The organism is Herbiconiux aconitum, assembly GCF_024979235.1.
Lineage (GTDB): Bacteria > Actinomycetota > Actinomycetes > Actinomycetales > Microbacteriaceae > Herbiconiux > Herbiconiux aconitum.
Map to the genome: position 1 here is coordinate 1,482,560 of NZ_JANLCM010000002.1, position 55,681 is coordinate 1,538,240.

A 55,681-nucleotide genomic window follows, 5' to 3' on the forward strand; every position below is an offset into this window, starting at 1 on the left:
CGTCGAACTCAGGGGCGGCGGTGTCGCGGGTGGCTGTCTCGGTCATGTCAGTTGTCCTTTCGATTGTTCTTGTACCAGGCGGCGAGGTCGGCGATGGCCTGATCGGCCTCGTACAGGTTTCCCGCCTGCAACGGGTAGACGTGCTGCATGCCCGTGCCGACGTCGAAGGTGACGTCGACTCCGACGGCCCGGGCGAGCGCATCCAGTCGCTGGGCGTCGTGGAACAGCGATTCCGCGTCGCTGGCCACGATGTAGAGCGGCGGGAAGCCGGTGAAGTCGGCGTAGAGCGGGTTGACCAGCGGATGCGTCGGTGAGGCGCCGCCGGAGAGATAGCGATCGATGTTCCCCTGCAGGCCCTCCCGGGCGATCAGGAAGTCGGTGTCGTCGTTCGTCTCGATCGTGGTGCCGGAGTTCTCCATGTCGAGCCAGGGCGACATGGTGGCAACCTGCGCCGGAGTCGGCTCGCCCGCATCCCGGAGCCGGAGCACGGTCGCGATGGCGATGCTCGCACCTGCGCTGTCGCCCACGAGGGTGATGTCGGCGGGCGAGAAGCCGTCGTCGATCAGCTGGTGGTAGACCGCGACGGTGTCCTCGATCTGCGCCGGAAAGGGATGTTCGGGCGCGAGCCGGAAGTCGAGCACGAACGCGGTGGCGCCACAGGCCTTGGCGAGGTGGCCGGCCAGCTTGCGATGGCTCGAGGAGGAACCGAGCGCGAATCCCCCGCCGTGGAGCACCAGCAGGATCTGCGCCGGATCGGCGTCGAGCGGTGTCACGCGGATGCCGGGCACGCCGCCGATCGAGGTGGTCTGGTAGGTCACACCCTCGGGCTCCGTCGTGGCGCGCTGCCAGTCCTCGAAGACCCAGCGCAGCAGTTGCAGCGACATCTCCGGGTTGGCCTCGAACTCCACGGTCCACTCGGCGTAGATCTGGCCGAGCAGGTCGGTCGGCTGGTTCGCGGACATGCAGTCTCTCCTCATCGTCGGGGATGAGACCAGGATGACCGGGCGAATCCGCTCCCGAGCCGCTTGTCGCAAAATGACGCACCACTGTCTCAGGGTGATGCGAAACACCGGCCGCAAAACTTTGAGACTTCTAGAAACGCCCGGCGTCCGCCCGGCGTGCGTGTGCACGAGAACAGCAGCAGCGGTCCACTCAACGAAGAGAAAGCGGGACGATTCCCATGTTCACCAAGAAAGCGTCACTCGCCGCGATCGGCACGGTGGCGATCCTCGCCCTTGCCGGTTGTTCCACCGGCTCCCTCTCGTCATCCGAAGACGATGTCGGCTCCAGCGACTCGGCCGGCACCGAGTCGGAAGTCACCGTCGGCACCGTCGGCGTGCAGGGCGACATCCAGGACATCAGCAACTTCTGCGGCGACGGAGATCTCACCGTCGCTCTCGCCGACGGTTTCGGCGGCAACTCCTGGCGCAAGATCACCCGGGCCATCTTCGAAGAAGAAGCGGCCAAGTGCCCCAACATCACCAAGGTCATCTACACGGATGCGCAGGGCGACACCCAGAAGGCCATCTCCGACATCAACTCGCTGGTCGCCCAGGGCGTCGACGTGATCGTGACCTTCGTCGACGGCGGCGAGGCGCTGCTGCCGACGATCAAGAAGGCCACCGACGCCGGTGTCAAGGTCGTTCCCTACGTCGGTTCCCCCGGCGGCGAACCCGGCACCGACTACGTCGACTTCGTCTCCGAAGACATCAACACCTACGGCAAGAACCTCGCCGAGTGGACCATCGAAACGATGGGCGGCTCGGGCAACCTGGTCATGCTGGGCGGCATCGCCGGCAACTCCTACTCGCAGGCCGTGTTCGACGGAGTGATGGAAGCCGTCGAGGCCAACCCCGGCGTCACGCTCCTCAACGAAGACGGACCGGTCGCCACCGACTGGGAGCCGGGCAAGACCCAGCAGGTCGTCGCAGGCCTCATCACGAAGTACGGCGACATCAACGGCATCGTGGCCGACTACGGCGGAGGTTCGGTCGGTGGCATCCGTGCCTTCGAAGCGGCCGGCAAGCCGCTGCCGGTCTGGTCGGCGAACGACTCGAACGAGTTCGCGTGCCTCTGGTACCAGTACAAGGATGCGCAGCCGAGCTACCAGATCGCCACCGAGTCCTCCCGTAACTGGGTCGTCGCGGCCGCTCTGCACAAGGGCCTCGCCGCAGCCAATGGACTGCCGAACGACGAGCCGTCGACCTACAACCTCGAGATCATCGAGGACTCGACCAACCCCGACCTGCAGCCGAAGTGCGAGCCCGACCTGCCGCCCGACGCGATCCTCTCGTCCGGCCTGAGTGTCGAGTCGCTGCAGAAGCTGTTCCAATGAACCGCCTCGACGGCAAGGTCGCCATCGTGACCGGTGCCGGTCGCGGGATCGGCCGCTCGATCGCGGAGGCGTTCGCGGAGGAAGGCGCGACGGTCATTGCGACCGGGCGCGCCGCCTCCGCCAACTCCTTCCCCGACGGGGTGCACTACCTGCAGCTCGACGTGGCGAAGGAGGAGGACTGGGAGCGTGTCGTCGCCGACACGATCGGCACCCACGGCCACATCGACGTGCTGGCCAACAACGCCGGCATCATCGCCTACGAGACGCTGCACGACCTCACCCTCGACGACTGGAACACCGTGATCGCGGTGAACCAGACCGGCACCTGGCTCGGCATGCGCGAGGTCATCCCGCACATGATCGCGCAGGGTGGAGGCTCCATCATCAACATCTCGTCGATCTGGGGCTCGGTCGCCGTCTCGGGCGCCCACGCCTACCACGCCACCAAAGGCGCGGTGCGCAACATGTCCAAGAGCGCGGCCATCACCTACGCCAAGGAGAACGTGCGGGTGAACTCGGTGCATCCCGGGTTCATCGAGACGCCGCTCACCGACGCGCAGGCACCGGAGATCAACGATTACGTGGTGTCGATGACTCCGATGGGCCGAGCCGGCACGCCGAGGGAGATCGCCAACGGGCTCGTGTTCCTCGCCTCCGACGAGGCGAGCTTCGTCACCGGGTCGGAGCTCGTGATCGACGGAGGTTACCTAGCCCAATGAATCTGACCGCCCACCCTGAGACCCGATAGGAGATGCCGAGATGACGAACTCCGACCTCTACGACGTCGCCACCGATCCCGCCGACGCCGCCGCCCTCGAGCGGCGCAGTTTCGGTCCCACCGTGCTGAAACTCGACGGGATCGTGAAGACCTTCCCCGGGGTGCGTGCCCTCACCGACGTCACCCTCGACGTGCTGGCGGGCGAGGTGCACGCCCTGGTGGGCGAGAACGGCGCGGGCAAGTCGACACTGATGGCCGTGGCATCCGGAGCCCTCGCCCCCGACGAGGGAAGCGTGCAGATCGGCGGCGCACCGCTCACCAGTGCATCGCCGGATGCCGCGCGAGAGCTCGGACTCGGCATCGTGCGTCAGGATCCGGCTCTGCTGCCCGACCTGACCGTGGCCGAGAACATGGCCGTGGGCGTGGGGTACAAGCGGGTGGGCGGTCTCGGCCGCGCGGTGAAATGGTCGCAGGGTCAACTCGACGCCTGGGAGATGGGGATCGACGCGAAGACGCGGGTGGCCGATCTGTCGGTCGAGCAGCGTTTCATCGTGGAGATCGCGAAGGCACTCGCGCTCGACCCGAAGGTTCTCATCCTCGACGAGCCCACCGAGCACCTCTCGCTCGAGGAGGTGCAGAAGCTGTTCCGCAAGGTGCGCGAACTCGTGGCCGGCGGCACCGCCGTGGTCTACATCTCGCACCGCATCCCCGAGGTCAAGCAGATCTCCGACCGCATCACGGTGCTGCGCGACGGGCAGGTGCGCGGCACCTTCGATGCCGACGAGGTCGACGAGTCGCAGATCGTCGAACGCGTGATCGGGCGCAAGCTCGAGACCGTGTTCCCCGAGAAGGGCAGTCTGACCGGATCGGTGGGCACGGAAGACAGGCTCGCCGTCGCGGAATTGCACAGCGACGAGTTCCACGACATCACGTTCACGGTGAAGGCCGGCGAGATCGTGGGGCTCGCCGGTGTGCAGGGCAACGGACAGACGCAGCTGATCCGGGCGCTCGCGGGCCTCGAGCCCACCACCGGCAGCATCGAGGTCGCCGGAAAGGCGCTGTCGAACGGGTCGAACGCCTCCGCGTCGGCCGCCGGGGTCGTGTACGTGCCGGCCGACCGGCACGGCGAGGGCGTGTTCCTCCCGCTGTCGGTGGGCGACAACATCGCCGCCAAGACGCTGCCACAGGTGTCGCGCGCCGGGATGGTGAGCGAACGCCGCATCTTCCAGACGGCGGTGGAGCAGATCAAGCGGCTCGCCATCAAGACGCCGTCACCACGCACCCCGATCTCCTCGCTCTCGGGCGGCAACCAGCAGAAGGTGGTGCTCGCACGAACCCTGCTGTCGAAGCCGACGGTGCTGCTGGCCGAGGAGCCGACCCAGGGCGTCGACGCCGGCGCCCGCGTCGACATCTACCGCATCCTCCGCGACGCGGCCGATGCGGGCGCGGCCGTCGTCATCCTCTCGTCCGACGGCGTCGAACTCGAGGGTCTCTGCGACCGCGTGCTCATCATGTCGCGCGGCGCCGTGGTGCAGGAGCTGGTGGGCGAGGAGGTCTCCGAGGCTGCCATCGCGCGGGCGGCGCTCACCTCCACGACGGTGCGCGAACGAACGGATGCCGACAAGTCGGCCCGAGGTGTGAAGCTGCGTCGGTGGATGCGCGGCGACCAGTCGCCCGCCGCCGTGCTGGGCGCGATCTTCCTCGTGCTCGGTGTGGTGGTCGCGGCCACGAACCCCTCCTATCTCGGGGCCTTCAACATCAACAATCTGCTGTTCATGGCCGCTCCCCTGCTCTTCGTGGGCGCCGCGCAACAGGTGGTGGTGCTCGGCTCCGGGTTCGACCTGTCAGTGGGCCCATTGATGGGGTTCCTCGTGGTTCTCGCCTCGTATTGGATCGTCGACGGCGGCAATCTCTACATCGGCATCGGGCTGATGGTGGCGGGGGCGATCGCCACCGGCGTGGTCAACGGATTCCTCGTGACGAGATTCAACATCAATCCGGTGGTGGTGACCCTGGCGACCTTCATGGCCCTGCAGGGCATCTACCTCGCCCTCCGCTCCACACCGGGTGGAATCATCTTCGGGCCGATCGCCGACCAGATCCAGGCCCGCGTCGGCATCGTGCCGGTGGTCACCATCGTGGCCGTCGTGGTGCTGCTCCTCCTCGAGTTCGCGCTGCGGCGCACCCGCTGGGGCGTGGAGCTCCGCGGCGTCGGCTCGCGCATCGACGCGGCCGGCCGTCTCGGCATCAAGGTCAAGCGCACCCAGTTCTTCTCCTACGTGCTCTGCTCCTTTCTGGTGCTGCCCGCGGCGGTCGTCATGATGGCGCAGATCGGCATCGGCGACGGGCGACCCTCGCTGTCGTACACGCTGGCCTCGGTCACGGTCGTGGTGCTCGCAGGCGCCTCGATCTTCGGCGGGCGCGGGTCGTTCATCGGCATCCTCGCCGCCGCCTTCCTGGTGCAGCAGGTGCTGAACGTCTCGCCGTTCCTCGGCCTCTCGCAGGCCTGGTCGTACTGGCTGCCCGGCCTCATCACCCTGGCCGCGGCCGTGCTCTACGCCCAGCTGCGCCGCACCCGCCGCCGCAAGCGCGCGGCCGCTGTTCCGATCGCCTCACCCGAAGGGAGCGCAGCATGAGCTCGCCCGCCACCACCCCGAGCCCCGCCGAGTCGACCTGGCGCCGGATGCTCTCCGGCAGCTGGGTGGGCATCGTCGTGGCCACCGCCCTGCTCTTCGCGCTGTCGCCCGTCATCGCACCCGGCAGTCTCGGAGCGGCGCCACTGCTCAGCATGCTGCCCTTCGCATCCGTTCTGGCCATCGTGGCCGCCGGGCAGACCCTGGTGGTGCAGCAGCGCGGCCTCGATCTCTCGGTGCCCGGGATGATCGCGCTCGCCGCGGTGCTGTCGACCGGCCTCCCGCAGAACTACGGCTGGCCGCTCTGGGCCGCGGTGATCGCGGGCATCGTGGGCCCCGGCATCGTGGGGCTCGTGAACGGCATCCTGGTGACCTACTTCCGGGTGATGCCGCTGGTCGTCACCCTCGGTATGAACGCGGTGCTGCTCGGCACCGTGTTCTTCATCGCCGACGGCACCCCCTCCGGGGCCCCCGCGGCTCTGAACGGTTTCGCGCTCGACCGCACCCTGGGCATCCCGAACACGGTGCTCATCGCGGTGGTGATCGTGGTGATCGCGGGGCTCGTGACGCAGCGTTCGATCATCGGCAAACGACTCACCGCGGTCGGCGTGAGCGAACGCGCGGCGGCGGCGCTCGGCATCCGGGTGAACGCCTACCAGATGTTCGCCTACGCGTTCGCGGGTCTCTGCTACGGCGCCGGTGGGGTGCTGCTCGCGGGCTACACGAAGACCCCGCCGCTGTTCCTCGGCGACTCCTACCTGCTGCCCTCGGTGGCCGCCGTGGTGCTCGGCGGCACGGCGCTCACCGGCGGGCTCGCCAGTGTGGTCTCGACCGGCATCGCGGCGCTCTTCCTCACCCAGCTGGGTCAGTTGCTGCGTTCGCTCGGCTGGCAGGATGCGTTGCAGCTGATCGCGCAGGCGGTGGTGCTGATCGCGGTGGTGCTCCTTCGCGAGCTGGTGCCCGTCGTGCTCCGCCGCCGAGCGAGTCGCCGGGTAGCGCGAAGTGGTGTCCCCGCGCCCAAGTAGGGCGACTTCGCGCGACCTCGTGATCAGGAGGCGTGGGCGCGCTCGATGATGTCGAGCACGGTCAGGGAGTCGCGGGGGTCGACGGGGAGCGGGGCTCCCGTCGTAAGTGCCTGGGCGAGGAGGCGGTAGAACTCGGGGTAGGCGCCAGGGGCCACGGTGACCGCACTGGTCGACTCGGGTGAGCGCAGCAGGCCATCCGGATGCCCGTGCCCGAACGCCGGGTCGTTCACCGGCACGCCCGCCTTCAGCTGCGACTCCTGCGGGTCGAGACCCTCGGTCTCGAACACGGCGTGGGAGCCCACCACGCGGAAGCGCGGCCGGTTCCACGGCGACACGGCGCTGAACCAGAGCCGGCTGCGCACGCCGTTCGCGTGGCGCAGGCTGAGGAAGCTGTCGTCGTCGGTGACCGCCCCGGGCCTCCGGCGATCGAGTTCGGCGTGCACCTCGTCGACCGGCCCGAACAGCCGGATCGCCTGGTCGATGAGGTGCGGCCCCAGGTCGAACAGGATGCCGCCGCCCCGCTCGGCCGCCGCCGTCTCCTTCCATTTGGTGCTGAGCTCCGGCTTCCACCACTCGAAGGCCGACTCGAACTGTCGCACCTCCCCGAGCGGCCCGTCGTCACCCTGCCTGATCAGTCGCTCGACGGTCAGGAAGTCCCCGTCCCACCGCCGATTCTGAAACACGGTGACCCGCCGCCCCACCGCTTCGGCGTGCTCGATCACCGCGCGCCCTTCCGCCGACGACAACGCGAACGGCTTATCCACAACCACGTCGAGCCCCGCCTCGAGCGCCCGATGGGCGAGCGGCGCATGCGTCTCGTTCGGACTGGTCACCACCACGAGATCGAGCTCAGATGCCCGCACTAACACCGCATCAGCCCCCGCGACCACCACCCCTCCCCCATACCGAGCGGCCGCGTCAGCGGCTCGCTCACGGTCCCCAGTAGCAATCATCCGCAACTCGTAGGCGGAATCCGCCGCGATCAGCGGCGCATGAAACACGCGCCCCCCAGTCCCATACCCCACAACAGCAGCACGCAAAGACCTACTCATTCCACCGACGTTACGCGCACCCTCTCCCCCGATCGCGAAGCGGAGGGCGGCGGGTTTCGTGCTCCCGCCGCCTTTGAGCTCCGCTCAACCCTTAGGCGGGAGTGCGAAACCCGCCGCCCTCCGCGTCCACCCCCGCCCCACCGTCAGGCAGTCAACCGGTAGGCCTTCATCTTCCGATAGACAGTAGCCCGAGACAGACCAAGAATCTCCGCCGCTTTTGACCGATTCCCATCAGCCTCCTGCAACGCCTTGCGGATCGCTTCCAACTCCACGCGCTCGATCATCGAGAGCACCCTGGTGCCTTGCATGGCCTGCGGCAGATCGCCCGGCAGCACGGCGCCGCGTTTACCGGTGATGGAGAGCTGTTCGAGCACGCTGCGCAGCTCTTTGAGGTTGCCGGGCCAACGGTAGGTGCGCAGCAGTTCGAGCGCGTCGGCGCGCAGTTCGAGTCCGGCGCCAGGAGCGATCTGCTCGGCGAAGACGTGCCAGAGCGCCGGAACATCGGCGATGCGGTCGCGGAGCGCCGGCACCCAGATCACCGACATGCCGAGCCGGCTGCCCTGCACCTCGGCCTCTTCGCGCGATTGCGCCGAGAGGGTGAAGAGCACGGGGCCCCGACCGGTGGTGGTCTCGACCAAGGATTTCACGCCGTCGACCGTGTGCGCGTCGAGCGTCTCGACGCCCCGCACGATCACGGGCGCGGAGGCGTTCAGTCGCTCCGAGAGCTTCTGCAGCCATTTGCGACTTCCGGTCACGTGGCGTTCCGCGGCATCCGTCACGAGGCCCTGCGTCACCGGCGAGCCGGGCCGGAAGGGCAGCCCGAGTGCGAGCGACGCCTTGCCGGTGCCGGGTTCACCGGCGATGATCAGCGGCCGCCGCGTTTCGCGGTGCCGCGCCACCTGGTGCACCACCGTGAGCCACTCGGGCGACCGCCCCACGAGTTGCGGGCGGGCCGGGCCGATGCTCATCGTGGTGTTGCGGCGTTCCCGGTCGAGCACCACGATCACGCCGGCGCCGTCGTCGAGGGCGGTGACCTTCAGTTCGGCCGTGCCGGTGGAGAGCTCCAGCGAGAAGCGGCCCGAGCGCGGCTGCTCCGAGGTGAGCTGTTGCAGGAGGTTGAGGTCGGACACCGTGAGCCGCCCGGCTTTCTGGCTCTGCATCACGAGCCCCTGCGGCCCGAAGGCCACCACCGGGCCCGACTGGGCGCGCGCGGTGTCGAGGAAGGCGCTGAACATCATCCGGGCGGCCGGCTGCTCCACGTCGAGAACCTGCTGCTCCAGCTGCATGGTGACCGAGTTGATGAGGGGCCGCAGCAGGCCACTGCGCTCGGAGATGTCGCTCGAGATGGTGACCACGGCGAGCAGTTTGCCGGTCATCGGATGCCGCACCGGCGATCCGGTGCACACGGCGCCGCTGTAGAAGTCGGCGAAGTGCTCGACGCCCGAGATCTGCACGCTCTTGCCGGTGGCCGCGACCGTGCCCACCCCGTTGGTGCCCACCACGTCTTCGGCGAGCACCGCGCCCCGCACGGTGCCGAGCCGGTCGAGGTGGTGCAGGGCGTTGGGGTCGTGCGACCAGCGCTGCAGGATGCGCCCCTGCGAGTCGGCGAGGAGGAGACCGAGCCCCGTGCCGTCGAGGTCGTCGGAGACCCGGGTGAGCGGTGCCTGGAACATGTCGAGAAGGTGCGCGTCGAGCAGGTCGTCGGCGACCAAGGGCACGTCGCGGATGTTGCTCGGCACGCCGAGGGCGGCTTTGGAACGCTGCCAGGAGCTGAGCAGTTCGGGATTGACGGTGTGGGTGGGTGCCTCCGCGGCCAGGAAGTCGTCTTTGACCTCCTGAACGCGGTCGGCGTCGAAGTGGAGAGGCACGGTGAACTCCTAGGGTCTGTCCGCGGGTTCGGACGACGCCGCTTGTCTCGTCGTCGAGAACATCGGACCGGTCGGGTGCGTGCACACCGGGTGGGTGGGTCGTATCGTCATCTTCATGGCTCCTCGATCAGAGGTCAAGTCACAGCTAGATTGCGATTTTGGCGGGGTCGGATTGAGCGTCGGAGTGGTGCAGGCGCTTGGTGTATTCGAGGATGGCCAGCTCACCGGCGAGCTGGATGTGGTGCTCGCAGGCCTGTCGCGCGGCAACCGGATCGCGGTTCTCCGCCATCTCGCGCACGATGAGCCGCAGCTCCTCCATCGACAGCGCCACGCGGTGTTCGTCGACGAAGGCGTAGCGGCGGAAGAGGCCGATGCGGGTGTGCACTCCACGCAGGTCGTTCTCGAGCACCGGGTTGGCGGCGCCCTCCAGCAGCAGGTCGTAGAACTGCTCCTTGCTCTCCTCGCGCGACTGCACCGTGCCGCGGAGGTAGCTGTCTTCCATCGCGACGATCAGTTCGCGCATCGCGGCAGCCTGTTCGGGGCGTGCGCGCCGGGCGAAGAGTTCGCCGGCGAGTCCCTCGAGTGCACGCCGCACCTCGTAGAGCGACTCGATGTCGCGCTTCGTGAGCACGGTCACGATGGGCCCCCGGTTCGGCAGCATCGTGATGAGGCTCTCGGTCTCGAGCTGCCGGAGCGCTTCGCGGATGACGGTGCGCGAGACACCGTAGCTGTCGCACAAGGCACTTTCGAGCAGACGCTCCCCCGGGGCGAGCACACCCTCCAGGATGTCTTCGCGGAGCAGGCGCACGACTTGCTGGCGCAAAGGAGCGGCGTGACGTTCGATCTTCGTTGATTGCATCCGTGGTTCCTTGACCGACTCCCGAGGGAGCCTCGTGTCTCGACTGTCTCAATTCGACGCACCGGCGCATCCGGACAGTCATTGCATCGTACCGTAATACCAGATGATGGTGAGACGCTCACGAGGGCGTGAGTGAAAGGGACAGATCAATGACGACTCTGACGACAACGAGCGGAACGGTCACGCTCCGCGACCACACCGTGCCGATCGGCCTCTACATCGACGGCGGGTGGTTGCCTGTCGAATCGACCTTCGACGTGGTGAACCCTGCCACAGGCGACGTGATCGCCCAGGTCGCCGACGGCGGGGCGACGGATGCGCTGGCCGCCCTCGATGCCGCTGCGGCCGCGCAGGATTCCTGGCGCGCCGTGCCGCCCCGCGAGCGGGCGAACCTCTTCCACCGGGCGCACGCCCTTTTGCTCGAGCGCGCCGACGCGATCGCCGAGGTGATGACGCTGGAGAGTGGCAAGCCGCTCGCCGAGGCGCGGGGCGAGTTCCAGCTCTCGGCCGACTTCTTCCTCTGGTACGCCGAGCAGGTGGCGCACATCCACGGCACCTACGCCGAAGGCTCCCGCGGCGGCTACCGCGTGATCACGACCCACCAGCCGGTCGGGCCGTCGCTGCTCATCACGCCGTGGAACTTCCCGCTGCTGATGATCGCCCGCAAGGCCGGAGCCGCGCTCGGCGCCGGCTGCACGGTGGTGGTCAAATCGGCCAAGGAGACCCCGCTCACCGGCGCCCAGTTCGTGAAGGTGCTGCACGATGCGGGCTTCCCGCCGGGCGTCGTGAACCTCATCCACACCACGCACTCGGCCGACGTCTCGTCGACCGTGATGGCCGACCCGCGCCTCCGCAAGGTCAGCTTCACCGGGTCGACCGGGGTCGGCAGCACGCTCTTGAAGCAGGCGGCTCCCGGCATCGTGAACGCCTCGATGGAGCTCGGCGGCGACGGACCCTTCGTGGTGCTCGACGACGCCGATGTCGAACTCGCCGCCCAGCAGGCCATCCTGAACAAGTTCCGTAACGCCGGACAGGCCTGCGTGGCCGCGAACCGCATCATCGTGCACAGCGCGGTGGCGGAGGAGTTCACCCGCCGCTTCGTCGAACTCACCCGGCAGCTGCGGGTCGGCGACGGCTTCGACGACGCCGTCGACGTGGGGCCGATCATCTCGGCGAAGCAGCGCGACGGAGTGGCGTCGCTGGTCGCCGAGCTCTCGGCGATCGACTCCGAGCTGCTCACCGGCGGCTCCCCCATCGACCGCGACGGCTACTTCTTCGAGCCCACCGTGTTCACGGTGAACGATCGCGACAACGCGGTGTGCAACAAGGAGCTGTTCGCGCCGATCGCCACCATCTACACCGTCGACTCCACCGCCGAGGCGATCCGCGTGGCCAACGACACGAGCTACGGGCTCGCCGCCTACGTGTTCACCCGCGACCTCTCCCGCGCCATCGCGGTCAGCGAGCGGCTCGATTCGGGCATGGTGGGCATCAACCGCGGGATCATGGCCGATCCCGCCGCCTCGTTCGGCGGCGTCAAGTCCTCCGGCCTCGGCCGCGAGGGCGGGCACCACGCGATCGACGAATTCCTCGAGCCGAAATACCTCGCCATCACCGTCGATGAGACTGCAGGACTGGAGTAGACATGAGCACCACGACCCCCGACATGGGCATCCTGCGACAACCGAAGACGGTGCTCTTCGGGCCGGGCAAGCGGCATCAGATCCCCCGCATCGTGCGCCCGCTGGCCGAGCACCTGCTCGTCACGACCGACGCCCGGATGGCGACGACCCCCGAGTTCATCGAGATCATCGACGCCATCAAGGCCACCGGCGTCGACGTCTCGATCTACGCCGAAGCGGAGCCCGATCTGCCGCGTGAAGACATCGTGCAGGTGATCGAGCGCTTCGGACACACCCAGGTCGACGCCATCCTCGGCATCGGCGGCGGCTCCTGCATGGACCTCGCGAAAGTGGTCTCGATCGTGCTCGCCAACGGCGGCGACGTGCGCGACTACTACGGCGAGTTCCTGGTGCCGGGGCCCGGCGTGCCGGTCATCACCGTGCCGACGACCGGCGGTACCGGCGCCGAAGTCACCTGCATCTCGGTCGTCTTCGACACCGAGAAGGGCATGAAAGTCGGCGTGGCGAGCCCGTTCCTCGAGGCGCACACCGCCGTGATCGACCCCGAACTCACCCTCACCTGCCCGCCCGGACTCACCGCGGCGACAGGGGCGGATGCGCTCTCGCACCTCGTGGAGGCCTTCACCGGCCGGGTGAAGAATCCCTCGGTCGACGACCTCGACACGAAGCTCTACGCCGGCAAGAACCGGCTCACCGACGTGTTCTCCCGCAACGGGCTGACGCTGCTGAACACCTCGCTCGAGGCGGTGGCGGCGAACCCGTCCGATCTCGAGGCCCGAGCCGACACCATGTTCGCCGCCTACAGCGCGGGTATGTCGATCAATACGGCCGGCACGGCGGGCGCGCACGCGATCCAGGGCTCGGTGGGCAACCTCACGCACACGCCGCACGGCTTCGGCATCAGCGCGCTGCTGCCCTACGTCATGCGCTTCAACCTGCCCGAGCGGGTGGCTGAGTTCGCCGAGATCGGGCGGCTGCTGGGGGTGGCGGATGCCTCGGCTCCCCTGCTCGACCAGGCGCATGCGGGCATCCAGCGCATCGAAGCTCTGCTCGCCGCGATCGGCGCCCCGCTCGACGTGAAGTCGCTCGGCCTGTCGCCCGACGACTTCGATTTCGTCGCCGACCAGGCGATGCTCGCCACCCGGCTCATCGCGAACAACCCGCGCGCCCTCACCAAGGAGGCCGTCGTGGCGATCCTCGAGCGCAGCTACGCGGGCGACCGGAGCTGGTGGGAGGTGTGAGCGAGGCTGAGGCACCGCGGGCCAGCGCGGGCTTGGCAGCCCGAGCGGGCGCAGCAGCCTCGAGCGCGGGAGCGGACGCGGCGCGGTCGGGGGCCGACGCCACGCGCTCGGTGGTCGCCATCGCCGGCGCCGGGTCGATCGGGGTGGCGTTCGCGGTGCTCTTCGCGTCGGCCGGGCATCCGGTGCGGGTGTGGGATGCCTTTCCCGAGGCGTTCGAGCGGGCGCGAGCCGATCTCCGCTCGCGCCTCGGGTTGCTCAGCGAGTTCGGATTGCTGGCCGAGTCGCCTGATGAGGTGGCGGCGCGGGTCTCGTTCGACGCCGAGCTCGCCGATGCCGTCGCCGGCGCCGGCCTGGTGCAGGAGTGCGCCCCGGAACGCGTGGAGCTGAAGCGCGACCTGTTCGCGGCGATCGCTGCCGTCACGCCCGCAGACGCGATCCTCGCCTCCTCCAGCTCGGCCATCACGCCGAGCACGATCCTGGCAGGGATGGATGTCGCAGGCTTGGCCGCCCGACTCATCGTGGCGCATCCGGGCAACCCGCCCTATCTCCTTTCGGTGATCGAGCTGGTGCCCTCGCCGGCGACGGATGCGGCGGTGCTCGAACGCGCATCCGCTCTGTATCGGGGCGCCGGGCTCCGCCCGGTGCTCGTGCGCAAGGAGGTGGAGGGCTTCATCTTCAACCGCCTGCAGGGCGCAGTGCTACGCGAGGCCTACGCCCTCGTGCGCGACGGCGTGGCCACGGTCGACGACATCGACGAGGTGGTGCGCTCGGGCCTCGGGCGGCGCTGGAGCTTCATCGGACCGTTCGAGACCGTCGATCTGAACACCCGCGGCGGCCTCGCGTCTCACGCCGAGAAGATGGGCCCGGCCTACGAGCGGATGGGCGCCGAGCGCGGCCAGCACGACCCCTGGACAGCGGACCTCGTGGCGACCGCGGTCGCGCAGCGCCGCGCACTCCTCCCCCTCGAGGAGTGGGAGGCCCGGGTGCGCTGGCGCGACGAGCAACTCATGCGCCTGAAGCCCCTCTGGGACGAGATGCGACGCTGAGAGTCGAGTCGCCACAACACGCCGTTACGACCCGCGCCATACCGTCAGATTGTGGCGAATCGATTTCGACGACGCCCTAACGTACGAGGGTCAGATCGCTCGAGATGCGGTCGGCCGCCTGCAGGAGCGCCGGCACGAACTCGTCGGTGAGACGCTCGAGCGACGACGTGCCGGTGGTGGTGGAGACGTTGATGGCCGCCACGACCACGGCCCCGCGCCGCACCGGAGCCGCCACCGAGCGGAGGCCCACCTCGAGCTCCTGGTCGACGATCGTCCAGCCGCGCTCCCGCACCGCGGCGAGCTCCGCCCGGAGTGCGCCGACGTCGGTGAGCGTGCTGGGGGTGAAGCCCGTGGCGCGCAGGGTGGCGAGGTAGGCATCCAGTTCGGCCGCGGGCAGACCGGCGAGCAGCACCCGGCCCATCGAGGTGGCATAGGCCGGAAAGCGGGTGCCGATCGTGATGCCGACGGTCATGATGCGCCGCGTGGGCACCCGCGCGACGTAGACGATGTCGTCGCCGTCGAGAACGGATGCCGAGGTCGACTCGCCGAGCTCGCCGGAGAGCCGCTCGAGGTGCGGCTGGGCGACCTCCGGCAGACTGAGGCCCGAGAGGTAGCTGAACCCCAGTTCGAGCACCCGCGGCGTGAGGGCGAAGAGCTTGCCGTCGCTCCGCACATAGCCGAGCTCGACGAGGGTCAGCAGGAAGCGACGCGCCGTCGCCCGGGTGAGGCCGGTGACCCGTGCGATGTCGCTGAGCGTCATCTCCGGTCGCTCGGCCGAGAACGCCTTCACCACGTCGAGCCCACGCGCGAGCGACTGCACGAACTGGCTGCTCGGGTCGGGGTGCTCACTCATCGGGTCGGCCATCGTCACATGCTATCCGCGGCCAGCGCGGCGCATCCGGACGCGCCGACGCGGCGCACTCGGGCACCGACGCGGCGCATCCGGGCACCGAACTCACCGCTCGAGCACGACGGCGAGGCCCTGGCCCACGCCGATGCAGATGGCCGCCACCCCCACGCCGCCCCCGCGCCGGGCCAGTTCGTGGGCCACGTGTCCGATGATGCGGCCCCCGGATGCGCCGAGCGGGTGCCCCATGGCGATCGCACCCCCGTGGATGTTGACCTTCTCGGGGTCGAGCTCGGTCCACAACCGCAGGCACGCGAGGCTCTGGGCGGCGAAGGCCTCGTTGAGCTCCACGAAGTCGACGTCAGCCCAGGTCTTGCCGGCCCGCGCGAGAGCGCGGTTCGCCGCCTCGACGGGGGCGATGCCGAACACGTCGGGATCGATGCCCGACACCCCACGACCGGCGATGCGGGCGAGCGGCTCCGCTCCGGGCACCGCGTTCTCGCCGCCGACCAGCACCATCGACGAGCCGTCGTTCAGCGGCGACGAGTTGCCGGCCGTCACCGTGCCGTCGGGCCGGAACGCCGGCTTCAGCCCGGAGAGCGAGTCGACCGACGAGCCCGGCCGGATGCCTTCGTCGCGGTCGAGGGCGACACCGGGCACCGGCACGATCTCGTTCGCGTAGACGCCCGCGTCCCACGCCGCGGCGGCGAGGTTGTGCGATCGGGCGGCGAAGGCATCCTGTTCTTCGCGCGTGATGGTGAAGCGGTCGGCGAGGATCTCGGCCGATTCGCCGTTCGAGATCGACCACTCCGAGGGCATCGCCGGGTTCACGAAGCGCCAACCGAGCGTGGTGGAGTACATGGTCTGGTTGCCGGCCGGGAAGGTGCGGTCGGGCTTGGCGATGACCCAGGGCGCGCGACTCATCGACTCGACTCCGCCCGCCACCATCACGTCGGCGTCGCCCACTTCGATCGCGCGACTGGCCTGGATGACCGCCTCCACGCTCGATCCGCAGAGCCGGTTCACGGTGGCGCCGGGAACGGATGTCGGCAGCCCCGCGAGCAGCACGGCCATGCGCGCGACGTCGCGGTTGTCCTCCCCCGCCTGGTTCGCGGCGCCCAGGATGACGTCGTCGATCACCGCGGGGTCGAGCCCCGGGTTGCGATCGAGCAGCGCCCGCAGTGTCGACGCCGCGAGGTCGTCGGGCCGCACTCCCGCGAGCGCCTTGCCGATGCGCCCGAACGGGGTGCGCACGGCGTCATACACGTAACTGCCGGTCATGGAATGTTCCTCTCTTCGCGACCCTCCAGAATCCGCCCACTTCGCGCCGTTTCAGGGCGAATTCTGGCGGGTCGAGAGGAGGGACGCGGTGTCGTGGGGTGCTAGGTGGTGCCCTCGAGGAGGGCGAGGCCCGTGACCTCGCGGAGCTCGTCGAGGGTGGTGTCACCGAACAGGTCGGTCACGACGAGGCCCTCGGGGGTGACGTCGAACACGGCCCGGTCGGTGTAGATGCGGCTGACGCAGCGCCGGCCGGTGAGCGGGTAGGTGCACTCGGCCACCACCTTGGAGATGCCGTCGCGGGTCACGAGGTCGGTCATCACGTAGACGTCTTTGGCGCCGATCGCGAGATCCATCGCCCCACCGACCGCCGGGATCGCATCCGCACCCCCGGTGTGCCAATTGGCCAGATCGCCGGCTTCGGAGACCTGGAAGGCGCCCAGCACGCAGACGTCGAGGTGGCCGCCGCGCATCATGCCGAAGGAGTCGGCGTGATGGAAGTAGGCGGCGCCGGGCAGTTCGGTGACGGGCTGCTTGCCGGCGTTGATCAAGTCGGGATCGATGCGACCGGGTTCGGGTTTCTGGCCCATGCCGAGCATCCCGTTCTCGGTGTGCAGGATGATCTCGAGGTCGTCGGGCAGGTAGTTCGCGATGAGGGTCGGCGCGCCGATGCCGAGGTTGACGTAGGCGCCCTCGGGGATGTCGCGGGCGATTCGTGCGGCGAGCGCATCGCGATCGATGCCGGTCATGCCACCTTCTCCGTTCCGACGAACTCGCCGTCGCGCATCCAGGCCCGCTCCCCCACGGCGACCACGCGGTTCACGAAGATGCCCGGCGTGACGACGGCTTCGGGGTCGAGGGCGCCGAGCTCCACCACCTCGTCGACCTGCACGATCGTGGTGGCCGCGGCAGCCGCCATCAGCGGGCCGAAGTTGCGGGCCGTTTTACGGTAGACGAGGTTGCCCCAGCGGTCGGCCTTGAAGGCGCTGATCAAGGCATAGTCGGCCCGCAACGGGTATTCGAGCAGGTAGTCGCGCCCGTCGATGGTGCGCGTCTCCTTGCCTTCGGCCACGAGCGTGCCGACGCCGGTGGGGGTGTAGAACGCGCCGATGCCGGAGCCGGCGGCACGGATGCGCTCGGCCAGGTTGCCCTGCGGCACCAGTTCGAGCTCGATCTCGCCCGCGCGGTATTTCGCGTCGAACACGTGGGAGTCGACCTGCCGAGGAAAGGAGCAGACCACCTTCCGCACGCGGCCCGCGGCGATCAATGCGGCGATGCCGGTGTCGCCGTTGCCGGCGTTGTTGTTGATGACCGTCAATCCGCTCGCGCCCTGCTCGATCAGCGCGTCGATGAGTTCGACGGGCTGACCCGCGCGGCCGAAGCCGCCGATCATGACGGTCGAGCCGTCTTCGATGCCGGCCGTCGCATCCTGGATGCCCGGAATCACCTTCGAGATCATCTCGCCTCCATGTTCGCAATACGAACTCTTGTACGCATCCCGACACTATCACCCCAGAGGTCCACCGTAAATACCTCGCCACTCGCCAAAATCCGCCCTGAACGATGGCGTTGAGGGCGGATTTTGGCGAGTCGCGAGGAGGAGAGAGGGAGGAGCGGGGGCGGCTAGCCCCAGGTGCCTGCGGGAGAGGCGTACTCGGGCACGGGGGTGTAGGCCCAGTGGGAGCCGTTCGCGTAGTGGCTGCTCGCCCAGGGCGACGCCCAGATCGCGGCCTCGATCTGCGCAGTGGGAGCGGATGACGCGAAACCCGCCACGATGGCGGCGTAGCCGGAGTTGCCGTGCAGCGCGTTGCCGACGTTCTGGGCCGCGGTGACGAGGTTGTCGTAACTGCCGAGGCCACTTCCGCCACCTGAGCCCCAACCGTTGTTGAGCGGGTTGTTGCGCAGCCACCAGTCGTCGGGGCCGTTTTCTTGACGCATCCAGCGCATCATCACGGTGACGTTCGACTCGCTCACCGGGAAGCCCGCGAGGTAGAGCACGAGCTCGGCCCAGTCGCGATTCGTGCTGCCGGCGGTGTAGGTCTCGAGACCGGGTGCGGCGGCATAACCGTCGCGGGAGATCGCAGCCGCGACCGCGCCCTCCGAGACCGCGACGGTCTGGTCGGGCTGCGCATATCCCGCGGTCTGGCGCGCCGAGTACGGCGCCTCGGCTTGCGCCTCCTCCGTGGGCGGTGGCGGGGCCAGCGCCGTGAGGGCCGCGAGCGCGAACACCGCGGCACCGGCGCAGAGCGAGAGCACGACGCCCCGTGGGCGCGGTCCACGCCCGGGGCGGTTCGAGTTTCGGAGGAAGAGTGAGGTCATCGGGAGCGGTCCTGCAGCGCTGGCGGCACGGAACGGCCGTGCCGAAGTCGCCACCCTACCAGCCGGGTCCCAAACCCGCCTGAGTCGCCCGAATCGCGCGTGTAGTCTCGACGGCGTTCGCCCAGCGATTCGGGCTGAGGCTCCGTCGATTCGTCTGGCTGGGCGATTCCTCCGTCGCTTCGACCGCGACCGGGCGAAGAGGGCGGCAGCGGGCGGTCAGGGGCGGGCCGTGTAGCGGGACGGCGTGGTGCCGAAACGCGCCGCGAAGGCCGCGATGAACCCGCTCGAAGTGGCGTAGCCGACCCGCACCGCCACATCCTGCACCGACTCCCCCTCGGCCAGCAGACCGGCGGCGACGTGCATCCGGGCCTGGATGCGCCACTCCCGAAACGTGCGACCGGTGTCGGCCACGAAGGCGCGCGCGATGGTCTTGGCACCGACGCCGACCTCCGCCGCCCAGTCGTCGAGCTCACGCGGATCGCCGGGGTCGGCGAGCAGCCGGGCGGCCACGGCGCGGGCGCGGGGGTCGCCGGGAAGCGCCACGATGTCGTGCCGGGTGCCGGCGCTCTCGAGCAGATCGACGAGCAGGGCGTGGCAGCGGAGCCGGCGTTCAGGACTCGGCCCCGAACCGGCTTCGGTGAGGTGCCGCAGCACGGCGGCGGAGAGGTCGTCGGCGCCGACGATACGCGGCCGGCGCCAGTGGTCGCCCGACGGGCGGAGCTCCGGATGCGCGTACACGCTGATCAGCGTCCCGGCGCCGGAGAAGGCCATCTCGTGCCGGACCCCCGCGGGTATCCACGCGAAATGGTCACGGCGCAGATGCCACGTCGCCGCGCGCACGGACAACTCCATCGCGCCCTCCGGCATCCAGGCCAGCTGATCGTCGTCGTGCACGTGCGGATCGAAACGGGTGCCGGTGTCGACCCGGGTGCGGGCCGCCACGATGTTCGTCAGTGTCGCCTCGGCGACATCGGCCCCGCCCCGGAGCCCCGTTCCAGAGGGCGGATATGCGGTGGCGGACATGCTGAAGTCGTCTCCCGTCGATCGGCGTCCGTTTAGAGCGATAGCGCGCTTGTTTAGGTAAGGCTAACCTGACTAAGGCCTTGCCGCCTCTCCGCCATTCCGAAGGACGACCCATGAAGCCCACCCGCATCCTCGCCGCCGTCGCGGCACTCGCACTGACCGGAGCAGCTCTGGCCGGCTGCGCCTCCTCCTCCTCCAAGGCCAGTACCGCGAATCCCGACTACACCACCGGGCCCAGCGACACCTTCCCGGTGACGGTCGAGCACCAGTTCGGCGAGACGATCGTTCCGGCAGAGCCGCAGCGCATCGTGGTGGTGGGCCTGACCGAGCAGGACATCCTGCTCGAACTCGGCGTCACCCCGATCGCCACCACCGAGTGGTACGGCGAGCAGCCCCACGCCGTCTGGCCCTGGGCGCAAGAGTTGCTGGGCGACGCGGAGCCGACCGTGCTCGACCAGACCGACGGGCTCGAATACGAGAAGATCGCGGCCCTGAAGCCCGACCTGATCGTGGGCACCAACGCCGGCCTCGACGAAGAGGCCTACGACAAGCTCGCCGACATCGCGCCCACCGTCACGAGCATCGCGGGCTCCGAGCAGTACTTCTCGAGCTGGCAGGAGCAGACCCGCCAGGTGGCCGCCGCCGTCGGGCGCTCGGCCGAGGGCGAGGAGCTGATTCAGGGGGTGGAGGATGCCTACACAGAGGCCGCTGCCGCGCATCCGGAGTTCGCCGGACTCACCGCCAGCTTCTCGCAGGGCCTCCCCTACGACGGCACCCTGTGGGTGTACCCCGACGGTGTGAACACCGACTTCCTCACCGAACTCGGCTTCACCATGACCCCTGGTCTCGAACAGTACGCGGCCGAAGCGGGCCAGCAGGCGCAGCTCTCGCCCGAGAACGTCGATCTGATCGACGCGGATGTCATCGTCTTCGCCACCGAGAGCGCGGACGGTCCGAAGGAGTTGCAGGAGTTCGGCACCCTCGGGAGCCTCGACGCCGTGGTGAACAACCGCGCCGTCTACACCGATCCTGAGCTCTCCGGAGCCATCTACTTCCTCACTCCGCTGAGCCAGAAGTACGTGATCGACAACCTCGTTCCGCGACTCGTCGACGCCGTGAACGGCCAGGCGCCGCACGACATCGAGGGCTGAACAGGCCACCCGTGACCCTCGCCCCGCCGCGCATCGAGCGCAGCCCCGCCGCCATGCGCCGACGCCGCGCGGCGGGGCTGGCGCTCGCGCTCGGCGCGCTCGTCGCGGCGGGTGCGCTCTCGGTGCTGGTGGGATCGAAGATGCTCGCCCCCCACGACATCGTGCACGCCCTCACCGCCTATACGGGCACGCCCGCCGACCAGATCGTGCTGGAGCTCCGCGTCTCGCGCACGATCGTCGCCGTCATCGTGGGCGCCGCGCTCGGGGTGGCGGGAGCGCTGATCCAGGCCCTCACCCGCAATCCGCTCGGCGATCCGGGCATCCTCGGAGTGGATGCGGGTGCCGCCTTCTTCGTGGCCGTCGCGGTGGGTGTCGTCGGGGTCGGCACCGCGGCGGGCTACCTCTGGTGGGCGTTCGGAGGTGCGCTGCTCGCGACCGTCGTCGTGTACCTCGTGGGAGTGACCGGCCGGCGTGGCGTCGACCCGATCCGGATGACGCTGGCCGGCGTCGCCGTGGCCGCCGTGCTCACCGGCCTCACCACCACCATGATGCTGATCGACCCGGTCGCGTTCACCAAGCTGCGCGGCTGGGATGCCGGCTCCCTGGTGGAGCGCGGTCCCGACATTTATGTGCCCGTGCTGCCCTTCGTCGTCGTGGGCCTGGCACTGGCGCTGGCCGTCGCGCATCCGCTCAACGCGCTCGGGCTGGGTGAGGACCTCGCCCGGTCACTCGGTGCGCGGGTGGTGCGCACGCGCATCCTCACCGTCGTCGCGATCACGCTGCTCGCCGGCGGCGCCACGGCCATCGCCGGGCCGATCGCCTTCGTGGGTCTCATGGTGCCGCACGTCGCACGGTGGATCGTCGGCCCCGATCAACGCTGGATCGTGCCGTACTCCCTCGTGCTGGCGCCGACGCTCGTTCTGGTCTCGGATGTCGTGGGCCGGGTCGTCATCTCACCGAGCGAGGTGCCGGTGGGCATCGTCACCGCCTTCGTGGGGGCGCCCGTGCTGATCGCGCTGGTGCGGCGGTCGCGGGTGAGTGCCCTGTGAGCAGACCGCCGACATCCGTCGACCGCGTCGACTTCGGGATGCGCACCGCCGTCGTGCGTCGTGGTCGCCTCTCGCTGCGCTTCGCCTGGCGGCCCGTGGTCGTCGGGGCGGGCATCTGGGCTGGGGTGCTGCTCGTCTCGCTGCTCGCGCTCGCACTCGGCGACCTGCCGCTGTCGCTCGGCGAGGTCGCCTCGGCCCTGCTCGGGCAGCAGACCGGCATCGCCTCGACCGTGGTGCTCGAGTGGCGGCTGCCGCGTGTGCTCGCGGCCGTGCTCTTCGGCGCGGCGATGGGGGTGTCGGGGGCGATCTTCCAGTCGATCACCCGCAACCCGCTCGCGAGCCCCGACATCATCGGGTTCACCGCCGGCTCCTACGCGGGCGGCGTGTTCGCCATCATCCTGCTCGGCAGTGCCTTCTTCGGGGTCGCCGCCGGCGCGTTGATCGGCGGCCTCGGCAGCGCCGCGGCCGTGTACCTGCTGGCCTACCGGCGCGGGATGCAGGGCTTCCGCCTGATCGTGGTCGGCATCGGTGTCTCGGCGATGCTCACGGCGTTCAGCTCCTTCCTCGTGCTGCGCGCCGAACTCGAGATCGCGATGCTCGCGTCGACCTGGGGCGCCGGCTCGCTGAACCCCGTCGGCTGGGCGCAGTTCCTGCCGGCCGCGGTGCTGATCGCCGTCGTCTTCGTGGCCCTCGGCCCGCTCGCCGGCCCGATGCATCAGCTCGAACTCGGCGACGACGCGGCGAAGGCGCTGGGGCTGAGGGTCGAGCCTGTGCGGCTCGGGCTCGTGTTCTGCGGCGTCGCGCTCACCGCCGTGGTGACCGCGGCGGCCGGGCCCATCGCGTTCGTCTCCCTCGCGGCTCCGCAGATCGCTCGACGTCTCACCCGCAGCGCAGGGGTCGGGATGGCCTCGGCCGCCGGCCTCGGCGCCCTGCTGCTCGCAGCCTCCGATCTGGTGGCCCAGCATCTGTTGCCGAAAGACATCCCGGTCGGGCTGGTCACGGTCGTCGTCGGCGGCGGCTATCTCGTCTGGCTGCTCATCCACGAAGCGCGGAGGCGCCTGTGAACCTCTCCCCTGTCCCGCCTGCTGAACCCTTCGGGTGCGCTCGCCTGCGCGCCGACGCGGTCACCATCGGCTACGACCGGCGGATCATCTCCTCGGGGTTGACCGTCGAGATCCCCGACGGCTCGTTCACCGTGATCGTCGGACCCAACGCCTGCGGCAAGTCGACGCTGCTGCGGGGTCTCTCGCGGCTGATCACGCCGAGCGCGGGTCAGATCGTGCTCGACGGCGAATCGATCGCGTCGTACCGGGCGAAGGAGGTCGCCCGGCGGCTGGGTCTGCTGCCCCAGACCTCCGTCGCGCCCGACGGCATCACCGTGGCCGATCTGGTGGCGCGCGGCCGCTTTCCGCACCAGTCGCTGACCCGTCGCTGGTCGGAGGCCGACGAGGTCGCCGTCATGCGCGCCCTCGACGCGACCGGGGTCTCCGAGCTCTCCGGGCGGCTCGTCGACGAGCTCTCCGGCGGGCAGCGGCAGCGCGTCTGGGTGGCGATGGTGCTGGCACAGGAGACCCCGTTGCTGCTGCTCGACGAGCCCACCACCTTCCTTGACATCGCTCATCAGATCGAGCTGATGGAGCTGTTCACCGACCTGCACGAATCCGGCAGCACCCTCGTCGCGGTGCTGCACGACCTCAACCAGGCGGCGCGCTACGCCACGCACCTGATCGCCATGAAGCTGGGCGCCGTGGTGGCGGAGGGCCCGCCCGCCGAGATCCTGACGGCGGAGCTGGTGCAGGAGGTGTTCGGCTTGGAGTGCCTCGTGGTTCCCGACCCGGTGACGGGCACGCCCTCCGTCGCCCCGATCGGCCGGTCGCGCGCGCGTGGTGTGGGCGCCGCCCACTCATCCGGGCGTTTTCGCAGAATCGGGGGTGACTAATCCGCTCATTCCCGCGGATCAGTGCTCGGGCGCGGGGGCGACGACCGTGTTCTCGGCGGGGATCGCCGCGTCGCGGAGGGTGGGCGGCGCATCCGGATGCGTCCACTCGCGAAAGCGTCGGAAGGCGAGCGGGATGCCGCGGGCGACCGCGAGGTCGGCGCTGTCCATGAGCTGGAGATGCAGGTGCGGTTGCGTCGAGTTGCCCGAATTGCCGCACGCGGCGAGCGGCTGCCCCACCGTCACCTCATCGCCGGGCGCGACGCGGAGAGACCCCTGGCGCAGGTGCACCAGGGCGGCGAAGACCCCGGCTCCGCTCCGGCTCTCGCTCTCGCTCGCGCTCCCGCTCTCGCGCAGCTGCAGCACCACGTGGTTGCCGGCGATCGCGGTCACCCCGGCCCGCAGCCGCGCCGCCTGACCGAGCGCGTACGGCAGGAGGGCCGCCTGCGAGCGCCGGGCTTCGTGATCCGCCTCGCCGTCGTGCACAGCGACGACCGTGCCGTCGGCCGGCGCCAGGATCGGGCGGCCGAACGACACGAACCGCTCCGGCGGTTCGGTGGCGAGCACGGTGCGCCAGTCGCTCACGGTCGCGGATCGGTGCCGCCGGTCGACACCGACGAAGTCGATCGCATATCGCTCCCCGAACACATCGACTCCGTGACTCGGAACCCGTCGCGCGGGGCTGTTCTCCACCCGCCAGAGGTCGGCGAACGGCAGCGAGAGCAGCACCGCTCCCGGGGCCTCCGACGCGTCATCCATTCCCCCACCCTACGGATTCGACCCCCGAAGACGGCACATCGCTCTTGTGCCCGTGGCCCTCCGCATGATTTATTAACGTCGTCAAGTAATTACGGCAGCGTTGCCGGAAATGGGGAACTGATGCACGAACGCAAGAAACTCCTGCGCAGCACGATGGCGGCGGTCACCGCCGGTGTCGTGGCGCTCTCGATCGGGCTGGCCGGTGCGGGCACGGCCGTCGCGACGGAAGAGACGCCGCCGCCGACACCGGCGACCACGAACGCACCGCCCGCCGCCGCGCCCACCGACCTCGCCGCCAAGCCCTACCTCGGCTGGAGCAGCTACAGCATGCAGGTCTACTCCGGCAACAGCAAGTGGATCACCGCCGACCAGATCATCGCCCAGTCGGATGCGATGCACGAGAAGCTGCAGCCCTTCGGCTACGAGTACATCAACGTCGACTCCGGCTGGAACGGCAGCGTCGACGGCAACGGCCTCCCGGTGCCGAGTACCGAGCTCTACCCCGATGGTCTCCAGACCGTCATCGACCACGTGCACGGCAACGGCCAGAAGTTCGGTCTCTACTTCATCCCGGGCATCTCGCCGGACGTCTACGAGCAGGCTCTGCCGATCGCCGGCGCTCCGGAGTGCACGACGCACGACATCGTGAAGCAGCCCATCCAGCAGGCCGACTACTGGAACATCGGCTACCGCCTCGACTTCGAGAACCCGTGTTCGCAGAAGTACATCGATTCGATCGCGAACCTGCTCGACTCCTGGGGAGTCGACTTCGTGAAGTTCGACAGTGTCACGCCGGGTTCGGGCATCAGCGACCTGTCACTGGATGCGCGCGACGACGTGGCTGCCTGGTCGGAGGCTCTGCACGCCCGCGGCATCTGGTTCGAGCTCTCCTGGGCGCTCGACATCAACTACGCCGACTATTGGAAGGAGATGGCCGACGGCTGGCGGGTCGACTGGGACGTCGAGTGCTACTGCGGCAGTGACGCCCTCACCACCTGGGACAACATCGACCGTCTCTTCCCCCGCCTCGCCGATTGGTGGCGCCACGGCGGGCCCGGCGGCTGGAACGATCTCGACTCGCTCGACGTGGGCAACGGATCGATGGACGGCCTGACCCGCGACGAACGCCGCACCGCCACCACGCTCTGGGCCATCTCGGCCGCCCCGATGTATCTCGGCAACGACCTGACGCAGCTCGACCAATTCGGGCTCGACCTCGTCACGAACAAGGAAGTGCTCGCGGTCAACCAGGCCGGCACACCCGCGCAGCCGGTGTCGATCGCCACGAAGAAGCAGGTCTGGTACGCCCTGAACGCCGACGGCAGCTACACGGTCGCGTTGTTCAACCTGGGCCGCACCGACGCCGACATCACGGCGAACTGGGCCGATCTCGGGCTCACGGGCGGGGCATCCGTTCGCGACCTCTGGGCCGGCAAGAACCTCGGCTCGGCTGACACCGGCTTCACCGCCGAAGACGTGCCGATCCACGGTGTGCGCCTGCTGAAGGTCACGCCCGCCAAGAAGGCCGCCCTCACGGTGAACGACGACTCCCTGCGGGTCGCGTATGACGGCGACTGGACGCGCAACGGCAACACCGAGGTGGCGGCCACCAGCCAGCCCCTGACGGTGTCGGTCTTCGATTCGTCGACGGATGCCACTCCCCCGACGCCCCCGGCCGACGGGCGCACGATCGCGGTCAACGACAACGATCCGGGCATCGTCTATACGGGCTCCTGGGGCCAGAGCGGCAACCGCGGTCTGGGCGACTTCGGCGACGACGTGCACTACGTCGAGGCGAACGGCTCCGCGTTCCAGTACACCTTCCAGGGCACCGGCATCGACTACGTCACCGAGACCCACGAATCGCAGGGAGACGTCGACGTGTACCTCGACGGCGTCTTCCAGCAGACCGTGAGCACGCACCTCGACCCGAGCGAGGGCCGCGGGGTGCAGGTGGCGGTGTGGAGCGCATCCGATCTCCCGAACGGCACCCACACGCTGCAGGTCGTGAAGAAATCGGGCGCGTTCATGCTGCTCGACAAGCTCGACGTCACTCTCGAGAGCCTGCTGAGTCCGAGCACCGCGGTGTTCGACAAGGCAGCGGGGGCGGATGTCGCGGTCGAGGTGCTGCGCGACCCGGGCGAGCTGGCGGGCCTCAGTCACGACGGCGCGGCGCTCGTGGCCGGCACCGACTACGACGTGTCGGGCTCCACGGTGACGATCCACGCCGCCTACCTCGCAGGTCTCCCCACGGGCGACGCGGCGATCGACGTCGCGTTCCGCGGCGACCTCCACGACGACGTGCACGCCACCACGGCCGACGGCGACTCGGTCTCGTTCGCCTTCCGAGGAACGGGCGTCTCCTGGAGCGGCCCGACCGGGCCCGACCAGGGCACGGTCGAGGTGCGACTCGACGGTGCGGTCGTGGCGACGGTCGACACGCACAGCGCCGCGCGCCTCACCGCGCAGCCGCTGTTCTCGGCCGACGACCTGAAAGACGGCGATCACACGATCACCGTGGTGAAGACATCCGGAGCCGTGCTGCGGCACGACGCCTTCGCCTACACGGTGAAGAAGGTGAAGTAGGCCAAGTAGCCGGAACGACGGATGCCGTGCCCCGCGTCAGCGCGCGGGGCACGGCATCCCACCCCCAGGCATTGAATCGGCGCGGCCGCAGTGGCATCATCGGGGCCAGTGCGCGGGCGCGCGCGTGGGGCCGACGGAGAGGTGGTGCGGCATGGCCGCGAGCGAGCAGTTCCGGGTGCACGAGGAGAGCGACGCCTACTGGCGGGTGGTGTTCGAGAACGGGCCGGTGAACCTCATCGACCCCGACACCGTCGAGCAGCTGGCCGATTTGGTCACGCGCATCGAAGGCGCACCCGAACTCACGGTGGTGGTGTTCGAGAGCGCGAACCCCGACTACTTCATGGCCCACTGGGACTTCCTCGCCGACCCCGCGCGCGTCGCTGCGATGGCGACCGGGCCGACCGGGCTCCCGGCCTACGTCGACAACTTCATCCGTCTCAGCCGGGTGCCGCCGCTCACCATCTCGTCGATCCACGGGCGCGTGCGGGCGGCGGGCAGCGAGTTCGTGCTGGCCACCGACATCCGCTTCGCCGGCGATCGTGCGGTGCTCGGTCAATTCGAAGTGGGCGTCGGTTCGGTGCCGGGCGGCGGCGCGATGGCGCGGCTCGCGCGACTGGTGGGGCGGGGGCGGGCGCTCGAGATCCTGCTCGGTGCCGACGATGTGCCGGCCGCGCGCGCAGCCGAATACGGTTACGTCAACCGCGTGCTGCCCGACGCTGAGCTGGATGCCTTCGTCGACGGCTTCGCCCGCCGCGTGGCCGGCTTCGACCGCACCGCCGTGCGCACCACGAAACACCTGGTCGACACGGGGTCGCTCCCCGATTCGAACGAGGAGTTCGCGGCCGGCATGAAGGCCTTCTTCCAGACCTCCGGTCGCCCCGAGAACGCCGACCGCGTCAAGCGCCTGTTCACCCTCGGTCTGCAGCAGCCCGACGGCGTCGAGCGCGACCTCGGCCGGCGCTTGGCGGAGTGACCCGCGGGAGGGCGCGGCGGGGCGCCGCCGACATCCCGCATGGAGGCGATGCTCAGGTTGATCAACAGTTGTCGGGTAGACTCCCAGAGCGATGCCGCACACCATCCTCCTCCACGCCGACGCCGACACGGTTCAGGACTACGTCTTGACCCGCTCGATCATGCGCTTCTCGCGCGGTGCCCCACCTGAGGAGTGGAAGTTCGAGCATCGCGAGGTGCGCTTGGCGTCGGGGCCGCAATGGAACGAGATCAACGCGTTCCTCTTCGACTACACCGTGGCCCGGATCGTGGTCGCCACCGATCGGCAACCGCCGCACCATCTGCCCGAGCAGGTGACGTTCGTCGATCACTTCCTCGACGCCATCCGCGCGTCGGCGGCGACGTCGGCCCACAAGCTCTGGTCGGCGCGTCAGGCCGACCGGCTGACCGCGCCCGATTCCACGACGGTCGCCCTGGTGAGCCTCCTGCTCACCCCGCCCGGCACCGAAGACCGGGCCGCGCTGATGCACCGTCTCCCGCCGCCCTATCGCGAAGCCGGGTCGGGGTCGGGCGCGCCCGACGGGCCCGGCGCGCCCGGCACGCTCAGCGCAGCGGAGTGAACCGCAGCGACAGCGTGCGCTGCTCCGGGCGCAGGATGTGGTCGGGCCAGACATCCGGACCGCAGGCCCGCGAACCGAGTCCGTGCTGCACCGCATCGAACCACAGGTACACCCGCTCCGACTCCGGCAGCTCGTGCGGATGCTCAGCGGCCGTGACCTGCGCGGTCGTGTGCCGCCGGAGGGTGAATCCGGGCCGCCGGCCACGGTGGTCGGGCGCGGCCTCCACCCGGAGCCAGGGCGAACCGTTCTCCCAGAGCACGAGTTCGCGCAGGCCGCTGCGGTGGCCGCTCTCCTGCGGGCGGGCGTAGTCCACCACGAGGTCGTCGATGGCGGCGGAGTACCGGCCGACGTGAGCCGAACGGATGCTGTCGGGATACGACTCGCGCTCCCCCGCACCGAACCACTCCGCCCGATCGACGGTCGGCGGCAGATCGAATCGCACCCCGACGCGAGGCCAGTGGATGCTCCAGTCGCCCACCGGGGTCAGAGTCGCCCGCAGCACGGAGGCCTCGCCGTCGCGGCTCCAGCGCTCGTCGAACAGCACGCTCTCGCGCGAATCGGCGGCGGCGTAGCGGCTGCGACGCCGCGAGCCGTCGGCCGAGGCCTCCTCCACACGGGGCACCAGGCGGTCGAGCCCGGCCTGTCGCCAGAGCTCGGCCGACGAGGGCGCCGGCTCACCCTGTCCACGGTTCGACCAGGGGTCGACCCGGTCGTAGCTGCCGAAGCCGCCCTGACCCGTGGCGTTGCCGGAGAGGTCGTTGTCGGTCGGCGCACGCCAGAGCTCGGCCCAGGGGCCACCGACGGGCAGTCCGGCGAGCGTCGAGAGGCCGGCGAACGGGCTCGCGGATGCCTCCGCACGCGTCGAACCCGCCGCATCCGTCGACGCCGACCCGTCGGAGCCCGCCGACCCCGTCGCGCCCGCCGACCCCGTCGCGCCCGCTGACCCCGTCGCGTCTCCCCGGCGTGCACGCGACCACGTCGGCGCCGCCACCGGCGCGCCGAGCGCCTTCTGCGCGGTCACGACCACGTGCCCCGCCGGCGCCCAGACCGTCTCGTCGGCGAGCACCACGTCGACCGTGAGCCAGTGCTCGCCCGGCGCATCCGTCACGCCAGCCTCGAACACCGGCACGGGCACCCGATCCGCATCACCGGCCGGCACCTCGGCCGGAAGGTCGAGCGTGCCCCGCTCGACGACACGACCGTCGACCGACCGCGACCACCGCAGCGCGAAGGCCGCGAGCGAGGCCGAGTGCTGGCGGTTCTCGACCACCACCGCGCCGCCGTCGCCATCGCCATCGACGGCGCCCGCGAACGCGATGCGCACCGGCGCCACCACCTGCTTCCACTCGAACAGTGACGGGCTCGGCGTGCCGTCGGAGAGCACCAGTCCGTCCATCACGAAGTTGCCGTCGTGCACGACCTCGCCGAAGTCGCCCCCGTAGGCGAAGTACTCCCGCCCCTCGGGCGTCCGGGTGCGCAGGCCGTGGTCGCGCCATTCCCACACGAACCCGCCGTGCAACCGCGGGTGGCGGTCGACGATCTCCTCGTAGAGGTCGATCGCGCCCGGCCCGTTGCCCATGGCGTGCACGTATTCGCACTGCAGGAACGGCTTCGACCGCTGCCGCGCCGACTCCGCCGCCGAGCAGCCGAGGAGCAGGGAATCGTCGTCGTCCGACCCGATCGACTGCGTCTCCGCGATCGTGGCATACATGCGCGAGTAGACATCGGTGTAGGCGCCCGAGTAGTCGCCCTCGTAGTGCACGGGGCGTTCGGGGTCGCGGGCGTGCACCCAGTCGGCCATGGCCGCCAGGTTCGCCCCCGTGCCGGACTCGTTGCCGAGCGACCAGAGCACGATGCTGGGGTGGTTCTTGTCGCGCTCGACGGTGCGCTCTATGCGATCGAGGTAGGCCTCGCGCCAGGCCGGGTCGGCGCTGGGGTTGCCGGTCCAGCTCGAGGTGGCCGATCCGCTCCGCTGGAACGCGTGGGTCTCGAGGTCGCACTCGAGGATCACCCAGAAGCCGAGCTCGTCGGCCAGGTCGAGCAGCCGCGGATGCGGTGGGTAGTGACTGGTGCGGATCGCGTTCACGTTGAACTGCTTCATCTGCGCCAGGTCGGCGCGGGCGAACTCCTCGTCGAACACGCGCCCGCGGTCGGGATGCGTCTCGTGGCGGTTCACGCCGTGGAAGAGCACCTTGCGGCCGTTCACCAGAAACTGGTCGCCGCGGATCTCCACCGTGCGGAAGCCCAGGCGCAGGGCGACTGACTCGGCGTCGTTCGACACGGTCGCGTCGTAGAGCTGCGGGGTCTCGGCCGACCAGGGTTCGACGTCCGCGATCTCGACGGGCGCGACATCCGCCGCCGTCGGCCAGCTCACGTCGACGCCGAGACCGGGGATACGCAGGCGCAGCGGGAAGGCGGCACCGCGGGTCTCGACCTCCACCGCGCCCCGGCCGTCGCGGAAGCCGGCCCGCACCCAGAGGTCGTCGATGCCGCCGTGCGGCCTGGCCTGCAGCGTGACCGAGCGGAAGATGCCGGGCAGCCACCACTGGTCCTGGTCTTCGACGAACGTGGCCGCCGACCACTGGTGCACCCGCACCACGACGAGGTTCTCGCCCGGCTGCACCTGGGCGGTGACGTCGAACTCCTGCGCCAGCCGGCTGCCGCTGCCCACGCCGATCTCGACGCCGTTGACCCACACCTTGTAGCGCGACTCGACGCCGTCGAAGCGCAGCACGACCGCCTCCGCTCCCTCGAAATCGGAGGGCAGCGCGAACGTTCGTCGATAGTCGCCCGTGGGGTTGGAGTCGGGCACGAAGGGCGGATCGAGCGGGATCGGCAGCTGCACGTTCGTGTAGACGGGCCGGCCGTAGGCTCCGTCGCCCTCGAGCACCCAGTGCGACGGAACCGGGATGCTCGCCCACTCCGAGTCGTCGAAACCGACGGCGGCCACGCCCTCGGACGGCTCCCCCGCGGGCAGCACATCCGCCGCGCCGGGCGTGCCCGGTGCCCCGGCGAGCAGGCGGAACCGCCACTCGCCGTCGAGCGAGAGGCTCGGTGCATCGCTCGCGAGCCAGGCGCGGGCGGGTCGCCGGGCTCCAGAACCCGGAGCGGTATCGGTCAGATAGGTCGAAGGCTGCAAAACTGGTCCTCACCGTGGTGCGTGGATGTCATCGCGAGGCTAGCATCAAATTCGAGCAACCACTCGAAATAGATCGGAGGTGTTCATGTCGACCGGCAGCACATCGACGGCTCGCCGCGGCCCGGGCGCGAAATCGGCCGAGCGTCGCCGCTCGATCATCGACGCGGCCCACGCCGTCTTCGCCGAACGGGGCTACAACGCCGGCTCCTTCCAGGCCGTGGCCGACCGGGTCGGCATGAGCCAGACCGGCCTGCTGCACTATTTCCCGGCCAAGAGCGACCTGCTGCTTGCGGTTCTGCAGCGGCGCGACGAGGTGTCGACGGCAGCAGTCGACCCCACGGCCGGGTTCGCCGAGTCGGTGTTGCTGAAGGCCCGGGCCAACGAGCGGATTCCCGGGGTGATCCAGCTCTACGCCGTACTCAGCGGCGAGTCGACGACCGAGGGCCATCCCGCGCGTGCCTACTTCACCACGCGGTTCGATCGGCTGCGCACCGGCACCGCGGCCGAACTCCGCGCGCTGCAGGCGGACGGCCTGCTGGGCGGCAGCGTCGACGTGGCGATCGCCGCGGCATCGCTCGCCGCCCTCTGGGACGGCCTGCAGCTGCAATGGCTGCTCGCCCCCGGCGAGGTCGACGTCGTGGCCTGCCTCCGCGACTACCTCGACGGGCTGTTCGCGCGCCCGTGATCGCGCCTACGGTGGAGGCATGACGGATGAATCAGACGGCGCCGACCGGGGCACTCCCCGTGCGGGCTCGCCCATCAAGGTCGCCCAGCTGCGCGTCGTCGTGGAGGCCGCCGACTTCGACGAGGCCGTCGCCCTCTACCGCGACGTGCTCGGCCTGCCCGAGGAGGCCTCGTTCGAGGGCGAGGGCGACGCCCGCGTCATGATCCTGGAGGCGGGACGGGCGACCCTGGAGATCTCGAACCCGGCACAGGTGGCGATGATCGACGAGGTGGAGGTGGGGCGGCCGGTGAGTCCGCGCATCCGTCTCGCCTTCGAGGTCGACGACTCCGCTGCGGCCACGCGAGCACTGGCCGATGCGGGCGCCGAGGTCGTCGCGCCGCCGACCCGCACTCCGTGGAACTCGCTCAACGCACGCCTGCACACCACGGCCGACCTGCAGATCACCCTCTTCGAGGAGCTCGGCGAGCCCGAGACCCGCCCGCAGGGTTAGGAGGGGCTGACCGTCTCCGCCTCGCGCTCGCGCAAGGCCTCGGCCACGGCTTCCTGCAACCGGGCCTCCTCCGAACTCGCCCGCATCCGGCTGACGGCGCAGCACCAGGATGCCGCCCACCACGACGGCGGCGACCAGCAGCACCAGCACGAGCAGCGCCCACGGCACGGCTCAGCCGTCGGCGCTGCGCTCCACGACGCCGAGCCCGCTGTCGCTGCCCGGGTCGTGCTCATCACCGCGGGCAGCGATGCCCCCACCGCGACGCTCGTCGAGGCCGTCACCGCATGGGCCGATCGCGAAGGAGTCGATCTCGAGCGGATGCCCGCGGCCGACGACGACGAGGTGGAGGACCGCATCGACGAGGCCGTCGCAACGGCTCCCGACCTGGTGCTCGGCGCAGGCCCGGGCGTCATCGACGTCTTCTCGCTGCTCACCGGCCAGCACCTCGCGCAGCAATCCTCGGCTGAGGCGTGAGGCCTGAGGCGTCGGGCGTCAGGGCCCCGGGCACCTCATCCGGTGGTCGGCGGGCGATTCACCGCGTCGTCGCACCGCGGCGAGACGCCTGGAGTGCCGTCGCGATGGTGGCGGTGAGCTCCTCGCCCGAGGCGACGAACTTGGCCACCCCTTCGTCTTCGAGGGTGGCGGTGACGTCGTCGTAGGAGATGCCGAGCGCCGCGAGCGCGTCGAGGTGCTCGCGCGCGGCACCGGCTGTGCCGGACACCGTGTCACCGCGCAGCACGGCGTGGTCGAACACGGCGTCGAGGGTCTTCTCGGGCATCGTGTTCACCACCCCCGGCGCTACGAGTTCCACCACGTAGAAGGTGTCGGGCAGTGCCGGGTCTTTCACGCCCGTCGACGCCCACAGGGGCCGCTGCGGGTTGGCGTCCTGGTCGAGCAGCCGCCGCGCGCGATCGCTCGCGAACGCCTCTTCGAACACCTCATACGCGAGTCGGGCATTCGCCACTCCGGCCTGGGAGCGCAGCGCTCGCGCCTCCTCCGTGCCGATCGCGTCCAGCCGCCGGTCGACCTCGGTGTCGACCCGTGACACGAAGAACGACGCGACCGAGCGGATGCCGGTGAGATCGATGCCTGCCGCTGCCGCCCGTTCCAGCCCGGTCAGATAGGCGTCGATCACGCCGCGGTAGCGATCGAGACTGAAGATGAGGGTGACGTTCACGCTGATGCCGGCACCGATGGTCTCGGCGATCGCATCGAGACCTTCGACGGTGGCCGGGATCTTGATGAACGCGTTCGGACGGCCGATGGCGGCCGACAGATGCTGTGCCTCGGCGACGGTCGCGGCCGCGTCGTGGGCGGAGGCCGCGCCGACCTCGATCGAGACCCAACCGTCGTAGCCGCCGGTGCGGTCGTAGACGGGGCGCAGGATGTCGCAGGCCGCTGCCACATCGGCCGTGGTGAGAGCGAACACGACGTCGTCGGCCGTCGCCGAGGTGCCGGCGAGGGCGGCGATCTGCTCGTCGTAGGCGGTGCCCTTCGACACCGCCGCGGCGAAGATCGTGGGGTTCGTGGTGATGCCGACCACACCTCGTTCGGCGATCAGGGTGTTCAGTCCGCCCGATCGGATGCGTTCCCGCGAGAGGTCGTCGAGCCAGATACTGACGCCCTCGGCCGCGAGTGCGTCAGTGGTGGTGGTGTTCTCGTCGTTCATGGTCGCAGCTCCTTCGCACCCCCTTCTTCGAGAGTACGCCGCGACCGATCACCACCCAAGGGGGACGTGATCGAATCACGCCCCCCTTGGGTGATGGCCGCTGGGGCCGGGTCAGGCCCGGCGTCGCCGCCGCATCACGAGGAGGCCTCCGCCCAAGGCGAGCACGAGGAACGCGCCGAGGCCGAGCGCGAGGCCGGCAGGGCCGTTCGCGCCGGTGCTGGCGAGGGAACCGTCGGCCGAAGTCGACGAGGCGGTTCCGTTACCGGTCGATCCCGACGCGTCGCCCGGCGTCGAGCCGCTTCCGCCGCCGTCACCCGGGGTCGAGCCGCCACCACCAGACCCGCCGTCACCGGTCCCGCCGTCACCGTTTCCGCCGTCTCCACCGTTTCCGCCACCGTCACCGTCACCGGGCTGACTCGGGGCGGCCTCGACCGTGATGGTCTTCTCCGCCGTCATCCCGCCGGCCGTCACCGAGACGGTCGTGGTTCCCGCAGCGAGCGCGGTCACTTCCCCGGTCACGGCATCGACCGCCGCAACCGCTGCGTCGCTGCTCGCCCAGACGTGCGACACCGGATCGGCGATCGGCACGACCACCGGGTCGAGGTTGTCGCCCGACTGGTTCACACCGCTCGCCGTCAGGGCCAGGGTGTCTCCGACCGTGAGGTCGGCATCCGTCGCATCGGCTGCGGCCGTCGCGTCGAGCGCTGTGACCCGATCGGACGCGGCGGCCACCGGCTCAGCCGCTCCGTCGATCGAGAGCGACTGCAGCACGGCCTGCACCGCGAACTGCACGGTTCCGTCGTTCGCGATGTGCACGAGACCGAAGTGGTAGAAACCACCCTTGTCGGGCGTCGTGTACGCCGGCATCCCGAGATCGCCGAAGGTCAACTGCGGTATCCCGGCGCTGCCCGACACCGCGTCGCCCTGCGGGTCGAGGATCTGCTCGGCGAAGCCGCGGGCGTGCCCGTAGGTCATGATGACGTGCCGATCCGGATGCGCGGTCTGGTAGTTCTGCACCAGCTGGAGGTACTGCTGCGCCTCCCACCGGTCGGTGAACTGGCTGTTCTTCGCGGGGAACGGGTCGTAGGCCGGCATGTGGATGGCCACGACGGCCACCGGGGTGGTGACCGCGTCGAGCTGCTTCACCAGCCAGTCGTACTGCTCCGCATCCGGAACCTGGAACGGGTTCGACGAGGTGACGCCGCCGTGGGCATTGTCCGAGGCGATCACTGTCGCACTGCCCACCGTGTAGGAGTAGTGGGTCTCGCCGAAGGTCTGGTTGAAGTTGACGTTCTCCGGGGTGGCGCCCTGGGTGATCTCGTGGTTGCCCACGAGGTCGTGGTAGGGCAGGCCGAGTGCCGAGATCTTCTGCGCCGCGTACTGCAGGTTCGCCGGGTCGCCGTTGTCGGCCATGTCGCCGAGCATCTGCACCACGTCGGGAACCGCCGCATCGGGCAGCGGAGCGACCTTCGTGCCGTCGGCGGTGGTGTACCCGGAGCCGTTCACGAGCCCCGCGATGTCGTCCATCACGTGCGAGCTCGTGCCGTCGGGGTCGTCGGCGAGCATGTGTGCGTCATCCCCCATCAGGATGGTCTGGCCGCCCGGCGTGAACTCCGACGGCGATTCGACGTAGTGCAGCCACGAGGGGTTCTCGGGGATGGGCGTGTACTCGGGCTCCTCCGGGGTGCGGGCGGCGTAGAGCACCTGCAGCGACGAGAGCCGCATGGTTCCGGTGGAGGCCAGCGTGGGGTTGATGCTCAACATGTCGACCCAGGACAGCGTGAGCGGGAACACCGTTCCTGCCGGCAGCTGCGTCTTCAAGAGGCTCCAGCCGTTGTACTGCACGCCCGTGTTGTAGAGCGTGGCCGACTGGCCGTTTCCCTGCTTGTAGGAGGTGGCGAACTGGAACGCGTTGTGCACCTGGTCGTCGTCTTTGATCCACACCGCGATCGCGGTGGGGTTCTGGCCGGCCGAGTTCTTGTCGATGGTCACCGGATTCTTCGGCGAGAGCACCATCTGGTGCACGCCGGGGGTGCCGGGCATCGAGTAGTCGAGGCGGATCGAGGAGCTCTCGGTCGAGCCGGGCGGCACATCCGGGTCGGTGCTGGTGGTGGCCACGGCGCCGTTCGTGATGTTGTACTTCCAGGCCGTGCTGTCGTTCATCGGGTCGAGCACCTGCCCCTTGCTGCCGACGCCCACCTCGATCACGGTCTCGGCACCGGCCGCACTCACCGTGATCGCTTCGATGCCCGAACCGGATGCGGCGGCCGTGAAGACCCCGGTCGCGGAGTCGATGGCGCCGAGGGCCGGGTCGCTGAGCGTCCAGGTGGCCGCACCCGCCGCGATGGGCGTGCTGAGGCCCGCTGCGTGGCCCGTCAGCGCGAACGTGGTGGTCGCGCCGTTGTCGAGATCGGGTGCCGCAGGGCTCGCCGACAGCGACGAGAGGGTCGCGGCGACGGTCAGGGGAACGCTCGCGGTCGCTGCCCCCTGGGACACCGTGAGGGTTCCGGAGCCTGCCGCGGCGGGCTGGAAGGTGCCGCCGCTCCAGCTGCCGAGCGACGCGGGGTCGACCGTGACGGTCGGCGTTCCGGCATCCGTCGGGTTGCCGTGAGCGTCGAGGGTGTAGGCGCGAACGGGGGCCGGGATGCCCACCACGGCGTCGACGGGGTTGCCGCCGGCGATCGAGGCGGTCGCGGGTGCTCCGGCGTCCGTCGCGGTGCTGTAGACGAAGATGCCGTTTCCGACCGGGCGTTCCACGTTGCCGGCGTCGGAGGGCAGGTTCATCACACTGACCTGCTGCTCCCCCGGCTGGCGGGCGACGAGGCTGGTCGATCCGCCGCCGTCGAGCAGGAGGGCGCTGTCGACGCCCTTCTGCTTGAGATAGCCGGCCACCTGCGCCACGCTCGGGCCGATGGCCGTGGCGCTGGTTCCGCGGCCATCGAGAGCCACCATCGTGAGGTGCTTGCCGTCGGCGCTGATGCCGATCGCAGTCTCGGGGTTGAGGCCGGCGGGGTTTCCGTTGCCGTAATCGGGCGTGATCTCGCCCCCCGCGATGAGCGGCTGGCCGGGGCCCTGCAGCAACTGCTCGATGTCGTTGTCCGGCGCGATGGCATGCGAGACGGTGACGGTGTCGCCGACGTGAACGTTGGCACTGAGCCACTCGCCGCCGGCGGCCGAGGCGAGCAGGCCCGCCGTGCCGCCGGCGAGCGCGGGCAGCGAAGCGACGGGGGCGATGCTCGTCACCGTGATGCTGGCGCCGCCGTCGTTCGTCGTCCCCTGTGCGAAGACGGGGTTCGCGGGCAGGTCGGTGGGGCTACCGAGCCGTGGGGTGATCTCGGTGATCTGGTCGCCGCTGGCGTCGCCTGTCCAGTTGATGGAGAACAACGGATGGGTGCGGCCGCCGACAGCGATCGTTCCGCTGAACTCCTCGTCGCGAATGGCGCTGGTGCCGTCGGCGAGCACCACGAAGGTGCCGGGATGGTTGTGGGTGGGGCTCTTCCAGATCTCGCCGTCGACGATCTGACCGTCATTCGGCTGTCCGGAGGCGTTGATCTGAAAGAACCCGCCGTTGATGCCGGCCACGGCGCCGGTGCGGTTCGCCATGGAGCTCGGGGTCTCGTCGGCCGGGTTGATCAGGGTCTGCCCGGCTCCCACCACGCCGAGGCGCACGTTCGCGTCGCTCGCGTCGACCTCGAGCAGCTGCACGGGCTGTCGTCCGGTGACCGTGTTCAGCACGTCGGAGTGTTCGGTGACGCCGGCCGTGATCGGCACGTCGGGCGTGGCGCTGTCGGTCACGACGGTGGGCCAGTTGGCCGGGGTGGGAGGCATCCAGGCGTCGCCGTCGGCGGCGGATGCCGGAACCGCGCCGAGCGCCAGACCGCCGAGCACGAGGCAGGCGGCGGTGGTCGAGGCGAGGACGGTACGGGAGCGTGGTCGGAGGTGTTTCGTGTGGTCTCGTTGTGGCACGAGTCCCGAAAGTAGGTTCGCGTTGTGGACGACTCGCGGACGACGGGTGTCCGCCGGATGTCCGCCAGGTAGCTAGTTTCTGTTAACTAACTACCTGGCGCGGCACCTCGGCTCGATAGGGTTGCGGCATGTCAATGGTCGGCCCGACGGGCGCCCCCCTCCCCGCTCCGCACACCGAGCAGCCGCTCGTGCGTTTCGGCGACTTCTATCTCACCGAGCACTGGGTGGTGACGCCGCAGGGCAGCGTTCCACTCACGAACTGCCAGATCATCGTGGCGAACAACACCCGCGTCGACCGCGTCATCCCCACGTGGGCGATCGTCGTGGCCATCGTCGGCTTGTTCGTCATCTTCTTGTTCAGTCTGCTGTTCCTGCTCGCGAAGGAGGATCGCGTGAGCGGGTTCGCGCAGATCACGGTGACGAACGGCTCATTCACCTACCAGACCGGCGAGCCGGCCCAGTTCAATACCGCGGCGCAGTTCTACGAGCTGCAGAACCGGGCAAACTACGCCCGGGCCCTCATCGCCCGCGCCTAGCCGGAGGCACTCAGAGCGCCAGCACCAACCGCATTCCGCGCTCGACCCCCTCGAGAAGATAGGAGGGAAGCTCTCCCACCTGATCTCGCAAGTTCTCTATATCGACCGTCGAGATCTGGGTGACATTGACGACCGAATCGCTCCGCAACCCTGACGCCGTCGACGGAAGGAAGACATTTCCCGGCTGCTCAGCAAGCGCTGTCTTCGAGGTGATGGTCAGCACCACACACGTTGAAATCTCGCTTCGATTGAACCTGTCGGCTTGCATCACCAGAACTGGCCTCCGGCGCGCCGGAGCACTCCCCCGCCGCTCTCCGAGATCCGTCCACCAGATCGAGCCCCGATTGATCACCATTCGTCGTCTTCGACATACCGAGCGGCTTGCATTTGCGAAAATCGCGCGAAGTCGCGAGCCTCTTGTTGAGCGTCGGGACCGGCGCGACGAATCGACTCATTGATGCGCTCCGTCAGGTCGTCTGCCTCGAGCTGCCGGAGGTAAAGCTCCGCAGCGCGCGAGAAGAACTCCGACCGATTGATCCCGATCTCCGCGGCCTTGCGGTTGACGCGCTCGAACGTGTCATCAGGAACCGAGATCGCGGTTTTCATGGGTCGAGTATAACGCGGTATAACAGCCAGCATGCGGATTCCTTCCATCGAGCGAATCCGCAGACCGCCTAGTGATTTATGCTCATATAATAGCAGGCGGAGCTTGCGGGATCAACGCGAGGTGCGGGCGTCGTCGATGGCTCGGGCGACGACGGCGACGGTCCACTCGGCCGCCTCGCGCACGGCGCGCTCGGCCTCGCTCTGAGCGCTGACGGCGCGTTCGTTCTGGGAATCGGGCACGACGGAACCTCCGGAAAAAGCGATGGGCGGATCGCGACGTCGGGTGAACGTCTCGCCGCTCGGGTTAAACGACTGATCGGCCCGCGATTACGGTACCCCGGCCCGACCACCCGAACCGGCGAAACCGCCCGTAATCACCCTCCCGCTCACCCTCAGCCGGCAACGTACTCCGCGAGATGCTGCCCGGTCAGCGTCGACCGATCGGCCAGGAGTTGCGCCGGTGTGCCCTCGAACACCACTCGCCCGCCGTCGTGACCGGCGCCCGGACCGAGGTCGATGATCCAGTCGGCGTGCGCCATCACGGCCTGGTGGTGCTCGATGACGATCACCGTCTTGCCCGAGTCGACCAGGCGGTCGAGCAGGTGCAGCAACTGCTCCACGTCGGCGAGGTGCAGGCCCGACGTCGGTTCGTCGAGGACGTAGACACCGCCTTTCTCGGCCATGTGGATCGCCAGCTTGAGTCGCTGCCGCTCCCCGCCCGAGAGCGTCGTGAGCGGCTGACCGAGGCTCAGGTAGCCGAGCCCGACGTCGACCAACCGTTGCAGGATGGCGTGCGCCGGCCCCGATGCGAAGAACTCCTCTGCCTCGGCCACCGGCATCGCGAGCACCTCGGCGATGTTCTTGCCGTCGAGCCGGTATTCGAGCACCTGCTGCTGGAATCGCTTGCCGCCACACTCCTCGCACACCGTCGCGACGCCGGCCATCATCGCCAGATCGGTGTAGATCACGCCGGCGCCTTTGCAGTTCGGGCAGGCGCCCTCGGAGTTGGCGCTGAACAGCGCCGCCTTCACGCCGTTGGCCTTCGCGAAAGCCGTGCGGATGGGGTCGAGCAGCCCGGTGTAGGTCGCGGGGTTGCTACGCCGCGACCCGCGGATGGCCGTCTGATCGACCGAGACCACGTTCGCCCCCGGCGGGATCGATCCGTGGATCAACGAACTCTTGCCCGACCCCGCCACACCGGTCACCACCGTGAGCACGCCGAGCGGCACGTCCACGTCGACGCCGCGCAGGTTGTGCCGCGTGGCGTCACGGATCTCGAGCGCGCCCGACGGCGTGCGCACACCATCCTTCAGCCGCGCCCGGTCGCCCAGATGGCGCCCGGTGAGGGTCTCGGATGCTCGCAGCTCGTCGACCGTGCCGGTGAAGGTGATCTCTCCCCCGTGCACCCCGGCACGCGGCCCGAGGTCGACCACGTGATCGGCGATGCCGATGGTTTCCGGCTTGTGCTCGACCACGAGTACGGTGTTGCCCTTGTCGCGCAGGCGCAGCAGCAGACCGTTCATGCGCTGGATGTCGTGCGGGTGAAGGCCCACGGTCGGCTCGTCGAAGACGTAGGTGACGTCGGTCAGACTCGATCCGAGGTGCCGCACCATCTTCACCCGCTGCGCCTCGCCGCCTGAGAGCGACGCCGAGGTGCGCTCGAGACTCAGGTAGCCGAGGCCGATCTCGACGAAGGAGTCGAGTGTCTGCGACAGCGTCAGCACGATCGGCGCCACCGACTCGTCAGAGATCCCCCGCACGAATTCGGCGAGATCGCTGATCTGCATCGCGGTGCAGTCGGCGATGTTGCGCCCGTCGATCGTCGACGACAGGGCGGCCGGATTGAGGCGCGTGCCCAGACACTCCGGGCAGCGGGTGAAGGTGACGGCTCGGTCGATGAAGGCCCGGATGTGCGGCTGCACCGTCTCGCGGTCTTTCGACAGGATCGACTTCTGCACCTTCGGCACGAGCCCCTCATAGGTGAGGTTCATGTTCTGCACCGATACCTTCACCGGCTCTTTGTAGAGGAAGTCGGCCCACTCCTGGTCGGTGTAGTCGGCGAGCACCTTGTCGCCGTCGAGGAATTCCGAGTCGGCGTAGATGCGCACGTACCAGCCTTCGGCCTTGTAGCCCGGGATGGTGATCGCGCCCGCGTTCAGCGACTTCGTGCGGTCGACGAGCTGATCGACGTCGATGTCGTTCACTTCGCCGAGGCCCTCGCAACGCAGGCACATTCCTTCGGCGGCATTGAACCCGTAGTGGAACGACGGGCCGATGTGCGGGTCGCCGAGCCGGGAGAACAGGATGCGCAGCATCGCGTTCGCGTCGGTCGCGGTGCCCACCGTCGACCGCGAGTTCGCCCCCATCCGTTCCTGGTCGACGATGATGGCTGCACTGAGACCGCTCAGCCCATCGACGTCGGGCCGACCGAGGCTCGGCATGAACGACTGCACGAAGGCGGTGTAGGTCTCGTTGATGAGGCGCTGCGATTCGGCCGCGATGGTGCCGAACACGAGCGAGCTCTTGCCCGAGCCGGAGACCCCGGTGAACACGGTGAGACGTCGCTTCGGGATGTCGACCGAGATGTCTTTGAGGTTGTTCTCGCGGGCTCCGCGCACGGAGATGAGGTCGTGGGAGTCGGCGGGATGGTTCATGATCCGATGGTGACACGTCATCCGCGTCGTGCCAATATCGTCACCAGTTGGACCCGGTGTCGCACACAGGGTGCGCGCATCGCGGTTCTGCTGGAGAGGACTGATCATGGACCTGAAACTCGAAGTCGTCGTCATCCCGGTCTCCGATGTCGACCGCGCGAAGGAGTTCTACCAGAAGCTCGATTTCCGTCTCGACGCCGACTTCACGGTGAAGCCGGGGTATCGCGTGGTGCAGTTGACGCCCCCGGGCTCACTCGCCTCCATCATCTTCGGTGAGGGGCTGAGCTCGGCGACACCGGGATCGGTGGAGGGCTTGCAGGTCGCCGTGACCGACATCCTGGAAGCCCACGATTGGCTCGCCGAGCGTGGCGTCGACGTGAGCGAGGTCTTCCACGACGAGACCGGAGTCTTCCACCATGCCGGCACCGTGGGACGGGTGTCCGGCCCTGACCCCGCACGGGCGAGCTACGGCTCGTTCCTCTCCTTCGAAGATCCCGACGGCAACGGCTGGATCGCGCAGGAGCTCACCACGCGTCTGCCGGGTCGTTGATCATGGCCGACAACAACGCGATCCTGCTCGAGCTGCTGAAGAACGCAGCCGCTGCGCACGGCATCCACGAGAAGGACGATCTCGGCGGTGTCTTCGACGAGCAATGGCCCGAGTGGTATGCCGCGCACATGACCCAGGCCCTGAAAGACGAGGGCTACACCATCGCGCCGCTCGCGGCGGACGCGAACTGACGAGAAGCAAGGGAAGAAGGCGACATCATGGGATTCGTCGACCGCATCCTGGGCCGCAACCACGATCTCGAAGAGAACAGGCCCGCGCCCCACGCCGACGCCCCCGAGGCGAAGCCCGCCGACGAGCGGGCTGTGGCGGAGTATGAGCGGCTGCTCCGCACCGCGCCGCCCGAGACGATCGAGAAGGTGCACGTCGAGGCCTTCGCGAGGCTCACGCCCGAGCAGCTCGACATCCTGTACGACCGCTTCACCGCGAACGCGTCGACGGCCGAAGACCGGCCGGCGGATGCGCGACCAGCCACGCTCGCGAAGACGGCCACCCAGGTCGAGCAGAAGAAGCCGGGCACGCTCCAACGGGTGATGGGCGATGACGCTTCGGCGAGCACGCTCAACACCTACGTCGGGCTGTCCATCCTCGACACCGTGATCTGGTATTCGATCGCGTCGACGCTGTGGACCGGGTTCGATCAGGGCGCCGGCGGCGAAGGTGGAGATGTCGGCGACGACGGGGGCGATGACGGCGGCAATGCCAGCCAGGCTTCCGACGGCTTCGACGGTTTCGGCGGCAGCGGGTTCGACTTCTGAGCAGCCTCGCATAGTTGACGCGTCAATTAAAAGGAGTATGATTGACGCGTCAACTACATGGAGGCGTTCCGTGACAAGCACCCCGGGCCCCGACGGCCCCTTTCCCCTCATCCTCGGTCTCGACACCTTCGGCGACGTTCCGTTCGACGACACCGGTCGACCGGTCAACCACGCCCAGACCATCCGCTTCCTGATCGAGCAGGGCATCCTGGCCGATCAGGTCGGCATCGACTTCTTCGGCATCGGCGAACACCACACCGACGACTACCCGCTCTCGGCCGGCGACGTCGTGCTGGCCGGCATCGCGACCCGCACCGAGCGCATCCGCCTCGGTTCGGCCGTCACCGTGCTGAGCTCCGACGACCCGGTGCGCGTCTTCCAGCGCTACTCCACGCTCGACGCCATCTCCGGCGGCCGCGCCGAGGTCATCCTCGGGCGCGGTTCGAGCATCGACTCCTTCCCCCTGTTCGGTTACGAGCTCGGCGACTACGAGGTGCTCTTCGAGGAGAAGACCGCCCTCTTCGCCCAGCTCCTCCGCGGCGGGCCGGTCACCTGGAGCGGCACCACGCGCGCTCCTCTTCGCGACCAGGATGTCGTGCCCCACCTCGAAACCGGCACCCTGCCCGCCTGGATCGGTGTCGGGGGCAGCCCGCAATCGGTCATCCGTGCCGCTCGCCTCGGATTCAACCTGATGCTCGCCATCATCGGTGGCCCGCCGGCACGCTTCCAGCCCTTCTCCGCGCTCTACCGTCAGGCGCTCGACCAGCTCGAGCAGCCGCAGCTGCCCATCGGCGTCCACTCCCCCGGGCACGTCGCGCCCACCGATGCCGAAGCCGTGGAGGAGTTCTGGCCCCGCTACCTCGAGGTCATCAAGCACGTCAGCAAGACGCGCGGTTTCGCGGTGCCGACCCGGGCGATGTTCGAACAGGAGATCGGGCCCGACGGGGGTCTCTACGTCGGCTCGCCCGAGACGGTCGCCCAGAAGATCGCGTCGAACCTGGTGGCCCTCGATGCCACCCGCTTCGAGATGAAGTTCGGTATGGGCGGTCTCTCGCAGAGCTCGGTGCTGCGCAACATCGAGCTCTACGGCACGCAGGTCGTGCCGCGCGTGCGCGAACTGCTCGCCGACCGCTGAGCCCTACTTGCGCGGGCCGCCCATCACCCTCACGGTTCCGGTGCGGCCCGCGATGGCGGTGAGCACGGCCGGTCGCGCCGCGATCCACGCCGCCGCCAGCACCACGAGCGAGGCGGCGAAGATCCAGAATCCGGCCCATCCGGTGTCGTCACTCGCCGCGTACATCGCATTGAGGTTCTCGAGCGCGCCGGTGGCGAGCACCAGGGTCACGTGCACCACCACGAAGGCGACGAAGTAGATCATCACCAGGAAATGGATGGTGCGCGCGAGCCGCGTGGGGAACACCCGGTCGAGCGGTCGCAGCCGCGCGGCGAATCCGGGGGCGATCCGGATGCCCGTGATCAGCGCGAGCGGCGCCGCCAAGAACACCGTGGCGAAATAGCTCAGCAGCTGCAGGCTGTTGTAATTCACCCAGGCGTGCTCGGTGGGCCAGTTCAACGAGAGGTACTGCAACCCGGCCGACACGGCGTTCGGGATGACGCCCCAGCTGGTCGGCACGATGCGCATCCACTGCCCGGTCGCGAACAACAGCACCACGAAGACGACGCCGTTCAGCACCCAGAACGCATCGACCGAGAGATGGAACCACAACGGCAGGCCGATGCGCACGGGCGGGTTCTTCGTGCGGAGACGCCCGTCGTTCTTGCGCGTCCAGAACACCGACGGCCGCACACCCTGCCGGATCACCCAACCCGTGCGCACGATGAACAGCAGGAAGAACATGTTGAGGAAGTGCTGCCAGCCGAGCCAGGCCGGAATGCCCACGGGTGCGCCGTCGGGCAGCGGGGTGTACCCGGGGTAGCTGGCGAGAAAATCCTGACCGGCGGGCGACGAGCGGATGCCGATGGCCGCGAGCACCGCGATGAGCAGCAGCACGACGAGTGCGGGTGCGATCCACACGAGGCGGAACCAGGGGGATCTGTTGCTCATCGTGATATTAGATTAGCTGCCGTGGGCGCCGTGCTTCGCGCGGCGTCCACGGGCGTCGCCGGCCCCTGCCCGGCGCCGCTACGGGAGGATGTGGCCGGCGGCTCGGAAGAGGCGGTACCACTCCTCGCGGGTGAGACGCACGTCGGAGCCGGCCGCCGAGTCGGCCACGCGCTGCGGGTTGGTGGTGCCGAGCACCACTTGCATCTGCGCGGGGTGACGGGTGATCCAGGCCACCGCGATGCCGGTCGGCGTCACGTCGTAGGTGGCGGCCAGCTCGTCGAGCACATCGTTCAGCTCGGCGTAATTCTCGCGGTCGCCGAGGAACACCCCGTCGAAGAAGCCCTTCTGGAACGGTGACCAGGCCTGCAAGGTGATGTCGTTCAACCGCGAGTAGTCGAGGATGCCGTTGTCGCGGTCGATCGACTGATCGAGACCACCCATGTTGGCGGCCACACCCGCGGCGATGAGCGGCGCGTGCGTGATGCTCAGCTGCACCTGGTTCACCACGAGCGGCTGCCGCACGAAGCGCTTCAGCAGCTCGATCTGGCCCGGCGTGTGATTCGAGACGCCGAAATGGGCGACCTTTCCGGCGGTCTGCAGCTCGTCGAAGGCGGCGGCGACCTCCTCGGGCTCCACCAGGGTGTCGGGGCGGTGCAGGAGCAGGAGATCGAGGTACGGGGTCTTCAGGGTGGCGAGCGATTCATCCACCGTGCGCAGGATGTGCTCCTTCGAGAAGTCGAAGGAGCCGTCGCGGATGCCGACCTTGCTCTGGATGACGACCTGCTCGCGCTCGGCGGGGCTGAAGGTGACGGCGTCGCCGAAGCGGGTCTCGCACCCGTGCCGCACGTCGCCGTAGATGTCGGCGTGGTCGAACACGTTCACCCCGGAGTCGCGGGCGGAGCCGACGAGAGCGCGGATCTCCTGATCGCTCAGCGGAGTGATCCGCATGAGTCCCAGGATGACGTCGGAGACCGTGAGGTCGGTGTGCGGCAAAACGAAAGTCTTCATGACTCCATTCTGGCCCGCCCGGATGCGGTGCTCCTGACCGCGCATCCGACCACCGAGCGAATATTACGTTGCGTAACGCGCCGATGTGACCGGGCGGCAGGCACTCATTACGGTGGCCACAGACATCTATTGGCGAGGGGGGACCGTGGCACTGACACAGGCACCCCGGCTCACCCGGTCGACCCACGTCACCGAACGCGCCTTCGGCGTGGAGTTCCGCGACCTCGGCCGAAGCTTCCCGGCGCCCAAGAAGCGCGGCGTCGAGACGAGCGTGCTCGGCGAGGTGACACTGCGTATCGAGCCCGGTGAGATCGTCGCGATCCTCGGCCCGAGCGGCTGCGGCAAGTCGACCCTGTTGCGGATCGCGGGCGGACTCGACCGCCCGACCAGCGGGTCGGTCACGATCGACGGAGCTGCGGTCGCCGAATTCGACCCCCGCTGCGCGATCGGCTTCCAGGAGCCGCGGCTGCTCCCCTGGCGAACCCTCGAGCAGAACGTGGCACTCGGGTTGCCACGCGGCGGATCGCGCGCCGACGGCCGCGAGATCGTGGCCGAGCTGGTGTCGCTGGTCGGACTGTCGAACTTCTCCGGGCACACCCCTCGCCAGATCTCCGGCGGCATGGCCCAGCGTGCCTCCCTGGCTCGCGCGCTCGCGCGCAACCCCGGCGTGCTCCTGCTCGACGAGCCGTTCGGCGCCCTGGATGCGCTCACCCGGCTGAAGATGCAAGACCTCCTCCTCGAGGTGCACGCCGCCGCCCCCACGACGGTGCTCCTCGTGACGCACGACGTCGACGAGGCCCTGCAGCTGGCCGACCGCGTCATCCTGCTCGGCAAGGGGCCGGATGACGGCGCCAACCGCATCCAGCAGGTCATCACCGTTCCAGGCGCACGCCCCCGTGATCGGGGCTCGGCCGAGCTGGCGGAGCTGCGCGCGCAGCTGCTCGGCGGCCTCGGCATCGAGCGGCACGCCTCGGGCGACGAACTCCCCTGAACATCTCACCCGCACCAGCCGCAGCACCACCACTCACCCACAGCACACCACGAAGGACCACCATGACCCGCACCAGACTCCTCCCGATCGCGCTCGCCGCGACCGCCGCCGCGAGCCTCCTGCTCTCCGGCTGCGTCGCGGGCGAGAACCAGGGCAATGCGGCCGCCGCCGCTCCCGCGGCCTCCGACGGCGCTGCCCCCGTCACCGAGGGCGGCACGCTCAACATCGACTTCGCCACCTACAACCCGCTCAGCCTCGTGATCAAAGATCAGGGCTGGCTCGAGGATGCGCTGGCTCCTCAGGGCATCACCGTCAACTGGGTGCAGTCGGCCGGGTCGAACAAGGCCAACGAGGCCCTCCGCGCCGGAGCGATCGACGTGGGATCGACCGCCGGATCGGCCGCTCTGCTCGCCCGCTCCAACGGCTCCCCCATCCAGGTCATCGACATCTTCTCGCAGCCCGAGTGGTCGGCGCTCGTGGTGCCGGCCGGATCGCCGATCACCTCGGTGGCCGACCTCAAGGGCAAGCAGATCGCGGCCACCAAGGGCACCGACCCCTACTTCTTCCTCATTCAGGCGCTCGAGGCGAACGGCCTCAGCGCCGACGACGTGACCGTGCAGAACCTGCAGCACGCCGACGGCTGGGCAGCACTGCAGAACGGTTCGGTCGACGCCTGGGCGGGCCTTGACCCCATCATGGCCGGCGCCGAGCAGTCCGGTGCGCAGCTGCTCTACCGCAACGTCGACTTCAACAGCTACGGCTTCCTCAACGCCACCGAGGACTTCATCAAGAACAAGCCGGATGTCGCCCAGACCGTCGTGAACGCCTACGAGCACGCCCGCGCCTGGGCCGAGGAGAACCCCGACAAGACCGCAGCGATCTTGGCCGAGGTGGCCGGACTCGACCCGGCCGTGGCCACCAAGGTCATCACCGAGCGCACCAACCTCGACGTCGACAACGTGCCTGGCGACGCGCAGGTCTCGGTGCTCAAGACGATCGGCCCGCTCTTCGTCGAGACGGGCGATGTGGCCAACCAGGGCCTGATCGACGATGCCCTCGCCGGCATCGTGAACGACGAGTTCGCCACCAAGGCCGACCCGACCGCGATCGGCTGAGAGAGCGCGTCCGGATGATCGACACGAGCTTCGGCACCCCGATCGGCAACGCGCCGGCCGTCGCCGTGCCCATCAACCGTGCGCCCCGCCCCGGCGGCCGCCGCTGGGTGGTCGCCGTCGGCGGCGCCCTGCTGCCGTTGCTGATCCTCGTGGTGTGGCAGGTCGTCACAGCCACCGGCATCGCCTCGACGTCGCAGCTGCCCTCCCCCCAGATGGTGTGGGAGGCGGCGGTCGATCTCGCGCAGCGGGGCCTGCTCTGGCAGTACGTCGCCATCTCCACCCAGCGCGTGGTGATCGGGTTCCTGATCGGCGCTGCCCTGGGGCTCGCGCTCGGGGCCGTGGTGGGCCTGTCGCGCTTCGCCGACATCCTGCTCGCTCCGACGCTCGGAGCGATCCGGGCCGTGCCGTCGCTGGCGTGGGTGCCGCTGCTCATCCTCTGGTTCAAGATCGGCGAGGAGTCGAAGATCATCCTCATCACGATCGGCGCCTTCTTCCCCGTCTACACCACCGTCGCGGCGGCCCTCCGGCACGTCGACCGGCAGCTCGTCGAGGCGGGTCGTGCCTTCGGCTACCGCGGGGTGCGCCTGTTCCTCACGGTGCAGCTGCCCGCGGTCATCCCCTCGGTCGCGTCGGGCCTGCGCCTCGCGCTCGCTCAAGCGTGGCTGTTCCTGGTGGCGGCGGAGTTGATCGCGGCGTCGATGGGGTTGGGCTTCCTGTTGTCGGATTCGGGCAACAACGGTCGCATCGACCGCATCTTCCTCGCCATCATCCTGCTCGCCGTGCTCGGCAAGCTGACCGACTCCCTTCTCGCCCTCTTCGAACGCTGGGCCGTCAGGAAGTGGGCCTGACAGAGCCCCAGCACGGGGGGCCGCCTCACTGCAGGCGCGTGGTGGAGGTGACGCGGGAGCGGAATCCGCCACTGATGTGCACGAGGGCGGGCAGCTGCCGCCCGAGCAGTTCGTCGAGCGCGACGACGGCGTCCTCCACGATCATCGCGGCATCGCGGGGCGAGACACCGCGTCGGCACGTGACCGAGACCTTCAGCACCGGCGTTCGCCGCACGCGGTAGGTCGAGACGTGCGAAGACACGAATTCCGGCCGCGCACCGACGACCTCCTGCAGCATCTGCTGCGCCACCGACGATTCGACGACGGTGCGGCCGTGGTCGCTGGGGCGCTCGTCGAGCACGATCCCGGTGTGGCCCCGGCCCTGTCGCGCGATGAACACGATGAGCAGGATGATCGCGACGACCACGAGCACCAGGATCGCGGGCAGGATCCAGCTCACCCCGGTGTCGCCGAGAGGGGTCTCGGCCAACCAGGCCGACATCTGCTCGGTGAGCCGCCCGCCGATGTCCTTCCCGGCGTCGCGCAGCGCGGGCACGAGCACCACGGCTGCCGCGCCGGCTCCGACGACGAGCAACAGCAGCCCGACGAGCAGGATCAGGAGGCGGTTCGCGCCCCGGTTGGTGCTGTTCATGCGCCGATCCTTCCGTCGTCTGCGATCCGCACCCGCGGCGAAACGGTGGGACGGAGTTCGTAACTGTCGAGCTGCGCCGAGACGACCTCCGCCACGACGCCGCGATCGACGGGGATGCCCGACGTCGGCGTGAGATGAACGACGGCCTGTCGGTGCGACACCGAGACCGACGCGTTGTCGGGGTCGACATTGCCCGCGATGGAGGCGTGCCGTGCCAGCGCCGACGCGATCACTTCGTTGTCGGCCACGACCACGGTGCGGTTCGAGGCGAGGCGATGCCGCGCCCGGCGACCGGGCGAGACCGCCGCGACGACCAGCAGCACGCCGACGATCGCCGCAAGGACGCCGGCCGTGGCCACGATTCCCGAGGGAGCGTCGGCGATGTTCGCCAGCGACGCGAACATGTCCCGCGGGGCGACCAGGAGTGCCGGTGCACCGAGCAACGCGATCACGATCTCCGTGCCGACCCAGGCGAGCGACACGATGAGCAGCACGGCCAGCACGATGGCGAGCAGGGAACGGGGCGAGTGGGTCTCCCGCCGAGCGATACGACGGTAGACGCCGGCGAACGAGGCCGGCACGGCAGGGGCGGGCGATTGCGAGGACGCCCGGCGAGCATCCGTCGACGGCCTCTCGGGCGTGGTCGAGACCGTGCTCATCGAACTCTCTCCTCGGGTTGGATGTCGGCGGCGGTGAGCCGCACGGTGACCCGGCCGATGGCCGAGCCGGTCAGTTCGTTCACCCGGTCGCGGATGGTCTCCTGCGCTCGAGCCGCGCGCTCCACGATCGAGCCGCCGGTGCGATCGAGGAGGCCACTGCGTCGGCGGGCGAGCGACACGACCCGGATGGGGGCGGTCACCGTCAGAGCCAGCAGACCCCGCTCGTCGGCGAGGTGCACGCCCACACGATTCACCTGCACGCCGAGAGCGTCGGCCGTCACAGCGGCCACGACCCGGTTCAGGGCCTTCGACGTGACTCGGTTGCGACCGCGATCCGTCGAGGCGCCGGTGGTGGAGCCGGTGCCGGCCGCGACGGGATGCGTCGCGGCGCCGGTCATGACGACGAGCGCTTTCCACGGAACGCGTCGACCAGGGCCGAGACGTTCAGTTTGCCGTCGACGATCCGACCGATCAGCGCGCCCACCGCCATCGCGGCGGCGACGAAGAAGAACGGCCAGAAGCCGAGCACGATCCAGGTGAGGGCGAGGACCGCCCCGACCAGGATGCCCGTGCGCGTGGCGGACGCGGTCACTGGACTCGTGCCTCGGTGACGACGACGTCGTCGGTGGGCAGGTGCACGTCGTTGACGGTGACGTTCACTTCGGTCACCTCGAGGCCCACGATCGTCTCGATGGCCTGGATGACGCCGCGGCGTACTCCGTCGGCCACATCCTGCAGCGACAGCGGGTACTCCGCGACGATGGTGACGTCGACGGCGACCTGGGTCTCGCCGACCTCGACGCTGATGCCCTGGCTCTGATCGGTGCCGGCGACGGCCTCCCGGATGGCGCCGAAGGCGCGGGCGGCGCCCCCACCGAGGGCGTAGACGCCTTTCGCCTCGCGGGCGGCGATGCCGGCCACCTTCGCGACGACGCCGTCGTTGATGACAGTCTTGCCGAGCGAGGTCTGCACGGAGGTGGTGGAAACCGGCGTTGCCGTGCCGGGAGTGGTGGTGGCCATGAGTGTGTCTCCTTGATCCTCGCCCCGACGGATGGGGGCGAATCGGTTCGTTGTCCATAGGACGTGTCTCGCAGCGGATTCGTCACGCTCTCGGCACAAGATCGTTGCGATGGGTGTTGGATGAGCACATGACCGACGACGGGCTGCGACATCTCAGCGCGGCGGGCGATCGCATCCTCGCTGGGCGCGCTGCCGACGGCGACGTGCGCGCTTTCGAGGTACTGGTGCGTCGGTACAGCCGGCTGATGCGGGCCTACGCCCAGCGGGTGCTCGGCTCGAACAGCGACGTCGACGACGTGGTGCAGGAGGCCTTCGTGCAGGCCTGGCGGAAGCTGCCCGAACTCGACGACCTCGACGCGGTGAAGAGTTGGCTGATGCGGATCGTGGCCAACCGGAGCTTCGACGTCATCCGCCGTCGTCGCGAGCACGACGACATCAACGAACACGACCAACCCGCTCCGCCCCAGGATTCTCCCGAGGCACAGGCCGAAAAGCTATCGTTGGAGCAAGCGCTCGATGGGGCGTTGTCGAGGCTTCCCGACGAACAGCGCCGATGCTGGGTGCTGCGGGAGATCGGTGGCTACAGTTACCTCGACATCGGCCGGGAACTCGCCCTGCCCTCCAGCACCGTTCGCGGACTCATTGCCAGAGCACGCAAGAATCTGATCCGGGACATGGAGGAGTGGCGATGACCGATCAGCACCCCGATCCCGAACCGAAGTCCTGGGAGCCCGACGACCTCGACGGCCACACCATCGACGAACTCTCCGACTATCTCGACCGCGACCGCACGCCCGCTGACCCGAGCATCGACTCCTCGCCCGGTTGCCAACTCGCCCTCACGGCGCTCGAGCGACTCCGGCGGGTCTCGGCCTCGTTGCTCGAGACCCAGGCCCTCACCGAGCCCGAACCCGACGAGAGCTGGATCAAGGGCATCGTGCAGAACATCAGCCGGGAGACCCGCGCCGGCAGGACCATCCCCATCTCCCACCCCGATCCGATCGCGGAACTCGGCATCACCGAAGGCTCGGTCAGGGGCCTCGTGCGCGCGGCCGGTGACAGCATCGACGGGATCATCATCGGTCGCAGCACACTCCACGGAGACGTCACCGTGCCGGGAACCCCGATCACCGTCACCATCGACGCCACCGTGAGCTGGGGCTCGAACATCCCGCAGACCACGGAGCTTCTCCGCGAGGCCATCATCCGCACCTTGGAGCTGCACACCGACCTCCTGATCGCCGGGGTCGACATCACCGTCCACGACATCCACACCCCGCGCCCCTGAGAGACCAGCCCGATGACCGCCCTGTCCCTGCCTGACGAACTCGTCCGGGTCGTCTCCGGCGTGCCCGGCGTGATCACCGTCTATCCGGCCAAAGCCGCATTGCCCAGCCTCATCGAGAACACCGTCGCCGCCGCCACCGGGAAAGACGCTCCCGCACCCATCGCGCTCGACGATCGGAACGGGCGCCTCACGATCGACGTCACCATCGGCATCACCGACGGCGCCTCGGCTGCACAGACCTGCCGTCAGGTGTACGAGGCCGTGGCCGCTCACCTCAGCGCACACACGGTGCAGGCGTCGCGCATCCGCGTCCTCGTGGCGAACATCGAGACCGCTGCCCGGTGACGGGTCGGAGAGCCAGCCGGATGCCGTGACCGATCACCACCTGACCCGCGTCGCCGTTCTCGTACTGGCAGGCGCGAAACCGCTCGACGTCGGCATCCCCGCGCAGGTGTTCAGCACGCGCGCCAGCATGCCCTACGAGGTGCGGGTGTGCGGGGCAGCGCCCGGGCTCGTCACGGGCGGTGACGGCCTGTCGTACCACGTGGCCGACGGGCTCGACGCCCTCGACTGGGCCGAGATCGTCTTCGTGCCGGGCTACCGGCATCCTGATCGCGACGACCCGGCTCCCGCCGTCGTCGACGCCCTCGTCGCAGCTCACGAGCGCGGCGCCCGGCTCGCCGCCATCTCCACCGGCGCGTTCGCTCTCGCCGCCACCGGCCTCCTCGACGGCAAGCGGGCCACGACGCATTGGCACTACACGCAGGCGCTGGCAGCGAAGTATCCGCGGGTCACCGTCGACGAGAACGTGCTCTTCGTCGACGAGGGCACGGTGCTGACCTCGGCAGGCGCCGCGTCGGGCATCGACCTGTGCCTGCACATCCTGCGCCGCGACCTCGGGGTGGCCGCCTCGAACCACACCGCACGCCGACTGGTGGCGGCGCCCTACCGCAGCGGCGGCCAGGCGCAGTACGTTCCGCGCAGCGTTCCCGAGCCGCTCGGGGCGCGCTTCGCGGCCGTGCGCGAGTGGGCGCTGGTGCGACTGGCCGAACCGCTCACCCTCGAGGTGCTGGCCCGCCAAGCGGCCGTCTCGCCGCGCACCTTCTCGCGCCGCTTCGTCGACGACACCGGTTACACGCCGATGCAGTGGGTGATGCGCGCCCGCATCGACGTGGCGCGCGAGCTGCTGGAGCGCTCGGAGCACAGCATCGAGCAGATCGCGACGGATGTCGGTCTCGGCACGAGCGCCAACCTGCGCCTGCACTTCCAGCACATCCTGGGCACCACTCCGAGCGACTACCGTCGCACGTTCGCTAACGGCGAGTAGCGGAAATCGGCCACGCCTGACGCGTGGCGCGATCCTTGCGAACCATGGCGCTCCGGCCACTGGTGCGGGCGGACTCCCCGAGGGAATCTAGTGGGCGGAAAGGAACACCAACCCATGACTCGCATTGCCATCAACGGATTCGGCCGCATCGGACGCAACGCCCTCCGCGCCCTGCTCGAACGCGACAGCGACCTCGAAGTCGTCGCCGTGAACGACCTCGCCGACCCCGCCACCCTCGCCCGGCTCCTCGCCTACGACTCCACGGCCGGCCGCCTCGGCCGCCCGGTCTCGGTCGACGGCGACACCCTCGTGGTCGACGGCCGCCGCATCCGCGTGCTCGCCGAGCGCGAGCCCGCGCAATTGCCCTGGGCGGAGCTCGGCGTCGACATCGTGCTCGAAGCCACGGGCCGGTTCACCTCCGCCGACGCCGCCCGCGCGCACCTCGACGCGGGCGCCAAGAAGGTGCTCGTGAGCGCACCCTCCGACGGCGCCGACGTCACCCTTGCCTTCGGTGTGAACACGGATGCCTACGACCCGGCCGTGCACACCATCGTCTCGAACGCCTCCTGCACCACCAACGCGCTCGCCCCGCTGGCCGCGGTGCTCGACGACCTGGCCGGCATCGAGCACGGCTTCATGACCACGGTGCACGCTTACACGCAGGAGCAGAACCTGCAAGACGGCCCGCACCGCGACCCTCGCCGCGCCCGGGCCGCCGG

Annotated in this window: 56 protein-coding genes (2 of these 56 cut by a window edge); 30 read left to right on the forward strand and 26 right to left on the reverse strand. The window is 69.3% G+C overall.

Going from position 1 to position 55,681, the window contains the following annotated elements:
- Both N1027_RS18490 and N1027_RS18495 read right to left on the reverse strand, forming a co-directional pair.
- Positions 1-46, reverse strand: the 5' end (the start) of a protein-coding gene (locus N1027_RS18490; protein ID WP_259509974.1) for a flavin-containing monooxygenase. The gene continues 1,613 nt to the left of window position 1, outside the view; 46 of the gene's 1,659 nt are visible here — the first part of the coding sequence; its start codon is at positions 44-46; its stop codon lies off the left edge, out of view.
- Position 47: 1 nt separating this feature from the next.
- Positions 48-962, reverse strand: a complete 915-nt coding sequence (locus tag N1027_RS18495) for an alpha/beta hydrolase (RefSeq protein WP_259509976.1) — start codon at positions 960-962, stop codon at positions 48-50.
- 218 nt (positions 963-1,180) lie between these two features.
- Between N1027_RS18495 and N1027_RS18500 the strand changes: the two genes are divergently transcribed.
- Genes N1027_RS18500 through N1027_RS18515 form a run of 4 tightly spaced genes read left to right on the forward strand, consistent with a single transcriptional unit; the run spans position 1,181 to position 6,711 of the window.
- A complete protein-coding gene (locus N1027_RS18500; RefSeq protein ID WP_259509978.1) occupies positions 1,181-2,335 on the forward strand; it encodes a substrate-binding domain-containing protein in 1,155 nt (384 codons plus the stop codon).
- A complete protein-coding gene (locus tag N1027_RS18505; protein WP_259509980.1) occupies positions 2,332-3,054 on the forward strand; it encodes an SDR family NAD(P)-dependent oxidoreductase in 723 nt (240 codons plus the stop codon). The genes N1027_RS18500 and N1027_RS18505 overlap by 4 nt, the downstream gene beginning before the upstream one ends.
- Positions 3,055-3,094: 40 nt before the next feature.
- Complete coding sequence (locus tag N1027_RS18510) at positions 3,095-5,689, forward strand: ATP-binding cassette domain-containing protein (protein ID WP_259509982.1); 2,595 nt, start codon at positions 3,095-3,097, stop codon at positions 5,687-5,689.
- On the forward strand, positions 5,686-6,711 hold the full coding sequence (locus N1027_RS18515; protein ID WP_259509984.1) for an ABC transporter permease: 1,026 nt from the start codon (positions 5,686-5,688) through the stop codon (positions 6,709-6,711). The genes N1027_RS18510 and N1027_RS18515 overlap by 4 nt, the downstream gene beginning before the upstream one ends.
- Before the next feature lie 23 nt (positions 6,712-6,734).
- Here the strand turns inward: N1027_RS18515 and N1027_RS18520 are convergent, their stop codons facing one another.
- From N1027_RS18520 to N1027_RS18530, 3 genes are all read right to left on the reverse strand, one after another.
- Complete coding sequence (locus tag N1027_RS18520; protein ID WP_259509985.1) at positions 6,735-7,763, reverse strand: Gfo/Idh/MocA family protein; 1,029 nt, start codon at positions 7,761-7,763, stop codon at positions 6,735-6,737.
- Between the two features lie 143 nt (positions 7,764-7,906).
- Entirely contained in the window at positions 7,907-9,631 is a 1,725-nt protein-coding gene (locus tag N1027_RS20195; RefSeq protein ID WP_259509986.1) for a sigma-54-dependent Fis family transcriptional regulator, read from the reverse strand.
- Positions 9,632-9,776: 145 nt separating this feature from the next.
- Entirely contained in the window at positions 9,777-10,490 is a 714-nt protein-coding gene (locus N1027_RS18530) for a GntR family transcriptional regulator (RefSeq protein WP_259509988.1), read from the reverse strand.
- A gap of 149 nt (positions 10,491-10,639) precedes the next feature.
- On the opposite strand from N1027_RS18530, the gene N1027_RS18535 reads away from it, so the two are divergent.
- From N1027_RS18535 to N1027_RS18545, 3 genes are read left to right on the forward strand one after another with little or no spacing between them, the layout of a single operon-like run.
- Positions 10,640-12,133, forward strand: coding sequence for an NAD-dependent succinate-semialdehyde dehydrogenase (locus N1027_RS18535; protein ID WP_259509990.1), 1,494 nt, complete (start codon positions 10,640-10,642; stop codon positions 12,131-12,133).
- Positions 12,134-12,135: 2 nt separating this feature from the next.
- Positions 12,136-13,374 carry an iron-containing alcohol dehydrogenase gene (locus N1027_RS18540; protein ID WP_259509992.1) on the forward strand — a complete coding sequence of 413 codons (1,239 nt, stop codon included), beginning with the start codon at positions 12,136-12,138 and terminating at the stop codon, positions 13,372-13,374.
- A complete protein-coding gene (locus tag N1027_RS18545; RefSeq protein WP_259509993.1) occupies positions 13,371-14,420 on the forward strand; it encodes a 3-hydroxyacyl-CoA dehydrogenase in 1,050 nt (349 codons plus the stop codon). The genes N1027_RS18540 and N1027_RS18545 overlap by 4 nt, the downstream gene beginning before the upstream one ends.
- 76 nt (positions 14,421-14,496) lie before the next feature.
- Here the strand turns inward: N1027_RS18545 and N1027_RS18550 are convergent, their stop codons facing one another.
- From N1027_RS18550 to N1027_RS18575, 6 genes are all read right to left on the reverse strand, one after another.
- Positions 14,497-15,285, reverse strand: a complete 789-nt coding sequence (locus N1027_RS18550) for an IclR family transcriptional regulator domain-containing protein (protein WP_259509995.1) — start codon at positions 15,283-15,285, stop codon at positions 14,497-14,499.
- A 90-nt stretch (positions 15,286-15,375) separates the two neighbouring features.
- The gene (locus N1027_RS18555) at positions 15,376-16,548 is read right to left on the reverse strand and encodes a thiolase family protein (protein ID WP_259509997.1); all 1,173 of its coding nucleotides are present in this window, start codon (positions 16,546-16,548) and stop codon (positions 15,376-15,378) included.
- A gap of 101 nt (positions 16,549-16,649) precedes the next feature.
- Complete coding sequence (locus N1027_RS18560; protein ID WP_259510005.1) at positions 16,650-17,294, reverse strand: 3-oxoacid CoA-transferase subunit B; 645 nt, start codon at positions 17,292-17,294, stop codon at positions 16,650-16,652.
- Positions 17,291-18,004: a 3-oxoacid CoA-transferase subunit A gene (locus N1027_RS18565; protein ID WP_259510007.1), complete on the reverse strand. Its 714-nt coding sequence runs from the start codon at positions 18,002-18,004 to the stop codon at positions 17,291-17,293. The genes N1027_RS18560 and N1027_RS18565 overlap by 4 nt, the downstream gene beginning before the upstream one ends.
- 164 nt (positions 18,005-18,168) lie before the next feature.
- On the reverse strand, positions 18,169-18,864 hold the full coding sequence (locus N1027_RS18570; RefSeq protein WP_259510008.1) for a hypothetical protein: 696 nt from the start codon (positions 18,862-18,864) through the stop codon (positions 18,169-18,171).
- Positions 18,865-19,080: 216 nt separating this feature from the next.
- Positions 19,081-19,887, reverse strand: a complete 807-nt coding sequence (locus N1027_RS18575) for a helix-turn-helix transcriptional regulator (protein ID WP_259510010.1) — start codon at positions 19,885-19,887, stop codon at positions 19,081-19,083.
- A gap of 113 nt (positions 19,888-20,000) precedes the next feature.
- On the opposite strand from N1027_RS18575, the gene N1027_RS18580 reads away from it, so the two are divergent.
- Genes N1027_RS18580 through N1027_RS18595 form a run of 4 tightly spaced genes read left to right on the forward strand, consistent with a single transcriptional unit; the run spans position 20,001 to position 24,026 of the window.
- Positions 20,001-21,038 (forward strand): iron-siderophore ABC transporter substrate-binding protein, encoded by a 1,038-nt coding sequence (locus tag N1027_RS18580; RefSeq protein ID WP_259510016.1) that lies wholly within the window; start codon positions 20,001-20,003, stop codon positions 21,036-21,038.
- Between the two features lie 53 nt (positions 21,039-21,091).
- Positions 21,092-22,087, forward strand: coding sequence for a FecCD family ABC transporter permease (locus tag N1027_RS18585; protein ID WP_259510484.1), 996 nt, complete (start codon positions 21,092-21,094; stop codon positions 22,085-22,087).
- 38 nt (positions 22,088-22,125) lie between these two features.
- Entirely contained in the window at positions 22,126-23,151 is a 1,026-nt protein-coding gene (locus N1027_RS18590; RefSeq protein WP_259510486.1) for a FecCD family ABC transporter permease, read from the forward strand.
- Positions 23,148-24,026: an ABC transporter ATP-binding protein gene (locus tag N1027_RS18595; RefSeq protein WP_259510019.1), complete on the forward strand. Its 879-nt coding sequence runs from the start codon at positions 23,148-23,150 to the stop codon at positions 24,024-24,026. Before N1027_RS18590 ends, N1027_RS18595 begins: the two co-directional genes overlap by 4 nt.
- Positions 24,027-24,044: 18 nt before the next feature.
- Here the strand turns inward: N1027_RS18595 and N1027_RS18600 are convergent, their stop codons facing one another.
- A complete protein-coding gene (locus N1027_RS18600) occupies positions 24,045-24,782 on the reverse strand; it encodes a M23 family metallopeptidase (protein ID WP_259510021.1) in 738 nt (245 codons plus the stop codon).
- Between the two features lie 120 nt (positions 24,783-24,902).
- Here N1027_RS18600 and N1027_RS18605 point away from each other — a divergent pair, with 120 nt between their 5' ends.
- The 3 genes from N1027_RS18605 (at position 24,903) to N1027_RS18615 (ending at position 28,939) form a co-directional block, all read left to right on the forward strand.
- On the forward strand, positions 24,903-27,368 hold the full coding sequence (locus N1027_RS18605) for a X2-like carbohydrate binding domain-containing protein (protein WP_259510023.1): 2,466 nt from the start codon (positions 24,903-24,905) through the stop codon (positions 27,366-27,368).
- A 151-nt stretch (positions 27,369-27,519) separates the two neighbouring features.
- Complete coding sequence (locus N1027_RS18610) at positions 27,520-28,341, forward strand: enoyl-CoA hydratase/isomerase family protein (protein WP_259510025.1); 822 nt, start codon at positions 27,520-27,522, stop codon at positions 28,339-28,341.
- 91 nt (positions 28,342-28,432) lie between these two features.
- Positions 28,433-28,939 (forward strand): hypothetical protein, encoded by a 507-nt coding sequence (locus N1027_RS18615; RefSeq protein WP_259510027.1) that lies wholly within the window; start codon positions 28,433-28,435, stop codon positions 28,937-28,939.
- On the opposite strand, the gene N1027_RS18620 is transcribed toward N1027_RS18615, so the two are convergent.
- Positions 28,923-32,078, reverse strand: coding sequence for a glycoside hydrolase family 2 TIM barrel-domain containing protein (locus N1027_RS18620; RefSeq protein WP_259510029.1), 3,156 nt, complete (start codon positions 32,076-32,078; stop codon positions 28,923-28,925). The genes N1027_RS18615 and N1027_RS18620 overlap by 17 nt on opposite strands.
- Positions 32,079-32,163: 85 nt before the next feature.
- Between N1027_RS18620 and N1027_RS18625 the strand changes: the two genes are divergently transcribed.
- From N1027_RS18625 to N1027_RS18635, 3 genes are all read left to right on the forward strand, one after another.
- On the forward strand, positions 32,164-32,763 hold the full coding sequence (locus N1027_RS18625) for a TetR/AcrR family transcriptional regulator (protein WP_259510031.1): 600 nt from the start codon (positions 32,164-32,166) through the stop codon (positions 32,761-32,763).
- Between the two features lie 19 nt (positions 32,764-32,782).
- Positions 32,783-33,253, forward strand: a complete 471-nt coding sequence (locus N1027_RS18630; protein WP_259510033.1) for a VOC family protein — start codon at positions 32,783-32,785, stop codon at positions 33,251-33,253.
- A 225-nt stretch (positions 33,254-33,478) separates the two neighbouring features.
- Positions 33,479-33,727 (forward strand): hypothetical protein, encoded by a 249-nt coding sequence (locus tag N1027_RS18635; RefSeq protein WP_259510034.1) that lies wholly within the window; start codon positions 33,479-33,481, stop codon positions 33,725-33,727.
- Between the two features lie 58 nt (positions 33,728-33,785).
- Here the strand turns inward: N1027_RS18635 and tal are convergent, their stop codons facing one another.
- Together tal and N1027_RS18645 are read right to left on the reverse strand one after the other, a co-directional pair.
- Positions 33,786-34,922, reverse strand: a complete 1,137-nt coding sequence (gene tal, locus N1027_RS18640) for a transaldolase (protein WP_259510035.1) — start codon at positions 34,920-34,922, stop codon at positions 33,786-33,788.
- Positions 34,923-35,033: 111 nt separating this feature from the next.
- Positions 35,034-38,888 carry a phosphodiester glycosidase family protein gene (locus N1027_RS18645; RefSeq protein WP_259510037.1) on the reverse strand — a complete coding sequence of 1,285 codons (3,855 nt, stop codon included), beginning with the start codon at positions 38,886-38,888 and terminating at the stop codon, positions 35,034-35,036.
- Positions 38,889-39,016: 128 nt separating this feature from the next.
- Here N1027_RS18645 and N1027_RS18650 point away from each other — a divergent pair, with 128 nt between their 5' ends.
- Positions 39,017-39,424 (forward strand): hypothetical protein, encoded by a 408-nt coding sequence (locus N1027_RS18650; RefSeq protein WP_259510039.1) that lies wholly within the window; start codon positions 39,017-39,019, stop codon positions 39,422-39,424.
- 10 nt (positions 39,425-39,434) lie between these two features.
- On the opposite strand, the gene N1027_RS18655 is transcribed toward N1027_RS18650, so the two are convergent.
- From N1027_RS18655 to N1027_RS18670, 4 genes are all read right to left on the reverse strand, one after another.
- A complete protein-coding gene (locus N1027_RS18655) occupies positions 39,435-39,779 on the reverse strand; it encodes a type II toxin-antitoxin system PemK/MazF family toxin (RefSeq protein ID WP_259510050.1) in 345 nt (114 codons plus the stop codon).
- Entirely contained in the window at positions 39,773-40,030 is a 258-nt protein-coding gene (locus tag N1027_RS18660; protein ID WP_259510051.1) for a ribbon-helix-helix domain-containing protein, read from the reverse strand. The genes N1027_RS18655 and N1027_RS18660 overlap by 7 nt, the downstream gene beginning before the upstream one ends.
- A 111-nt stretch (positions 40,031-40,141) precedes the next feature.
- On the reverse strand, positions 40,142-40,270 hold the full coding sequence (locus N1027_RS18665; RefSeq protein ID WP_259510053.1) for a hypothetical protein: 129 nt from the start codon (positions 40,268-40,270) through the stop codon (positions 40,142-40,144).
- A gap of 152 nt (positions 40,271-40,422) precedes the next feature.
- The gene (locus N1027_RS18670; RefSeq protein WP_259510055.1) at positions 40,423-42,684 is read right to left on the reverse strand and encodes an ATP-binding cassette domain-containing protein; all 2,262 of its coding nucleotides are present in this window, start codon (positions 42,682-42,684) and stop codon (positions 40,423-40,425) included.
- 106 nt (positions 42,685-42,790) lie between these two features.
- Here N1027_RS18670 and N1027_RS18675 point away from each other — a divergent pair, with 106 nt between their 5' ends.
- The 4 genes from N1027_RS18675 to N1027_RS18690 all read left to right on the forward strand — a co-directional run bounded on the left by N1027_RS18675 (position 42,791) and on the right by N1027_RS18690 (position 45,145).
- On the forward strand, positions 42,791-43,234 hold the full coding sequence (locus tag N1027_RS18675; RefSeq protein WP_259510067.1) for a VOC family protein: 444 nt from the start codon (positions 42,791-42,793) through the stop codon (positions 43,232-43,234).
- A 2-nt stretch (positions 43,235-43,236) separates the two neighbouring features.
- Positions 43,237-43,425, forward strand: coding sequence for a hypothetical protein (locus N1027_RS18680; RefSeq protein ID WP_259510075.1), 189 nt, complete (start codon positions 43,237-43,239; stop codon positions 43,423-43,425).
- Between the two features lie 27 nt (positions 43,426-43,452).
- Positions 43,453-44,010, forward strand: a complete 558-nt coding sequence (locus N1027_RS18685) for a hypothetical protein (RefSeq protein WP_259510077.1) — start codon at positions 43,453-43,455, stop codon at positions 44,008-44,010.
- A gap of 70 nt (positions 44,011-44,080) precedes the next feature.
- Entirely contained in the window at positions 44,081-45,145 is a 1,065-nt protein-coding gene (locus tag N1027_RS18690; RefSeq protein WP_259510079.1) for an LLM class flavin-dependent oxidoreductase, read from the forward strand.
- A 3-nt stretch (positions 45,146-45,148) separates the two neighbouring features.
- Here the strand turns inward: N1027_RS18690 and N1027_RS18695 are convergent, their stop codons facing one another.
- Complete coding sequence (locus N1027_RS18695; RefSeq protein ID WP_259510081.1) at positions 45,149-46,075, reverse strand: cytochrome b/b6 domain-containing protein; 927 nt, start codon at positions 46,073-46,075, stop codon at positions 45,149-45,151.
- Positions 46,076-46,153: 78 nt separating this feature from the next.
- Positions 46,154-47,083: an aldo/keto reductase gene (locus tag N1027_RS18700; RefSeq protein ID WP_259510082.1), complete on the reverse strand. Its 930-nt coding sequence runs from the start codon at positions 47,081-47,083 to the stop codon at positions 46,154-46,156.
- A 145-nt stretch (positions 47,084-47,228) separates the two neighbouring features.
- Between N1027_RS18700 and N1027_RS18705 the strand changes: the two genes are divergently transcribed.
- The 3 genes from N1027_RS18705 (at position 47,229) to N1027_RS18715 (ending at position 50,037) form a co-directional block, all read left to right on the forward strand.
- The gene (locus tag N1027_RS18705) at positions 47,229-48,074 is read left to right on the forward strand and encodes an ABC transporter ATP-binding protein (RefSeq protein ID WP_259510084.1); all 846 of its coding nucleotides are present in this window, start codon (positions 47,229-47,231) and stop codon (positions 48,072-48,074) included.
- 62 nt (positions 48,075-48,136) lie between these two features.
- Positions 48,137-49,189, forward strand: coding sequence for an aliphatic sulfonate ABC transporter substrate-binding protein (locus tag N1027_RS18710; protein ID WP_259510086.1), 1,053 nt, complete (start codon positions 48,137-48,139; stop codon positions 49,187-49,189).
- Between the two features lie 14 nt (positions 49,190-49,203).
- Positions 49,204-50,037, forward strand: coding sequence for an ABC transporter permease (locus tag N1027_RS18715; protein ID WP_259510088.1), 834 nt, complete (start codon positions 49,204-49,206; stop codon positions 50,035-50,037).
- A gap of 25 nt (positions 50,038-50,062) precedes the next feature.
- On the opposite strand, the gene N1027_RS18720 is transcribed toward N1027_RS18715, so the two are convergent.
- The 5 genes from N1027_RS18720 to N1027_RS18740 are packed head-to-tail and all read right to left on the reverse strand — an operon-like array spanning position 50,063 to position 52,347.
- A complete protein-coding gene (locus tag N1027_RS18720; RefSeq protein WP_259510090.1) occupies positions 50,063-50,668 on the reverse strand; it encodes a hypothetical protein in 606 nt (201 codons plus the stop codon).
- The gene (locus N1027_RS18725) at positions 50,665-51,327 is read right to left on the reverse strand and encodes a hypothetical protein (RefSeq protein ID WP_259510092.1); all 663 of its coding nucleotides are present in this window, start codon (positions 51,325-51,327) and stop codon (positions 50,665-50,667) included. The genes N1027_RS18720 and N1027_RS18725 overlap by 4 nt, the downstream gene beginning before the upstream one ends.
- Positions 51,324-51,725, reverse strand: a complete 402-nt coding sequence (locus tag N1027_RS18730; RefSeq protein ID WP_259510094.1) for a hypothetical protein — start codon at positions 51,723-51,725, stop codon at positions 51,324-51,326. The genes N1027_RS18725 and N1027_RS18730 overlap by 4 nt, the downstream gene beginning before the upstream one ends.
- Positions 51,722-51,919 (reverse strand): DUF2273 domain-containing protein, encoded by a 198-nt coding sequence (locus tag N1027_RS18735; RefSeq protein ID WP_259510096.1) that lies wholly within the window; start codon positions 51,917-51,919, stop codon positions 51,722-51,724. The genes N1027_RS18730 and N1027_RS18735 overlap by 4 nt, the downstream gene beginning before the upstream one ends.
- On the reverse strand, positions 51,916-52,347 hold the full coding sequence (locus N1027_RS18740; RefSeq protein WP_259510098.1) for an Asp23/Gls24 family envelope stress response protein: 432 nt from the start codon (positions 52,345-52,347) through the stop codon (positions 51,916-51,918). The genes N1027_RS18735 and N1027_RS18740 overlap by 4 nt, the downstream gene beginning before the upstream one ends.
- A gap of 128 nt (positions 52,348-52,475) precedes the next feature.
- On the opposite strand from N1027_RS18740, the gene N1027_RS18745 reads away from it, so the two are divergent.
- The 5 genes from N1027_RS18745 to gap all read left to right on the forward strand — a co-directional run.
- Positions 52,476-53,039: an RNA polymerase sigma factor gene (locus N1027_RS18745; RefSeq protein ID WP_259510100.1), complete on the forward strand. Its 564-nt coding sequence runs from the start codon at positions 52,476-52,478 to the stop codon at positions 53,037-53,039.
- Entirely contained in the window at positions 53,036-53,635 is a 600-nt protein-coding gene (locus N1027_RS18750) for an Asp23/Gls24 family envelope stress response protein (RefSeq protein ID WP_259510101.1), read from the forward strand. Before N1027_RS18745 ends, N1027_RS18750 begins: the two co-directional genes overlap by 4 nt.
- A gap of 12 nt (positions 53,636-53,647) precedes the next feature.
- Entirely contained in the window at positions 53,648-53,980 is a 333-nt protein-coding gene (locus N1027_RS18755) for a hypothetical protein (protein ID WP_259510102.1), read from the forward strand.
- Between the two features lie 25 nt (positions 53,981-54,005).
- Complete coding sequence (locus tag N1027_RS18760) at positions 54,006-54,962, forward strand: GlxA family transcriptional regulator (protein WP_259510103.1); 957 nt, start codon at positions 54,006-54,008, stop codon at positions 54,960-54,962.
- A 114-nt stretch (positions 54,963-55,076) separates the two neighbouring features.
- Positions 55,077-55,681: the 5' portion of a type I glyceraldehyde-3-phosphate dehydrogenase gene (gene gap, locus N1027_RS18765; RefSeq protein WP_259510104.1), read on the forward strand. 391 nt of this gene lie beyond the right edge of the window; 605 of the gene's 996 nt are visible here — the first part of the coding sequence; the start codon lies at positions 55,077-55,079; the stop codon falls past the right edge of the window.

What these genes read in the sequence shown, in the direction of transcription:
- N1027_RS18495 (WP_259509976.1), bottom strand. Translation starts at nt 962, where the DNA reads ATGTCCGCGAACCAGCCGACCGACCTGCTCGGCCAGATCTACGCCGAG.
- N1027_RS18500 (WP_259509978.1), top strand. Translation starts at nt 1,181, where the DNA reads ATGTTCACCAAGAAAGCGTCACTCGCCGCGATCGGCACGGTGGCGATC.
- N1027_RS18505 (WP_259509980.1), top strand. Translation starts at nt 2,332, where the DNA reads ATGAACCGCCTCGACGGCAAGGTCGCCATCGTGACCGGTGCCGGTCGC.
- N1027_RS18510 (WP_259509982.1), top strand. Translation starts at nt 3,095, where the DNA reads ATGACGAACTCCGACCTCTACGACGTCGCCACCGATCCCGCCGACGCC.
- N1027_RS18515 (WP_259509984.1), top strand. Translation starts at nt 5,686, where the DNA reads ATGAGCTCGCCCGCCACCACCCCGAGCCCCGCCGAGTCGACCTGGCGC.
- N1027_RS18520 (WP_259509985.1), bottom strand. Translation starts at nt 7,763, where the DNA reads ATGAGTAGGTCTTTGCGTGCTGCTGTTGTGGGGTATGGGACTGGGGGG.
- N1027_RS18530 (WP_259509988.1), bottom strand. Translation starts at nt 10,490, where the DNA reads ATGCAATCAACGAAGATCGAACGTCACGCCGCTCCTTTGCGCCAGCAA.
- N1027_RS18535 (WP_259509990.1), top strand. Translation starts at nt 10,640, where the DNA reads ATGACGACTCTGACGACAACGAGCGGAACGGTCACGCTCCGCGACCAC.
- N1027_RS18540 (WP_259509992.1), top strand. Translation starts at nt 12,136, where the DNA reads ATGAGCACCACGACCCCCGACATGGGCATCCTGCGACAACCGAAGACG.
- N1027_RS18550 (WP_259509995.1), bottom strand. Translation starts at nt 15,285, where the DNA reads ATGGCCGACCCGATGAGTGAGCACCCCGACCCGAGCAGCCAGTTCGTG.
- N1027_RS18555 (WP_259509997.1), bottom strand. Translation starts at nt 16,548, where the DNA reads ATGACCGGCAGTTACGTGTATGACGCCGTGCGCACCCCGTTCGGGCGC.
- N1027_RS18560 (WP_259510005.1), bottom strand. Translation starts at nt 17,294, where the DNA reads ATGACCGGCATCGATCGCGATGCGCTCGCCGCACGAATCGCCCGCGAC.
- N1027_RS18565 (WP_259510007.1), bottom strand. Translation starts at nt 18,004, where the DNA reads ATGATCTCGAAGGTGATTCCGGGCATCCAGGATGCGACGGCCGGCATC.
- N1027_RS18570 (WP_259510008.1), bottom strand. Translation starts at nt 18,864, where the DNA reads ATGACCTCACTCTTCCTCCGAAACTCGAACCGCCCCGGGCGTGGACCG.
- N1027_RS18575 (WP_259510010.1), bottom strand. Translation starts at nt 19,887, where the DNA reads ATGTCCGCCACCGCATATCCGCCCTCTGGAACGGGGCTCCGGGGCGGG.
- N1027_RS18580 (WP_259510016.1), top strand. Translation starts at nt 20,001, where the DNA reads ATGAAGCCCACCCGCATCCTCGCCGCCGTCGCGGCACTCGCACTGACC.
- N1027_RS18585 (WP_259510484.1), top strand. Translation starts at nt 21,092, where the DNA reads ATGCGCCGACGCCGCGCGGCGGGGCTGGCGCTCGCGCTCGGCGCGCTC.
- N1027_RS18590 (WP_259510486.1), top strand. Translation starts at nt 22,126, where the DNA reads ATGCGCACCGCCGTCGTGCGTCGTGGTCGCCTCTCGCTGCGCTTCGCC.
- N1027_RS18600 (WP_259510021.1), bottom strand. Translation starts at nt 24,782, where the DNA reads ATGGATGACGCGTCGGAGGCCCCGGGAGCGGTGCTGCTCTCGCTGCCG.
- N1027_RS18605 (WP_259510023.1), top strand. Translation starts at nt 24,903, where the DNA reads ATGCACGAACGCAAGAAACTCCTGCGCAGCACGATGGCGGCGGTCACC.
- N1027_RS18610 (WP_259510025.1), top strand. Translation starts at nt 27,520, where the DNA reads ATGGCCGCGAGCGAGCAGTTCCGGGTGCACGAGGAGAGCGACGCCTAC.
- N1027_RS18615 (WP_259510027.1), top strand. Translation starts at nt 28,433, where the DNA reads ATGCCGCACACCATCCTCCTCCACGCCGACGCCGACACGGTTCAGGAC.
- N1027_RS18625 (WP_259510031.1), top strand. Translation starts at nt 32,164, where the DNA reads ATGTCGACCGGCAGCACATCGACGGCTCGCCGCGGCCCGGGCGCGAAA.
- N1027_RS18630 (WP_259510033.1), top strand. Translation starts at nt 32,783, where the DNA reads ATGACGGATGAATCAGACGGCGCCGACCGGGGCACTCCCCGTGCGGGC.
- tal (WP_259510035.1), bottom strand. Translation starts at nt 34,922, where the DNA reads ATGAACGACGAGAACACCACCACCACTGACGCACTCGCGGCCGAGGGC.
- N1027_RS18650 (WP_259510039.1), top strand. Translation starts at nt 39,017, where the DNA reads ATGTCAATGGTCGGCCCGACGGGCGCCCCCCTCCCCGCTCCGCACACC.
- N1027_RS18655 (WP_259510050.1), bottom strand. Translation starts at nt 39,779, where the DNA reads ATGGTGATCAATCGGGGCTCGATCTGGTGGACGGATCTCGGAGAGCGG.
- N1027_RS18660 (WP_259510051.1), bottom strand. Translation starts at nt 40,030, where the DNA reads ATGAAAACCGCGATCTCGGTTCCTGATGACACGTTCGAGCGCGTCAAC.
- N1027_RS18670 (WP_259510055.1), bottom strand. Translation starts at nt 42,684, where the DNA reads ATGAACCATCCCGCCGACTCCCACGACCTCATCTCCGTGCGCGGAGCC.
- N1027_RS18675 (WP_259510067.1), top strand. Translation starts at nt 42,791, where the DNA reads ATGGACCTGAAACTCGAAGTCGTCGTCATCCCGGTCTCCGATGTCGAC.
- N1027_RS18680 (WP_259510075.1), top strand. Translation starts at nt 43,237, where the DNA reads ATGGCCGACAACAACGCGATCCTGCTCGAGCTGCTGAAGAACGCAGCC.
- N1027_RS18685 (WP_259510077.1), top strand. Translation starts at nt 43,453, where the DNA reads ATGGGATTCGTCGACCGCATCCTGGGCCGCAACCACGATCTCGAAGAG.
- N1027_RS18695 (WP_259510081.1), bottom strand. Translation starts at nt 46,075, where the DNA reads ATGAGCAACAGATCCCCCTGGTTCCGCCTCGTGTGGATCGCACCCGCA.
- N1027_RS18700 (WP_259510082.1), bottom strand. Translation starts at nt 47,083, where the DNA reads ATGAAGACTTTCGTTTTGCCGCACACCGACCTCACGGTCTCCGACGTC.
- N1027_RS18710 (WP_259510086.1), top strand. Translation starts at nt 48,137, where the DNA reads ATGACCCGCACCAGACTCCTCCCGATCGCGCTCGCCGCGACCGCCGCC.
- N1027_RS18715 (WP_259510088.1), top strand. Translation starts at nt 49,204, where the DNA reads ATGATCGACACGAGCTTCGGCACCCCGATCGGCAACGCGCCGGCCGTC.
- N1027_RS18720 (WP_259510090.1), bottom strand. Translation starts at nt 50,668, where the DNA reads ATGAACAGCACCAACCGGGGCGCGAACCGCCTCCTGATCCTGCTCGTC.
- N1027_RS18725 (WP_259510092.1), bottom strand. Translation starts at nt 51,327, where the DNA reads ATGAGCACGGTCTCGACCACGCCCGAGAGGCCGTCGACGGATGCTCGC.
- N1027_RS18730 (WP_259510094.1), bottom strand. Translation starts at nt 51,725, where the DNA reads ATGACCGGCGCCGCGACGCATCCCGTCGCGGCCGGCACCGGCTCCACC.
- N1027_RS18740 (WP_259510098.1), bottom strand. Translation starts at nt 52,347, where the DNA reads ATGGCCACCACCACTCCCGGCACGGCAACGCCGGTTTCCACCACCTCC.
- N1027_RS18745 (WP_259510100.1), top strand. Translation starts at nt 52,476, where the DNA reads ATGACCGACGACGGGCTGCGACATCTCAGCGCGGCGGGCGATCGCATC.
- N1027_RS18750 (WP_259510101.1), top strand. Translation starts at nt 53,036, where the DNA reads ATGACCGATCAGCACCCCGATCCCGAACCGAAGTCCTGGGAGCCCGAC.
- N1027_RS18755 (WP_259510102.1), top strand. Translation starts at nt 53,648, where the DNA reads ATGACCGCCCTGTCCCTGCCTGACGAACTCGTCCGGGTCGTCTCCGGC.